Below are 57,671 nucleotides of genomic sequence, written 5' to 3'. Positions count from 1 at the left end.
CGTCGCCGGTCTGGCTCCCAGATCGGCCGACGCCTGCTCCAGCGAGGGGTCAACATCCGCCACCGAATTGCCCACCGCCAGTACGATGAAGGGCAACAGGATGTAGACTAGACCGATCACGATGCCGAGCTCGATTCCGATAAATCGGATGGGGCGCTCGATGAGGCCTAGGGTCTGCAGGCTATCGTTCACGAGGCCATTGCGTCCGAGCAGAACCATCCAGCCGAAGGAACGAACAATATTACTGGTAAAGAGCGGGACGATCAGCAGGATGACGCAGACCCGCCGCCACGGCCTCCAATCGACGATGCGCACCAGGTACCACGCCAATGGGTAGCCAATGAGGACGCAGGCGATGGTTGTGATCGCACCGATCCTGAAGGTCACCCACAGCACGTCCCAGTGATACTGGTCGAGTAGGATGCGGGCATAGTTGACAAATGTCAGGTTGCCACTCGCGTCTGTCAGACTGGCGAGGGCGACCACCGTCATCGGAGCGAGGAAGAACGCCAAGAAAAAGAGAGACGGGAGGCCGACAAGCAGGCTCACCCTACGGGCTGTCGTGCTCATGGCTTTAATCCCCAATCAGGTGCAGGTCGTCCGGCCGAAAGCCCACGTGAAGACGGGCTCCCTTGACGACCTGCGCGGGTAATTGACCGCTGACACGGCTGGTGATGACTGTGTCGCCAACTCGTGCATTCACCATCACGTGGCTCCCGACGTGGATGACATCCTCGACGACAGCTGGGACGGTAGAAAGGCCCTCCATTGCGCCATCTGGTAGCAGGCTTACCTGTTCGGGGCGCAGCACCGCGACGAGGTTGTCGCCTTTTGGCCGTAACTTCGGTCGTACCGAAAGTGCGCCGACACTCGTCATCAAGCTGCCATCGGGCAGGATTGAGCAGGGAAGCAGATTGGCTTCCCCAATGAAATCTGCGACGAAGCGGGTCGCCGGTGCACGATAGATGTCCTCTCCGCGGCCCACCTGTTCAATGCGACCACCGCTCATGACGACGACCCGGTCCGCCATGGTCAGTGCTTCCTCCTGATCGTGAGTCACGAACACGAAGGCGATGCCGAGCTTCTCCTGGAGGTGTTTAAGCTCGATCTGGACGCGCTTGCGCAGCTTTAGATCGAGCGCGCTCAAAGGCTCATCCAGCAGAAGAAGCTTGGGACGGTTGACGATTGCTCGAGCCAGCGCGACGCGTTGCTGTTGGCCGCCTGAGAGCTGGCGTGGAAAGCGGCCGGCAAAACCAGAAAGCCCAACCAACTCGAGGGCGTCGGCTGCCTGGGAGAGAGCGTCCTTTTTAGTCGCCCCTCGACGGCGGGGTCCATAAGCCACATTATCTTCCACGGACATGTGGGGAAAGAGCGCGTAGTTCTGGAAAACCGTGTTCAACGGTCTGAGGTAGGGTGGGAGCCGGGTGACATCCTCTCCCGTGATCCGAATGGATCCGCTATCGGGCTTTAGAAATCCTGCAATACAGCGCAGCAGAGTAGTCTTACCGCACCCTGATGGGCCGAGCAGAGCGATGAATTCGCCTTGCTCGACCTCAAGATTGACGTCCGACAGGGCCGCTTGCCTCCCAAAGTGCTTTGACAGCTTCGTGATGTTCAACAATGGGGCGGTCATGGCGAACGATGTACCTTGGCTCTTGGATCGGCTGTTACTTGCGCGCGATCTCGCGATTCCAGGTGTCGACGATTTTGCTCCGTTGTTCGTTGATATTCACCCAGTCGAAGAGTTTCAGGTCCTTGACCGAACCCTTCTCACCCCACGGCAACTTCCGCGCTACGTCTGCTTTGACTTGAACACCTTTCACCGAGGGACCGAGATAGAGCTTTTCGGCCAAGCACGCCGAAGACTCAGGAGTGAGAGCCTGATTGATGAACTTCTGGGCCGCTTCCTTCTTGCTGGTCCCCTTCACCAGATGAAGCCGGGCATCAGTCGCCCAGGCGCCTTCCTTCGGCACGACGAAGCCAATCGGCAGGCCTTTATCCGCCATATCCCACGCGCCGACGTTGAAGTGAGCGCCGATGACCGCCTCGCCACTCTGAAAGGCGTTGGTGGCTGCTCCGGAGGAGTCGAAGAACAGTGCCGCCTTGAGGTCCTTGATCTTCTTGAACGTCTCTGACAGATCACCCTCCGGCACGCTCCAAATCTGCGACAGGAACATGATGAATGGCACCCCGGCGGAATTCGACGGGGACGGGATCGTTACCGTATCCTCAAATTCCTTCTTCCAAAGATCATTCCACGAGGTTGGGGCTTCCTTCACCTCCTTCGTGTTGTAAGTTAGGCCAAGTGAGTAGTAGCCGGTGCTGACCGCATAGGTGGTTGAGCCGGACTTGTAGACCGATTCCGGAAGAGCATTCGAGAGATTGCTGATTGCGCCGGCATCCAGGTTATCCACCACGTCGGCCGCAAGGGCGAGTTCGCTGATGCCGCCATCCATCCAAGCGACATCAATGGTGGGGGATCCCTTCTGCTGCTGCAGCTTGGATAGGGTCACTGTCGAGGTGCCAATTTCCGCACTGACGCTGATGCCGGTTGCCTTGGTAAACGGCTCAGCGACGCAGGCGCGGAATGCGTCACCCCAGTTGCCTCCGTACCAACCCACCGTGATTGATTGTGATTGCGCATAAGCGGGCTGGGTCAATGCCGTGGAGCAGAGAACGAACGCGGCAAGATAGCTACTGTGTTTCATAGTCTAACTCCTCTGGATGATGCATTCATGGTTCTTATTGTTGGTCAGTAGCTTGACCCAGCCAAACAACCCTCGCTAGAACGATACAGCCCCGGATTTGAATATTTCCGACATCATGAATGATGATCACGAGATAATATCTTCATTTCCGCTCGATGTTGCCGACAAGACGTCGAGCGGACCACGGTTGCGGGTCGGCTTCGTTCTTCTCCACCAGTTCACGCTCGCTGCATTTTCGGGCTTCATTGACGCGTTGCGGCTCGCGGCCGATCCCGGCGGGCGCAGCCGTCAAGTTCATGCCGCCTGGCAGGTCATGAGCCTTGGAGGACTGCCGCGCCGGTCAAGCTGCGGAGTAGAAGTCCATCCCGGTAGCGACCTCGTCGACCCCACCTCTTTCGATTACATCGCCATCTGTGGCGGGAACGACTACCTCAATGTGAAGGTCCCGGAAGCGCTGTTGGATTATCTCCGGAATGCGGCGGCGAACGGGATCCGGCTTGTTGGGATCTGCACAGGAACTTTCCTAATTGCCCAGGCCGGGCTCGTCGGTGATCGCAAAGTATGCGTTCATTGGAATGTCCTAGACGCCTTCCGAGAACGCTTCCCGCGCACAAACGCTACAGTGGATAGGCTGTTCATTGACGAAGGCGATCTGATCACTTGCGCGGGATCTACAGCGGCAATCGATCTCGGCCTCTATCTCATCACCAGGCACTGTGGGCGTGACAAGGCCCAGCAGGCGATCCGGCATATGATGCTGCATGACATCCGCCCGGCAGCAATGCCACAGGCGCATTTCTACGCAAATCTGGACGGAATCCACGACGTTCGCGTCCGACAGGCAACCCAATTCATTGAGCAGCGTCTCGATACGCCACCCTCAATCGATGCCATTGCTCGCTATGTCGGACTTAGCAGCCGTCAGTTGGAAAGGGTGTTCCACACTGCTCTTGGAATAGGGCCCGCAGCCTTTCAACGAAACTTGCGCCTGGAATATGGGCGCTGGCTTCTCAGCAACAGCTCCCGCACCATCACGGAAATCGCAATCGACAGCGGCTTCGCCGATGGCGCGCACTTTTCCAGGGACTTCAGATCAGCCTTCGGCTGCTCGCCACGGGAGTTCAGAGACAGCTGTGCATCCCCAGGCTGATCGTCAGTGTCTAACAAGGTTCGGCTTGTTCTGATCCGAGGCCATTTTTGCCAATAACTTCTGAAAACTGACCCCGGCCAAGGCTGTCAGATCAGTCTCCTGCCAAGTTCCCGCTTTTAGTTCCCATGCCACCTGGGCGGCGTACGAGGTACGCTTCAGGTTCTCGATGAGAATGAGGTGGGCCTCGCATCGGGTTTGCTGTCTGGCAATAACGTTGTCTCTCATTTAGAAACATGCACATGAACCATCTATTCCGCCTGTTGCCTCGTAGCCCACTATGACAAGACATGTAGTTATCGATGTCGAAACAGCGCAGTCATACGACCACGTCGTCGAGCTCGCCGCGGTTGAGGTGGTCAGCAACACCATATCATCTCGCTCGCTGGTGCGCCGGATAAAGCCGCGCTCGGCCATGAGCCGGTTCTGCTACGCCGTTCACGGCATTTCGCTGACAGACCTGCAGAACGAGCCGTATTTCAAGGACGTGATCCCGGAACTTGTCGAGTTCGTGGGAGACGCCACCATCGTGGCTCACAACTACGTCTACGAGTACAACACGCTGAAACGAGAGTTCGAGCGCGCGGCCCATCCGGTTTATCCACGGGAGCGCTTTTCCTGCACCATGGCCCTGGCCAAGCGATCCGGCCTTCCCGGCAAGCTCCGGCACGCGTGCACTCAGGTGGGGATCAGCGTCGCCCACCTTCGCGACGAGCACGATGCCTTGAACGATGCGCTTCTGGCAGCTCACTTGTTTCTCAAGCTCAATCGAAACTGATGCCCCTCGACCCTTCTCAGCGGAGCGCCGCAACCTGTGATGCACCAATCCAGCTCACCCTTGCGGGTCCAGGGTCTGGCAAGACCAGTACGCTAACGGGGCGATTTATTCATCTCGTGCGGCAAGGAGTGGATCCACGGCGGATCCTGGCCGTGACATTCACGAAGAAAGCGGTGGAGGAGATGAGACAGCGGATTTCCGCCGCCTTGCCCGACCTACTGCCGAAACAGCTCGAGATCTTTACGTTCCACGGCTTCGCGTATCGGTGCTTGAGACGCAATCCGGCGGCCGCGGGGCTGCCCAGTAGAATCCAGCTCTGGGACGCGCCGGAGCAGCGCGCGGTTTTTTCGAAGAGGCGCATGTACTGGAACGAGGATGAGGACATCCTCGACATTATTGGATCGGCCAAGGAGCGCCTGCTCGATGCCAGGACCTTCGAGGCATCGCTGAATCCGGGGGATGAGGTCGGCAGGTCTGCAGTCGAGTTCTTCCGTGTCTATGAAGAGACTTTGAACCGAGCAGGAGCCATCGATTTCGCCGATATGGTCCCCCGTTTGGTCCAGGCCATGGACCGTGACCCTAATTACGGCCGGAGTATCGTACGCGCATACGATCACCTCCTCGTCGATGAATACCAGGATGTGAATCCTGGACAGGACCTACTGATCTCGCATTTCGTTCGAGCGGGTGTGAAGCTCTGGGCAGTCGGGGACGACGACCAGACCCTTTATGCGTTTCGCGCCTCCGATGTCGGATACATCTTGGACTTTCGAGAGCGCTATCCTGGGAGCCACGTTCACATCCTCGACCGGAACTATCGCTCCGCTCCGGGCATCGTCCGAACCGCGAAAAAGCTGATCCGAAAGAACGAAGGACGGGTCGACAAAGATTACAGCGCCGTCAACCAGGGCTCATGCGACATTGTTGTTCGAGGCTACAGCACGCCGGCGGTGGAGGCCCGGCAAGTCGCCGCTGCGATTTCACGGCTCATCAGTGACGGTTTGGAGCCTCGGCAGATTGCCGTTCTGTACCGATCAGGAACCATCGGCATCCACTTCCAGGCAGCGCTTCGCCCTCTGGACATTCCATTTGAGGTCCGGGGTGCCGGAGATTTCTGGCAGAGTTCCTCAGCCAAACTATTCGTCGGCTCGCTCTATTACCTGCGCGACCCCACAAGTGCGGCAGCCCTCGAGAAAATGGGCACGGGCAAACGGGGCGACATCACCCGCGAGCGTCTGAACCTGATCGATCGCCGCACCAGGCTCGACTTCCAAAGCTCATGCGCTCACGTCCAGCGGATCGTTGCTGAGGCACTTCCCATACGAGCATCCGGCCGGGAGCGGGCGGAATGGGAAAGCATCGTCGACGGAGTAGCCCTGCTGGCGACGACCTGTTCGTCGGTTGAGGAACTCGAGACGCGAATTGCCGAGCAGACCCAAGCGGCCAAGCGCCCGCACGCGAACAGTGTTGTTCTTTCGACGGTCCATTCCGCAAAAGGTCTTGAGTGGGATGCGGTTTTTCTTGCCGGGCTTGAGGATGGTGTCATGCCCCACGGCAATTCAGACGATGTCGAGGAGGAGCGACGGGTGGCCTATGTGGCGATCACGCGGGCCAAGCGCCGTCTTGCCCTCACCTATGCTGCGGAGCGCTTTGGGACAAAGTCGGAACCATCTCCATTTCTGTTCGAGATGAAACATGGAGATATCATTTGGACCGGCCCGAGCATGTCCAACGCTGACAACCGTCTTCCTTTAGTGAGCTCAGAGGAACGGGCTCAACCCGTAGTGAAGAGGTCATCACCAATGTCCAGCCGAACCGCTCACAGGAGTTCGCGCGAGAGGACAGCACCTAGCTCAACACCATGGACGTCCCGTGAGGATATGCGCCTTCAGGCGGCGTATGCGTCCTCAAGCAGTCTTGAGGAGATGTTCCTGATCTTGAAGCGCTCGCCTGATGAGATCGTCAGCCGTCTCGTCGCCTTGAAGTTCCTGCCCACCCGTAACCCGTATGACGCTCTCTCGGCCGAGTATCTTCGTCGGTCATTACGCTAGCGGCATTGTCGGGCAAATCGACCCGACCTTCGATCAAACCCACTGGAACTCGCGTCAGCGCTGGGTCAACAGGACCACGTTGGATCCAGCCGGGTTGGCGTTCTTGGCCGGCCTGGCCCTGCTGAGGAGGGTAGGCGAGACGTTCCATCTCTGCCCATTATCGGTGATCACCGTCACTGTCTTCTTGTTGTAGCGCGTCAGCATGCCCTCGAGTTGCCCCTGGCCGGGTGGCTGGAAGGTGACCCGGTCGCCAATCTTGAATTCCAGCATCTCTATATGAGCGCGCATCTGGTTAAGAAAGCGCAGGCGCTCGACGATGCGGTGATTGAGATCGATGAGCTCGGCCTCGGTCAGCTGGTCAATGTCAATCGTCATAGCAGTGCCAAAGATGAGAGCCCGGCTGGGGCTATCAAGCGACTGTCTGACCCGCGCTTGCGCGTGTCAAGAGGAACAGGGCGGGCTCTGAAAGTCCCCTGCCCTTCGCGAAGGTCCGTTATCGTCGGACGAGCGGACCAATGCGTTACTTCCGAGAAGTGCCATCAGCGGCCATTGCCTACTAAGGGTGGCTGCTTGGTTCGATGTTTTGCAGGATTGAGCCGAACACAGAATGGCCGTCCCTGTCCTCCATCAGGATGGTAACGGCATCCCCTGCCTTGAGGAATGGGGTTCTCGGTTCCCCGAACAGGAGCGTTTCGACGGTCCGGAGTTCGGCAATGCAGGAATAGCCACGCCCGCCATCCATAATCGGCTTCCCCGGCCCTCCATCGGCATTCCTGTTGGAGATCGTCCCTGACCCGACGATCGTTCCGGCGCCGAGCCTGCGTGTCTTGGCAGCGTGCATGATGAGGGTTGGAAAGTCGAAGGTCATCTCCTGACCCGCATAGGGACACCCGAACAGCCGACCGTTGAGGTAGGTCGCCAATGGTAGGTGCACCTTGCCATCTCTCCAGGCATCGCCGAGTTCGTCGGGTGTAACCGCGACGGGAGAGAACGCAGACGACGGTTTCGACTGTAGGAACCCGAATCCTTTGCCGAGCTCGCCCGGGATGAGGTGGCGCAAGCTGACGTCGTTCACGAGCATGATCAGCCTGATCGCCCGCATCGCCTGTTCCCGCGTCGCCCCCATTGGCACGTCGCCGGTCACCACGGCAATCTCCGCCTCAAAGTCGATTCCCCAAGCCTCGTCCATGATGATCGGGTCACGAGGACCGAGAAACGTGTCGGAGCCACCCTGATACATGAGTGGATCCGTCCAGAACGAGGGCGGCATTTCGGCTCCCCGTGCCTTCCGGACCAGCTCGACGTGGTTCACGTAGGCCGAGCCGTCGAGCCATTGGTAAGCGCGTGGCAGTGGTGCCGCACAGTCCTGCTCCCGGAACGGGAATGAGGACACCTCATCGCGTTCCAGCCTTGCGGCAAGTTCGATCAATGCAGGCAGGGCGTGCTCCCAGCCATCAAGCGCCGATTGAAGCGTGGGAGCTACGTAGTTGGCGGGCGTCGCTCGGGACAGATCTCCCGATACGACGATGAGCGTTCCGTCCCGGCCGCTCTTCAGAGAGGCAAGCTTCATTGTTCAAAGTCCGTGGTGGTTTCGGGTCTAATGGGCTTCGGTAGCTTGGGTGACGGCCCCGGCGTAGACCGTTGCGGTGTTGGTCCCGCCGGTTCGCGTGGCGGCATCGCTGATCGCGGCTGCAAGGTGCTCGGCCGATGCGCGGGCCCTTCTGCGGATGGGCGCCAGTTCCGCTCCCACGAGCTTTCCGTCCCGCTTGCGTTCGGCGCCGTCGATGATGACCGTGTGAACGTCGCTGGGACGAGCCTGAAGGACGATCGTGGCAATCGGATCCGGGCTCGGTGGCATGTGATGGATGCCGTCCATCGTCAGCAGCACGATGTCGGCCCGTTTCCCAGGCGTGATCGATCCGATCTGGTCCCTCAGGCCCATGGCCGCAGCTCCGTCAATCGTGGCGAAGTCGAAGGCATCCCGCACGGTAAGATCAATCGTCACCGGCATCTTCCCGGTTTTCAGCACACGCTCGTTATCGATTGCCCGCGCTGTTTGGAGGGCAAGTCTCATCTGGGCGAACATGTCGCCCGAGCAATCCGAGACGATGTCGATCCCGAACGTCGGCCTCAGGCCGGCTGCAAGTGCGCGGTTGGTGATGGGGAAGCCCATTCCCATCTGCATCTCGGTTTCCGGCGTGATGGAGACATGGCCTCCGCTGTCGGCGATCTGGCGTAGCTCCTCGTCGCTCGATGCATTGCAGTGGACATGGAGCATGTCCGGGCCGAGCAGGCCGCCATTCCTCAGTCGCGAAACCCCGTCCGGCGTGGACAGCGTGCCCATGTGCATCGTGATCGGCAGATCCAGCTCCCTCGCAAGCTCCACCTCGGCCCTCGTCTTATCGATCGATACGAGGCCGAACTCCGTCAGGGCGACCCCCATGGAGATCAGATCCGACGGCGACGTTCCGGCGAACATCCCGGTACGGACCGCGCGGGCGTGCTCGAGCCGGGCATCGTGGTCGGTGAAGACCGGGCGTTCGTCCGGAATATCGTAGAATCCCTGATGGAAGCGAACCCGCATGCCGGCATCGCGCAGGGCAAGCACAGCAGCCTCCGTGTGTTCGGGCGAGCGGATGATGTGGCAGTAGTCGCAAAGGGAGGTGATGCCGGCATCGATGGCTTCGAGGGCACCCACGTACGTGCTGATGTAGACGTCCTCCGGTCGATAGCTGGTCGCATAGCCGAGGCGGATGTTCCGGATGTACTCAACGAGGCTCCAGTCGGCGGCGACCCCGCGGATTGATGTCTGCCAGAGGTGACGGTGGGTATCGACGAAGCCCGGCATGACGATCATGCCGCTGGCATCGATCACGCGGGCACCGTCCGCGGAAATCTCGCGCTCGACGGCCTTGATGACCGCTCCCTCCAGGAGGATATCGGCCATTGCCGCGTCGAAGCCGACGACATGCCCGCCCTTGATCAAGGTTTTTTCTGTCATTGGTCCAATTTTCCGTCTACTTGGCGTTGCGGGATCTTGTCTTGCGCTGCACGGCTGGCGCGGGCCGGTCCACGGGAGGAGCCGTCATTCCGGCGGTCAGGAAGGGAATGGCGTAGCGGAGCGCTCCTTTCGCGTCCGACAGGGAAAACTCCTCGCCGAAGATGTGTTGCAGGCGGCTATTGTCGGCCCGGATGTACATCATGGCGCCGTAGACGCAGGCGACCCGCCAGAACATCTCCTGCGGGGAGAGGTCGGGGCACGCCTTCGCGAGAACCTCGAGGAAGCGGCGGGCAACGGAGTCGTAGACTGTGAACAGCACGCGCTTGACCTCTGGGTTCGGATCCGTCGAGGCGCGACCGGCAAGAAGCTTGAAATTACGCTCGCCCTCGGTTCCGCCTAGTTCAAGCGTTGGTCCGATGAACGCGGCAAGGATATCGGTCATAACGGAGCCATCCGCTCCGGCACGATCGCAGACTTCGAGCAACTGCTCCCGCCGTCGGTTAATCGGATCGAGACGGCGCTTGAAGATCGCATCCAGCACGGCCTCCTTCGAGCCGAAATGATAATGGATTGCGGCGATGTTGACGCCGGCTTCGTCGGTGATGTTGCGCGTCGAAACCGCGCTATAGCCTCGCTCCGCGAACAGGCGCTCGGCCGTGTCCAAGATCCGTTCCCGGGTATCAGCGCTCGGCGCCTCAAGGGGTTTCCTTCCTGTTGCTGCAACTCGGGCCACGCTGTCCTCCTACTGACGACGAGCATACCTCAGGCGAATGCTTCAAGCAACTATTTCAAACAGGCGCTTGACTAATTTCTGCGGATGCGGCTTCCTGTGCCGGCGAAATTCAAAAATTCCAAGGAGGAAACAATGCGCAGAACGGTACGGCTAATCAGCCTCTTGGCTGGCGTCGCGATATCCAGCATGGCCCTGGCTCAGACGAAGGAGCCGATCAAGATCGGCGTCATCGGTCCCACCAAGACGCTAGTCGGCAAGCAAGGCGTCCAGGGGGCGGAGCTCGCCGCCGAACTGATCAACAAGGAAGGCGGCATTCTCGGTGGCCGTCCGGTCCAGCTCGTCGTCTACGACACGAACTTCGCTCCCGCCGAGGGTGTCGCAGCGGTCCAGCGGCTCCTGACGCAGGATGAGGTGAAGATCGTCACCGGAGAGGTCTCGAGCAGCGTAGCCCTGGCGGCGGTTCCCGTCGTCCAGGCTGAGGACGCGATCTACATCGCGACCGTGCCGAAGCACCCAGACGTCACCAAGTCCGGATACGATAAGATCTTCCGCTTGAACTCGACGACCGCGATGGATGCGGCCTCGTTCGACCAATTCCTGACGCAGACGGTGAAGCCAGAGAAGGTGGCCGTCATCGCGGAGAACAGCGACTTCGGCCGCCTGACCATCGACAACCTGAAGAAGCTGTTCGGATCCAAGGTAGTCTTCGCCGAAAGCTACGGCATGCAGCAGAACGATTTCAACTCGATGGTGACCAATGCTCGCGCCTCAGGGGCGGACCTCGTCTGCGTCGCCGGCTCCAATATGGAGCAGTACGGCAACATCCTCCGTTCCCTTGCCGACCTGAACTTCCAGGGCAAGCGTTGCGTCATGCCCGGCATCCTCAACTCGCAGGGAATCAAGGTTGCCGGCAAGTCCGCCGAGGGGGCGATGAGCGCGGACATCTACTTGCCGTCCATGGACAGTGAGGCCAATCGGAAGTTCGTATCGGCGTTTGAGGCCAAGTATGGGAACGGGCCCGAGAAGATTGAGCTGCTCGGGTTCGAGAGCATCTGGATCGCTGCGAAGGCAATGGACAAGGCGGGCTCCGCCACCGACGCTGACAAGATCGCGGCCGCCATCCGCGAGACCCCGTGGGAAACCCCGCGCGGCAAGGTGACCTTCGATACCAGCGGACAGGCTAAGAGCGGTGACCTCATCCGGCTTGAGGTTCGCGAGGGCGCCATGACTCCAATCCGAAACTGATCGACCGCACCGATCCGTCGAAACCTTGGGCACGGCCCTGGATGAATCATGACAGAGCTTTTACTTCAGCAGCTACTCAACGGACTCACCCAGGGCATGGCCTACGCGCTTGTGGCCCTGGGCCTCACCATGATCTTCGGCGTTCTCCACGTCATCAACTTCGCCCATGGTGAGTTCTACATGCTCGGCGGGCTGACGGCTGTGTTGGTGACTGCGTCGGCCGGCCTGCCGTACGTGGTCGCGATCGCCCTGGCGATCGTGCTTGTGGGCGCGGTTGCCTGGGTGGTCGACAGGATTGCTGTCGCACCTGTCTTGGACAAGCGCGACGGCCCTTCGACCGTCCTGCTCGCGACCTTCGCCGTCAGCCTTCTCATCCACCAGGGCGTCTTGCAATCGTGGGGTCCGACCCCGGCACGGGTGGAGGGCATCCCGGGAGCCATCTCGGTCGGCTCGATTGTCCTGGGCCATCAGCGTCTCCTCGTCCTCGTGACGGGGATGGCGCTACTGGTGAGCATCGAGTTGGTGCTTCGTCGCACGGTGATCGGAAAGAAGATCCGGGCGCTCGCCCAGAGCGCCTATGCGGCCCAGGTAGTCGGCATCGATACCGCCCGGGTTCGACGTACCACATTCATCGCCGCTGCCGCCCTTGCAGGCCTCACCGGCGCTCTCCTGAGCCCGGTTACGCTGTTCACGCCCGCCATGGGCCAGCACGTCATCATCAATGCGTTCGTCGTGGTCGTGATCGGCGGAATGGGAAGTGCGACCGGCGCGGTCGTCTGCGGCTTGGCCCTTGGCGTGCTAGAGGCCCTGGCGAGCATCTACCTTCCGCAGGAAATCGGCACGGCCATCATCTATGCCCTGCTCCTTGCCGCCCTCCTGGTGCGTCCGCAGGGGCTGTTCGGGAGTGCCCGCGCATGAACAAGATCTCTGTCCTTCTGGTTGCGGCGGTCTGCATAGCCCTGCCGTTTGCCTTCGCCGGGAATGCCTACTACAGCGGCTTGGCGGCCTATGCGGCCATCCTCGCCCTGTTCGGGTTGAGCGTGAACCTGACCGTCGGCTATCTCGGCTACGTCTCGTTCGGTCACGCAGCCTTCTTCGGACTGGGAGCCTATGCGGCCGGTCTCCTGGTCATGAAAGTCGGGCTCAATTTCTGGCTGGCATTGGTTCTCGCCCCCCTCCCTGCGGCCGCCTTGGGGGCCCTGGTCGGGTTCGCTTCGGCGAGGGTCGGTGGCGCCTATTTCGCGATTGCCACCCTGACGACGGCCGAGATCCTGAGGCTCGTGGCTGCGAATTGGATCGACCTGACCCGCGGTCCGCTCGGCCTCATCGTCCCCCGTCCCCGCATTCCCGCACTGGAGGGCCTCGGACTGAGCTTTCACCAGTACTATCTGGCCTTCTGCCTGATCGCCCTGGCGGTCGCCGTTGAGATCGTCCGAAGGCTCATCAACAGTCCGGTCGGCCGGTCTTGGACGACCATCCGCGAATCCAGTGCCCTCGCGGAAAGTCTCGGCATGCCGGCTCTGCGCCAGCGGGTCATCAACATCGCGCTTTCTGGGGCGCTCGCCGGCTTGGCCGGGGCGCTGTTCGTGCCCCGGACCCTCGTCCTCACTCCCGACCTCTTCAGTCCGACCCTTTCGGCGACAGGCCTCCTCATCGCGATCCTCGGCGGGAAGGCAACCCTGATTGGCCCCCTGCTCGGGGGCTTGACCTTCGCGATACTTCCCGAAGCCCTGCGGTTCATCGACGAGTACAGGATCGCGATTTTCGCCGTTGTCCTGCTGCTGGTCGTACGCTTGCAGCCCAACGGCCTCGTGGCCCTGCTACCGTGGTTCAGGGGAAGGGCAAAGGCGCTTGTTCTCCAGGTGGATGCAGACGCCTCAGCGCCGATCCGGTTCAGCCCCGCCGATACTCTGACGGCCTCAAACCTCACGAGACGCTTTGGCGGCCTCACCGCCGTAGACGATGTGTCGCTCACAGTGAAGCCTGGGGAACTCGTTGGAATCATCGGCCCCAATGGCGCGGGCAAGACGACCTGCCTTTCGCTGATGAGTGGCTTCCTTGAACCGAGCGTCGGGCAGGTTAGGTTCGGCGAGACGGAGATCACCGGACGCGAACCTTATACGGCGGCTCAGTCAGGCCTCGTCAGGACATTCCAGCAGACGGCGCTGACGCCCCACACGACGGTCTACGAGAACGTGCTGTCCGCGACGTACACAAGCATTCCCGAGACCTTCTGGAGCAGCCTATTCCAGACCTCGTCCTACCGGGAGCGTGAACGGCAGAGATCCTCGCTTGCCCGGGCGTGCATCGATCTCGTGGGTTTGGGTGCCCGCGCTAGCGACGAGGCCGGATCACTCCCATACGGGGAGCAAAAGATGCTCTCGATCGCTGCCGCCCTCGCAACGCGGCCACGTCTCCTGCTGCTCGATGAGCCAGCCGCAGGCCTAAACCACACCGAGGCCAACCAGCTCTCAAGCCTGCTCCGGCGGCTACGGGAGTTCGGGCTGACCATCGCGGTGATCGACCACAACCTCAGGATGATGATGGCACTCTGCGACCGGATCGTGGTCCTTGATCGGGGCAAGCTGCTCGCGGCCGGATCGCCATCCGAGGTGAGCCGCAATCCGGATGTCGTCAAGGCGTATCTCGGACCCGGCCGAAAGAAGGAAGATGCCCGTGCTCACGCTTGATCGAGTTTCCATACAGTACGGTGCGGTGAAGGCGGTTCACGGCGTCAGCCTTGAGCTTTCCCGGGGTGAGGTCCTGGCGCTCATCGGCGCCAACGGCGCGGGCAAGTCGTCCGTCCTCAAGAGCATCCTCGGAATGGCTCCCGGCTCGGGCAGCATCATCCTGGACGGTAAGAGAATCGACGGGTTGCAGACCCATGCCCGCGTTGCGCAGGGCATCGCCCTGTCCCCCGAAGGCCGCCACGTGTTCGGTGGAATGACGGTCGACGACAACCTCGATCTCGGGGCGGTCGGCTCCTCCCATGGGGAAATCGCTTCCCTGAAACGCGACATGTTCGACCTCTTCCCACGGCTAGCCGAGAGGCGGGACCAGCGTGCCGGCAGCATGTCGGGAGGCGAGCAGCAGATGCTCGCGATCGCACGTGCACTCATGTCGAAGCCGAAGGTCCTCATGTTGGATGAGCCGACCCTCGGCCTCGCGCCCATCATTGTCGATCAGCTCATCGACCTGCTCCATGTCCTGAAGGGTCGTGGTCTCGCGATCCTGCTTGCCGAGCAGAACGCCGAGATGGCGCTTGAGGCGTCGGATCGGGCTTGCGTGATCGAACTTGGCAATGTCACTCGCGTAAGTGACAGCGCGACGTTGCGGGAGGACCCCGCCGTTCGCGAAGCCTACCTCGGCCTGTGATTTCCTACAACCAGATAAGCTAGAGTCCCCATGACCCGCCGTATCATCGACCTGTCCATTTTTCTTGAGAACGACGTCATCAGCGATCCTCCCCTCAGCCGCCCGAAGATCACCTATCTGGGCCATGACGAGACGCTCGACCGGATGCAGGCCTTCTTTCCCGATCTCACCCGGGAGAAGCTTCCGGACGGCGCCGCCTGGGCGATCGAGAAGGTTGAGCTGACTACTCACAACGGGACGCACCTCGATGCGCCGTATCACTTCCACCCGACCATGAATCATGCCCTGCGTGAGGGCGGGGAGCCCTCGATGACCATTGATGAGGTTCCGCTCGAATGGTGCTTCCAGCCTGGCGTGAAACTCGATTTCCGGCATTTTCCCGACGGGTATGTCGTCAAGGCTGACGACGTTGCACATGAACTTGAACGGATCGGCCATGAACTCCAACCGCTCGACATCGTCCTCGTCAACACGCGGGCAGGATCACGGTACGGACACGACGACTTTGTATCCGCGGGATGCGGTATCGGGCGTGACGCGACGTTGTACCTTCTCGAGCGTGGGGTCCGCATCACCGGGACAGATGCCTGGAGCTGGGACACCCCCTTCAGCTATACCAAGGAGCGGGTCGATGCGACGGGCGACTACAGCCTGATCTGGGAAGGACACAAGGCCGGTCGGGAGCGTGGTTATTGCCACCTCGAAAAGCTCCATCAGCTCGAGCTTCTGCCAGGCACAGGGTTCCAGGTCTGCTGTTTCCCCGTGAAGCTTCGCCGGTCATCGGCGGGCTGGACGCGGGCCGTAGCAATCTTGGACTGATCGGCCCCTCACCGTCTGCGGATCGGGGGTTGCTGTCCGTGCGCATGAGAACCGTACCAGCTCCCGGGCGAACGAGGTGATGGGCCCTGCAAGGGTGCGGATTGGATGTGGAGCCCATTCGTATCGTGGTGGAGTGGGACGAGGTTTGTGCCACCAATTGCCACTCGGCCGATGCTCCATGTTTAACAGAGCCCGGTCCTGGGCAGTCGCATCTCCGTGCCAAAGTCGGCTTGGGGTCAAAATGTAATGTTGAGCGGATAAAACGAAGGTCTGCTTACGCCGAGAAAGCGGCAATCCGGATAAGGTCAGCCCCGTGCCAGGTCCTGACATTCCCTTCCAGCGGCTCCCTGCGAGAGTGATCCTCTGGATCAATTGGACGCTTACTCGCCTGCCAGATGGTGCGGGTCCACATATGGCAAAGGAGGTTGTGCTTCGCATGACCATTGAAGAAGCCGAGGTGGGCCGCAAAGCGCGCGTCACCTCGATATCTCTTCGGTCTAAGCCCTGGCTTCTGCAAGCTTAGTTCTGACGATAGAGGAAGCGCTCGGGTTGCACCAGCTCTTCCCGCAGGCCCATGCGCTGGAGGCGGTAAAGATGCTTGGTGAAAGCGAGAGCGTCTTCCTTTGAAAGCTCGCGCCCGCGATAATATGCTTCCATCTCGATTCTGACAGCTTCGGGTGGATGCCGGGCAATTTTCGCCGCAACCTGACGCGCCTCATCCATTAGACTTTCAGGTGCCACGATCTTGTTGACAAGCCGATGCGATAACGCTTCTTCGGCATCCATCGCATCGCCGGTCAGCAGCATCCACATCGCGACCGTATGTGGCAATTGCAGCCCGAGGCGCGAGGTACCGCCCGCCCCGCCCATGCCATATGCAATCTCCGGGAAGCCGAATTTCGCCCGCGTCGAGGCGATACGAATGTCAGTCAGCGCGAGCAGATAGATCATCCCCTGACCCAGGCACCAGCCATTAACGGCACCAATGATTGGCTTGAAGCGCTCCAGACCGAGAACGTCACGGGACCAGGCAAAATCGTGCGGTGTTTCGCCCTCGCCACTGTGGGGCCAAAGATGATTGCCGAGCTCCCCGCGTGCCGTGTCGCCTTTGTGATAGGGTGTCTTGATGTCATCGCCGGCGCAGAAACCGCGCTCTCCCGCCCCCGTAATAATTCCGCAGCGGATTGCCGGGTCAGCAAGGAAATCCTTGAGTGCGAGAAACAGCTCTTTGTGCATGGCGGGAGTGGTCGGATTCACCGAACCGTTTTCAATGGTGAAGACAGCGATGTCGCCGTCCTTTTCGTAATGAAGAGGCAATGTAGGTTTCCTTTCATAAAGCGGTGCGGGCTGTACCGTTCAGGCAGGTTGCAGATTGTGAGTGAGACGGTCATAGACACCGGCTCGCAAATCCTCGCGCTCTGCAATAATGACGTGCTTGGCGATTTTCTCAGACGGGGTCTTCGGCAGGTTCTTTCGGATTTCAAGGAAGCGCGGCACCTTAAATGGTGCTAGATGCTGAGTGCAGTGCTCGAAGAAGCCCTCCAGGTCGAATTGGTCCTTGGTGATGCCAGGCTTCAGCACCAGGCAGGCCAAAACTTCCTGGCCGCGGTCAGGGTCAGGCACGGGAATAGCTGCGGCCTCGAGAACCTCGTGCCAGCCCAGCATGACTGCCTCGACCTCGCGGGCCGCGATATTCTCTCCTGAGCGGCGGATCATGTCCTTGATCCGTCCGACGATGTAGTGGAAGCCGCGCTCATCGCGCCGGAACAGATCGCCGGTGCGGAACCAGCCACCCTCACGGAAACTCTCCGCATTGGCCTCGGGCTTGTTCCAGTAGCCCTGGAGAATGCCAGGGCCGCGGATCCACAATTCACCGATTTCGCCCGGCGGAACCTCCCTGCCCTCCTCGTCTCGGATCGTGGCTTCGCGGAACGGCGAGGGAATGCCGCAGGTGCCGGAGCCGACCATCGAGGTCGCGCCGTAAGGCGTGAACAGCGCCGAGCCGACCTCTGTCATGCCGAAGCTCTCGCGCGCCACCACGTCGAAGCGTTGTTCCAGCTCGGCATGCATGTCCTTCCGCAGGCCAAAGACCGCAACTATCTTGAGCGGAATGTCGCGATCATCGGGCCGGGGCGGCTGCTTCAGAACAATCTGCGGGAAGATGCAGTACTCGATGCCGTAGCGCCGGACCCAGTCGAGGAAATGCGTCCCCGAAGCCTTCGTCGCCACAAAGAGCGTGCCCTTCAGCCGCATCGCCATCAGCAACAGCCATTGCGGATCCATATAATAGAAGGGTTGAGCCGCAAGGACGTTCCTGACGATGCCGTTTGCACGCATCGCGGCGACTCGTGCCAGTGTCAGCCAGTAACGATGGCTGAGCATGCAGCCCTTAGGAAATCCGGTTGTGCCCGAGGTGTACTGGATGTTGACGAGGTCATCGAGCTCGGGCTCCCGTGCTGGGACGAAGTCCTCGGCCGGCGTCGCGGCCAGCGCCTCCCAGCTCCCGTCGGTGCCACCGACAACGATCGGCTTGGCGAAGGCGGCGAGATCCCGGACCTCCGGCGCCGCGCCGATCTCTGCCAGCCCGGAAGCTTCGATAACGATTGTCTCCGCGCCACTGTCGGTTAGCACATAGGCGACCTCGCGCGGGGTATAGCGCACGTTGATGGGAACCATAATCGCGCCCAGGCGCGCCAATGCCAGCCAGGTCAGCGGGAAGGCCGCGATGTTCGGCAGCATGACACCGACTCGATCGCCGAAGCCGATGCCACGCGCGGCCAGACCTGCCGCGATAGCGCGGGTCTTAGCAGCGAGTTCGCGGTAACTGAGGGTAACGCCAGCCTCGAAGAAGTTCGCTGCAGGAGCATCGCCGAGCTCGGCGGCACAGGCATCGACGAAAGCAGGGAGATTGCGTGGGAATGGCTCCGCCTCAATCATGGCTCGCAATTCCGCCGCGGCCCGCAGTTCTTCATCCATCGGTATTCTCCATTCTCAGCCGGCGCAGCCCGGCGCTTCGTGCGAATTCTGCGATTCCGAGCCCGATCATCGACATCGCCACCATCACGCAGGAGGCTGCAGCGACGGTGGGGTCAAGCCTCAGGTTCAGGTCATTCCAGATACGAAGGGGCAATGTCTCCATCGCTCCCGAGACAAAGAGCGTGATGACGAGATCGTCAAATGACGCGAAGAAGGCGAACATCGCCCCCGCGAGGATAGCGGGCCTAAGTGCAGGCAGCGTCACCAGCAAGAAGGTCCGCCATGGGTCAGCACCGAGGACGCGGGCGGCGCGCTCGATCGTCTCGTCGAGATTGCGCAGCGCCGCGCTCACCACCACGATCACGTACGGCACGGCGACCACGGTATGGGCGAAGACCAGCGTCGTCAGGCTTTCCAGCCATTGCAAACGCGCGAATAGCATGAACATGCCGAGCGCGATGACGATGCTCGGCACGATCAGTGGCGCGATCGACAGTCCGTAGAGCAGGCTGGCACCGGGCAGTCGGTGCCGCACGATCGCGAGTGCGCTCGCCGTTCCGATAACGAGGGACAGGATCGTCACAAGAACGCCGATCTTGACGCTGAGCCAGAGCGCGTTGCTCCACGACGCATCTAGGAAAAGCACGCGGTACCAGCGCAGCGACCAGACCGTTGGCGGGAAGCTCAGGATCTCCGACTCGTTGAATGAGAGCGGGATCAAGAACACCAGTGGGAAGAGCAGGAACAAGACGATGGCACAGAACCAGAGGCCAAGCCCGAAGCGGACGAGACGGGGGCTCATCGGGCGCCCCCATGAAGATTGCGGTCCGGCACGAGCCAGCGCAGCAGTACCACCGCAACGATCGTCGTCGCCAGCAGGACGAGAGCCATGGCCGAGGCGGATGTCCAGTCGTTCATCTGGTGGACCTGGAGGTCGATCAGATTAGCAATCGTACGATGGCGCGGCCCGCCCAGCAGCGCCGGCGTGATGTAGAAGCCGAGCGAGAGGATGAAGAGCAGCATCGCGGCGGCGACGATGCCGGGCTTCGTCATCGGCAGGTAGACATGCCAGAATGCACGCCAGGGCGAGGCGCCAAGGACCCGCGCAGCCCGCGTTAGCCCCGGATCGAGCTCAGTCATGACGCCGACCAGGGTCAAGATCGCCACGGGCAGTAGGATCTGGACCATGCCGAGATGCACGGCGAGCGGTGTGAACATGAAGCGCTGCGGCTCGTCGGCGAGGCCAAGCCAGATCAGCGAGGCGTTGAGCAGACCCTCGCGTCCGAGCACCAGCGCCCACGTGTAGGTACGCACGAGAACGCTAGTCCAGAACGGCAGCAGCACCAGCGCGAGATAGATGCCGCGCTGGGAGGCCGGTTGGCCTGCGATGAAGCACGCGGCGGGGTAGCCGAGGCCGAGGCAGATCAGCGTCACCGTCAGCGCGAGCTTCAGTGTGTTGACGAAGATCACCGCAAAGAGTGACGACGACATGAGCCAGGTGGCGCCCGCGAGCGCGCCACCCTGGCCCGAGAACGAAATCCGCATGATCTCGATGAACGGGACCACAAAGAAGATCGCGAAGAGCAGCAGGAGCGGCGCGACTAGAAGTGGCGCCACCATCGACTTTCTGGACAAGATCCTGTACCCCATCTCGTCGACTGCGTCAGGTCAACAGCCAGGCGGCCCAGCGCTCGGTCAGCTTTTGCCGATGCTCGCTCCAATAATCCGGGTCAAATCTGTACTGGACCGCAACATTGTCGGGGTGGATCGGCAGGGTCTTTGCGAGTTCGGGATTGACCTTCTCGATCAGGCCCGGCGCGAAACCGGGGTACGGCGAATCCTGCAGGAGCTGCGCGCCTTTGTCTGGATCGAGGCGCGACTTCATGTAGAGCATCGCCTCGCGCGGATGCTTGGCACCCTTCGGCACCGCCCAATAGGAGAGCTGCAGCGCGCCGCCGTTCCAGATGATGTCGACCGGCTTGCCTTCCTTCTTGAGCGGCGGAACGCGCCCGTTCCAGACCGTGCCCATCACCGCCTCGCCATCGACAAGGAGCTGGACCTGCTGCGCACCGGTCGTCCACCAGGCCGCGACATTGCCTTTGATCTGGTCGAGCTTCTTGAAGGCACGCTCAACATCGAGGGGATAGAGCTTGTCGGCCGGCACGCCGTCGGCCAGCAGCGCGAATTCGAGGTTCTGTACCGGCGAATCCTGAAGGGCGCGCGGCCCCGGGAAGCTCTTCACATCCCAGAAATCGGCCCAGGATTTCGGTGCCTTGCCGCCGAACTTGTCGGTGCGATAGGCGATCACGGTCGAGAAAGTCGAGGTGACCATCCCATATTTCTGGCGCGCGATCGGCGGCAGCTTGTTGTCGGGATCGACGATCGACCAGTCGATCTCAGTCAGCCAGCCGTTCTTGATGGCTTCGATCATGTCGGCCCCGCCCATCTCGGTCAGGTCCCATTCCATGTTGCCAGTCTCAACCATCGCCTTGAGCTTGGGGAGCGAGACGGGGGCCGTAGAGCGCACGCCAATGCCGGTCTCGGCGGTAAACGGCTTCTCGTAGATCCGCTCCAGCGACTTCGCGAGGCTGCCGCCGGAGCCGTTGACCGTGATTGTTACGGCCTGTGCATGGGCGCTTTTGCCCATCGCGGCCAGCGCCGCGCCACCAAGGGCCAAGCGGCCCATGTCACGTCTCGTCATGTTGGTCATCGTATTATCCCTCCCTTATTGTCATTGTGGAATTGATCGTCAGCCTTCGAGGAACGCCGCCCTTTCCAAGCTGAACTTGAGTGTCACGGGCGCACCGACGACTGGGCCGTCGCTGCCATGCCGCCGCTGCTCCTGCACGATGACGCGGCCTGCCTTTTCTGTCTCGACGACATAGCGATAGCTGCCGCCATGGAAGGCGATGTCGCCAATCTGCCCGGAAAGCGTCGGCGCGCCGCCGGTCTCCGCGGCAACCCGCGTGAAATGCTCCGGCCGCAACGCCATGCGCCCGCGCCAGCCCTCCGGCAGGCGGGCGGGCGCGGGCGCATCCACTCCGGCGAAAGAAAGCCGCCCCCGGGCCAGCGCTGCAGAGAGGAAATTCGTCTCACCGACGAATTGTGCGACGAAGGCGTTGTTCGGATTGTCATAGATCGTGGCCGGTGTACCGATTTGCTCGATCCGCCCCTCGTTCATCACCACAATCCGGTCGGACATTGTAAGTGCCTCGCCCTGGTCATGCGTGACATAGATCACGGTGCAACCGATGCGGCGCTGCACCTCCCGGATTTCGTCCTGCATCGCCTCGCGCAGCTTGAGGTCGAGCGCACCGAGCGGCTCGTCCATCAGCAGCACGCGCGGCTCGAACACGACGGCGCGAGCACATGCTACCCGCTGACGTTGCCCACCCGATAGCTCTTGAGGCTTGCGATCGCCGTAACCAGCGAGCCGGACCATCGCCAGCGCCTGCTCGGCCCGCGCATGCCGCTCGGCCTTCGGCACCCCACGCATGCGCAGCGGAAACGCGACATTGTCGCGGACATCCATGTGCGGAAACAGCGAGTAGCTCTGGAAGACCATGCCGACATTGCGCTTTTCGGTCGGCAGGCGGGTGATCGAGACGCCGTCGATCAGCACGTCGCCGGCGCTGGGCTCGATGAAACCGGCAAGGATGTTAAGCGCGGTCGTCTTGCCGGATCCGGAGGGGCCGAGGAAGGTGACGAATTCGCCAGCAGCGATGTCGAGCGAAAACTCATGCAGCGCTGGGACACCGCCATATCGCTTTCCGATTGCCTGAAAGGAGATCGGAGCTCCGATCGTTTCGGAGAAGGTCCTTGCAGGTGCAAAAGCAGGGTGCATAGCTTTCCTGAAACTGATATCAACGTCAGTATGAGATTCGGAGTTGTGGCATGTCAAGTAGCCATCAGGAGATGAGGATCGAGGATGGGGCGCAGTTGAACAATGGAGAGAACATCTCCCCAAATTCGGCACCTAGAGGATTCTACCTGCCGGACGCGATGCGGCGAGACCTTCAGGTTGCTACTGGGCTAGCTCGCTCAGAAACAACCAAGCGTCACCTGATGGTTGCTGGAGCGGAGGTCATTCAAGAGAATGGGTTTGGCGGGCTTAAGGTCGCAGAAGTCTGCCGACGCGCGGGCTTTGCGCATGGAACTTTCTACCTCCACTGGAAAGATCGCCGGGGCATTGCGTACGAGGTCCTGACTACATTTATGGCTGCGATTCGTGCACATCGGCCGCGGCGCGTGGAGGGTCAAAGTTTCTACGAGAGATTGCTTGTCGGCCATCTCTACTACATCGATCTCTACCGTCAGAACGTCGGCTTGATGAGGTGCCAAAGTCAACTTGCCGATGAACTCGATGAATTTGCCGCACTCTCGATTGAGGCCAACGTCGCCATGGCACGCCGGGTGGTACGAGCGGCGGAAAATGAGAATCCGAGGCTTGCAGCCGAACCTGTGCCGCGCCGGCTGGCCACAGCTCTAAGCTGCATCTCGATGGTCGATAAGCTCCTGCACGACGTGTTTGCCCGCGGGCTTGAGTTGGGTCTTGACGATGAAGAACTGGCTGCTTCGCTGTCGCTTAGTTGGCACAGAGCGCTACTTGGCTGTGATCCATGATTGCGTTGGGGAATTGAAGCCGATGGTGTCTAACTGCTTGATTAACCCGAAGAGCTTTATGAGCATCTCAGGTTTAGTCAGCGTTTTTCGACGTTTCCGGTTAGCGGATACTACGAGGAGCGCCCGCACAACCTCAGTCAGCTAATGTCAACTTGGCGCCAAAGACTCAAAGCTGCCTCGGCGTAGCGGTCATGTGAGTAAATGCCAGTTCACGAAGGCAACACCAATCGCATCGCACCAGGTGAGAAAGGCGCGACCGCGAGCAGTTCGGTATTCACTGGCCGCGAGACAATGTTGGCGGATTTGGGAGTGGTTGCGAATCCGATCATCAGCCATATCCGGGAAATCTCCGGCGTGATGTACTCGGAAACCAGCATCCCGCTGAACGAGCTTTAAGCGCTGAGTCCAACTGCGGGAGTCAGGGATAGGGTTATCACACCTCTCATATTCCATGGGCAATGCCTGGATATCCGCCCCGAGTTGAATGCGTGTTATGATCTTGAATGTCTTCTCAGCGTCCTTCAGCGGGTCCGCGCAAAGGTCCGCTCATCCCAGCAGTGCGGAAGTACGGCTGAGGTCAGCCCCGTGCCGATTTCGTTGAAGAACTCCCAGGCACTGCTTGGCCGGCCTATTACTGGCGTCGGTATGCCAAGCGAGGCTCAACATCCTGTATGTTGCCGACGCGAAAAACGGTATTTGCCGACTTTTTCAACACTATCTGCCAGTTCCAGACCTTTGAGCCCTATGACGTGCTAACACCTCCGCTCAGTGAAACCTGACCGGCAGCTGGATTGACAGGCGTCCGTAACCTCGGTCTAGGCCGTCGTAGCTGCGCTCGTAGCCGCCACGCCAGCGGCCGTTGCGGCTTTCGTCCTTCTAGGGATCTGCGCTAGGGATCTGCGGAGGCGCTGCCCACTCATCCGGCCAGGATCAAGCTCAGCGCGGCAGTCCATCCAAGGACCTTCATGATACAACTCCGTACACGCTCACTGAGGGACTCTGGCATATAGAGAAGATTGAACGATATGCCCGCCGTGAACCGAACCCGAACGGCAACGGCGGTTGGCTCCCTTCGTGACATCGAAAGAGAAAGGGCGGCCCGAAGGCCGCCCCAAGCTGATTGCCAGAGCCAATGATCGTTAGCGGACGACCTGCACGATCTTGCGGCTGCCTGGCTCGACCAGAACCGGGGTGTCGTTCACTACGGTGTACTTGTACCCCTTCACCTTGTACTCGGCCGGCACCTCGTGATAGGTCACGCCGGACTCCGGCAGGGTCGCGCCCACGCGCACTTCCTCGCGATAGGTATAGGACGGCACCTTCTGCGTGGTCACGTACTGACGGAACTGCGGCTGCTGCTGGTCAGCGAGGCCGCCCACGATGGCGCCCGTGACGCCACCCACGGCGGCACCCACCGGACCACCGACGACCGCACCGCCAACGGCACCCGTGGCCGCACCAGCCGCAGCACCGCCAGACTGGGCGAAGGCGGCTGCGGGGGCGAGAGAGGCGAGGACGGCACCGGCGAGAAGGATCTTCTTCGACATGAGTTGACTCCTGAACTACATTTGCGAGCTTCTTGCCCGTTGCGAACTAAACGCGCCTCCATCAATGTAGTTTCAAATACAAGTAATAATAATCTCAATATAAACCAGTATTCATCAAGATGAACGTGAGCTTAATAAATGAGGGCAGGTCCCGTGGCCAAGCGCCTGCCGGATCGCGCGCCCCAGCGCTTCCATGTTGAACGGCTTTTGCAAGGTCGGCCGAGTGGAATAGGCGTCCTTGATCCCACTGCTGCCGTAGCCGGTTGCGAAGATGAACGGGATGCCCCGCTCCGCGAGCACGTCAGCCGCCGGATAGGTCAGGACACCGCCCAGGTTGAGGTCCAGAATTGCAATATCGATAACCTCGCTTGCGGCTGCGGCAAGAGCCTCCTCAAGACGCGTCGCCACCTTGATCAGTTCATGGCCAAGGTCCTCCAGCATGTCCTCAACCAGCATGGCGATCATGGCCTCATCTTCAACGAGGAGAATGCGGTGGCCGGGCATATCATGAGTCATAGCAATCCTATTCGAGGCAAAGCTCCGCAATCGGTTGGGCGGGTGCCGGATAGCAGAAGATCTCGTCCGATAAGACGTTACGGCGGAATGTTTGGATCGGGTCAGACTTTGAAATTCCGGCCCCCCAATGATCGTCAACTCTGTCTGCCGAAGTCTACCAAGCTCATTAGCGCAACAAGCCAAGAGGCAAAGACCCGTAGAATCCCGTAGTTGTGCGTAAGCCGTTTATGAGATGCAACTCAAGGAACGGACGCTGGCTGGTGTCGCAGAGCACCTACTGGAAGTTGACGACAGGCACAGTTGCTGGCTGCCTTTCTCCCGTTATGGCCCGACTTCCTTAAGGTTGAGTACCGTTCATGAAAACGGCATCCGAGTATCGGAAGCATGCCCAAGAGTGCCGCACTCTCGCCCAGCAGATGTCGGCCGGACAGCCGCGCGAGCAGCTTTTAGCTATGGCCAAGGCCTGGGACAGTCTGGCCAATGACCGGGCGAAGTCGGTCTCGAGTTCTCCTGAACCCGAGGGCACAGCACAACCGACCAACGCGCAACAGCCTTCAAAGCGCTAAAGGCCACTGGTTTTCCCTTGCAAAATCCCGCCATGGTCTCTCATCCCACCGCTCTCATCATTGAGGCTGATCCTGTTGTTCAAGAAACGCTGATCCTGGTCTTGAAGGAGGCAGGCTATTCCGTGGCCGGGTTTGAGAGCGGGGAAGCGGCTCTGGCGGCCCTGCGAGCAGGCATTCCGGCAAACATACTCGTGACAGAGGTGCGACTGCCTGGCCTTGATGGCTGGCAGCTTGCTCGCGCCGTCCGCCGGCTGCGGCCTGATCTCCCCATTCTCTACATTCCTGCAGTTTCTGGAGGTCGCCCACAGGGCGTGACGCGAAGCTTCGTTCTGCCGAAACCGTTTCGCTCCCGTGCATTTGAGTTGGCCGTCCGGCTTTTAGCGAGCCCGCCTGTAACCTATCATTGACTATAAGTTCACGGTTCCCTCGCTCGCCAGAGACGACTGCAAACCATCGGCCGAATGTCTCCTCAGGGTCCAGCCTGTGTGAAAACGCTGACGAGCCACTCCTTGAAGCAACTTCGCGTCTCGTAAGCTTCCATAGACCGGGAAATCCCGGGACAGAGGACCGAACTTGTACGAATAGTTCGTCTCAATAAGCCTGGTTCGAGTTTTCACACAGGCTCGGTCATTCTCTACCGATCCCCTGCCCTTCACGAACGCCCGCTGTTCACTGCATGAGCGGACATTCAACCTAATTCCGGAATGTGCCGATTGTGTTGAAAAACTCCGAAAGTACCGTTTTTCGGATGCTCGACGTACAGGATGCTGAGCTTGGTCGGGCACACAGGCCCTACTAATAGATCGACACAGCAGTTCCCGGGAGTTTTTCAACAAAATCTGCCAAGAACGGACACGCACTGGTCGCTTCACCATAGAAGGCAGTGGGTGCCTCAGATCTCCCCTGCACGAATACAGGCCACATCAGTCTTGCACTTTCGATTATGTTCCAGCATTGGGACGATCTCTGCGCATCGGCTAATCGCAAAGGGGCAGCGCGTCCTGAAGACGCATCCTGAAGGAGGATTGAGGGGGCTCGGAAGATCGCCCGAGACCGAAGCCTTCGGACGGCTCCTACCGCTCTCAAGCGACGGCGTGGCTTCGATCAGAGCGCGCGTATAGGGATGCGCCGGATTGCGAAAGACATCGTCCGCGCGACCCTGCTCGACAATGCGGCCAAGATACATCACGACGATGCGGTCGGAGAGATGGCGCACCACATGGAGATCGTGGCTGATGAACAGGATCGCCAGACCGAGACGCTCGCGCAGATCCGCGAACAGATTGACGACCTGAGCCTGGATCGAGACGTCGAGCGCTGCAATCGGCTCGTCGGCGACAATGAAGTCTGGATTGGTCGACAGGGCCCGGGCGATGGCGATGCGTTGGCGCTGGCCTCCAGAGAATTCGTGGGGCAGGCGGTCCGCCTGCTCTGGGCGAAGCCCAACCTGATCGAGAAGGGCTGCTACCCGTTGCGACCGCTCAGTCTTGGAGACGGCATCGGAGATCCCATCTGCAATCTGATCCCCGATGCGGCGGCGTGGGTCCAGGCTTCCGAACGGATCCTGAAAGACCATCTGCATGCGCCGGCGTACGGACCGTAGACGGCCAGCCGGAAGGTCTGCGATATTCTCACCGTCGAAAACGATTCTGCCTTGGGTCGGATCGAGGAGACGCAGCAGGAGACGGCCGAGCGTGCTCTTGCCGCAGCCCGATTCACCGACGACACCGACCACTTCCCCTCGCGCAATTTCCAGCTCAACGCCACGGACGGCGAAAACGGATTTCCGGCGCCCCAAGATGCCCTGACTTACCGAGAACGCGCGCGACAGCCCCTCTGCCTTGATCAGCGTTTGCATTAGGCAACTTCCTTCCACTTGAGGCAGCGTGAGACGCGCTGGTCACCCACGGCCTGCAGAGACAGTATGCCGATCTTGCATTCTGGCGACGCGCGCTCGCACCGGGATGCGAAGCGGCATCCTGCTGGAAACTTATCGGGCGTAGGAACGGAACCCGGGATGGCGCTCAGTCGCTTAGCCCCGCCTTCCGGCACGCTCGCCAGGAGAGCGCGCGTGTAGGGATGCTTGGGTGCAGCAAAAACCTCGCCCACTGGGCCTTCTTCGACAATCTCGCCCGCGTACATGATGCAGACGCGGTCCGCGATCTCAGCAACCACGGCCAGATTGTGGGTGACGAAGATCATTCCCATCTGGCTGGACTCGCGCCTCAAACCGTCGAGCAGTTCCAGGATCTGCGCCTGGATGGTGACGTCCAGCGCGGTCGTCGGCTCGTCGGCGATGAGCAGTTTCGGCTTGTTGGAAATCGCGCTTGCTATCATGGCCCGCTGCTTCTGCCCGCCGGACAGCTCATGCGGATACGAGCGCGCGCGCCGCTCCGGATCGGGCAGGCCGACCTTCGCCAGCAATTCTACCGCCCGCTCGCCGGCCGCCGCGCTGCTCATGTCGCGGTGGACGAGCATGGCCTCCGCCACCTGATCCCCAACCCGGTGGACGGGGTTGAGGCTTCCGCTCGGATCCTGGAAGATCATGCTAATCTCATCGCCGCGCAGCTTGCGGCGCTCCGTATCCGGCAGGGACAGAAGATCGACCTTCGTTCCATCGCGACGCGTGAACTCCACGGAGCCACTCGTCACCTTCACGGCGGGAGGAAGCAACCCCAGGAGCGCGAGGCCGGTGAGCGTCTTGCCAGACCCGCTTTCTCCTACGAGAGCCACGGTCTCGCCGGGCCTGACAGAGAATGACACGTCCCGGACGACGGGCTGTTCCTTAAGCCCTGCAATCTGCAGGGTCAGGCCCTTGATCTGGATCACGCTCGCTTCGTCGTCTCCGACGAGACCGGGCAGAAGCCGAGCCGCCACGCGACGCCGTGTGCTCGCGCCCGACGGACTGCTCTTCGAGCGTGGGTCAAGCACGTCGCGGAGCTTGTCGCACAGGATGTTCAACATGATCACCGCTCCTGACAGAGCCAAGCACGGCCAGACGAGCAGCAGGGGCGCCTGCTCCATCGTGCTGCGAGCGCTACGGATCATCAGGCCCCACGACGGCTCGGGCGGAACGACGCCGAGGCCCAGGAACGACAATCCGCTCTCCAGCACCATGGCGGACGCCACGGTCAGCGAAAATTGCACGATCAGGGGAGACATGACGTTCGGCAGCACGGTGCGCAGCAGGATGCGAGCTGGATGCGTTCCAAGGGTTTCCTGCGCGGCGACATAGTCGAGAGCGCGCACCGAAAGCGTCTCGGCGTACACGACGCGCGCATAGCCGGGCGTGTAGAGGATGCCGAGCGAGATGATCAGCGTGCCGGCTCCGGGCCCGAGCAGCGTCACGACGAGGAGCGCCAGCAGTAGTGGAGGCAGGCAAAGGATGACCTCGGACGCGCGCACGGTCAGCAACTCGGCGACACCCCGGAAGTAGCCGCCGATGAGCCCCAGGAACGTCCCGGCGATACCGGCCACCAAGGCAGCCGCGAAGGCGACGCTTAGAGAGGTGCGGGCTCCCCAGAGGATGCGGCTCAGGACGTCACGTCCGTATTCGTCGCGCCCCAGCGGATTCTCTAGGGACGGCGGCGCCAACCGACTTCCCATGAGCATCTGAACCGGGTTCTCAAGCGGCAGAAAGGGCACGAGAAGCGTGATGAGGAAAATTCCTCCGACAAGGGCCAGGGGCAGGCGAATGTCTTTTGGAATGGAGATTCTCATCGTGCATACCTGACGCGCGGGTCGAGCGCTGCGTAGAGCAGGTCAACCGCGAGGTTGAGAAGAACGAACAGGATCGAGATGACGAGGACGATGCCGACCACTTCGGGATAGTCTCGGGCTTCGACGGATCGCACGAGGTATCCCGACAAGCCCGGCCAGTTGAAGACATACTCGACCAGGACGGTGCCACCGAGCAGTGTTCCGATCTGCAGGGCAAAGACGGTGACGATCGGGATCAGGGCGTTACGAAGCACGTGGTGAACCACGATCCGCTTCTCCTTGACTCCCTTCGCATGAGCCGCCCGCACGAAATCACGCCCCAAAATTTCCAGCATTGCATTGCGGGTCGTGCGGAAGACAACTGCAGCCAGTCCGACGGCGATGGTGCCCGCCGGCATCGCGAGAAGAACCAGGTGCCCCATCAGGTCTTTGGATGGAGGCGTGTATCCCCCCGCAGGCACGATCCGTAGCTGCTGAGAGAAGATCAGCACCGACAGCGTTCCCACAACGAAGACCGGAATGGACAGAAAGACGCTGGCCGTGACCGAAAGGACGCGGTCGAGCAGCGTGTTAACCCGCCTTGCGGCCAGGATACCCGTTGGCAGGCCGATCAGAAGGGACAGAAGGGCCGCGGCGCCGATCAGCTCAAGCGTGCGCGGGAGGCGAAGCCAGATCTCCTCCGCGACCGCGTGCCCGTCTTGCAGGGACGAGCCCAAGTCGCCCTGGAGGACGCCGCTCAGATAATTCCAATACTGGGTCAGCAACGGAAGGTTCAAGCCGAGCTGCTCACGCAGTTCCTCGACTTGGGCCGGATCGGGGGCCACCCCGCCCTGCGACAGGAGGAGTTCTGCCGGATCTCCCGGAACAGCGTGCAGGATCATGAAGATGAGCGTGGCCACGAGCCACACCAGCATCATTGCAAGGCCTATCCGCTTCAGCACATAGATTGCCATCGTATGTTACCTGTTCACAAAGTCAGCGGTCCTTGACCAGGCTGCTTCCCCTCCGGAGAGGGGAAGCTTGGTCAACTCTCATCAGTCGCTGGACCTGTCACGGCTTCAGAGGAACAGGTCAGGCGAGGGAGACGCCTTCAAGCGTAACACCCGAGAAGAACGTCAGCTGTCCGGGCAGATTCTTGAAACCGTTGACCCGTGATTGCATCGCGTATCCCTGCTTACGCCAGCAGAGTCCGACCATCGGCACTTCTTCCAGCGCCACCTTCTCCATCTCATGATAAATGGCCTTGCGCTTTTCGAGGTCGAACTCGGCGCGACCGGCCTTCAGAAGAGTCTGGATCTTGGGCACGGGCAGGTTCGTGGAGCGGCTAATCGAAGGCGGCAGGCTGCCGTCCAGGAACGACGTGAGGGCATCCGGATCGTTGCTGTCGGCTGCGGTGCCGTGCACGGCGATATCGAACTGACCCCGGTTCGCCAGCTGTACGCGGGTCGACCAGTCCGGGAGATTCAGCTCGGCCTGGATTCCGACCTCGGCCAAGTGCTGCTGAACGACCTCAGCCGTGCTCTTGAGCATGCCGTACTGAGCCGTCGAAAGGATGTTGCACGAGAACCCGCTGCCGACGCCGGCTTCCGCCAGAAGCTTTTTGGCAAGCGTGGGGTCGTACTTCCAGCCGTCGGCGAGATCGGCATTGAAGAACGGGCTGTCATTGGAGATCGGCAGATGCGCCAGCGGGGTTCCGCGGCCGAAGAACGCCGCCTTGACGATGTCCTCGCGACGGATCGAATGGGCGATGGCTTTCCGGACCCGCGGATCGCCGAAAGGCTTCTTAGCGCCGTTGAACAGAAGGCACATGAAGGGCCCGTCGACCGCATCGAGCTTGAGCGCATTGTTGGCGGCGACTGCATCCATGGACTGCCACGGCACGTACTCGATCAGATCCACATTGCCGGCCTGGAGAGCCGCGACGCGCAGGTTCTCGTCGGCGTAGACGACGATCTGGATTCCCTTCAGCTTGGGAAAGCCCGCTTTGTAATAATGGGGCGAAGCCTCGAGGGTGATCGATGCACCGCGCTCCTGGCCAGTAATGACGAAAGGACCGGCTCCGATCGGATTGGAGAGATCCGATCCTTTTGGGATGATCGGAAGATTGTAGCTTGCGAACCAGAGCGGCAGCGTGGAGATCGGCTCCTTCGTGATGATACGGACGGTCTCGTCGTTTGGCGTATCAACCTGCGCGATTCCCTGAAACTCGCTGCGGAAAAAGGCGGTCGATTTCTCTGCGGCGATTTGCTCGATGCACCACTTTACGTCGGCGCTCGTCACCTTATTGCCGTTGCTGAACTTGGCGTTGGGACGAAGCTTGAACACCCAGGTGGTCGGATTTTCATTCGCCCAGCTCTCGGCCAGCTCCGGCGTATATTCGCCCTTCGGCCCATATGAGAGAAGGCCTCGGTGGATCAGGAGCTTTACCGTTCCCGCCGCCGTTCCGGACTGGGACCAGGGCTGCAGGTTCGGAGGATAGCTTGAAAGGCCGAAAGTCAGAATCCCGTTCTCCGCAGCGCGCGCGCCGGGAATCCTCAAGAAGGGCAACGAAGCTGTAGCGCCTATAGAAGCTGCAGCGCCTATAAAGGTACGACGTGATAGGTTGATGCTCATGGTCCGTTCCCTCACACTGATGCGGCGCTTCGGTCCGCTTGTCGCAGTCTGCAATTGTTCGGAGAACATGGCGCTGCCGGGCCGCGCCATGCGTGTCTTTAGGCGGCTTTGGAAACCAGTCCCTGCGTCGTCGCCCAGGCATCCTTGATCCCCAGCGCGAGCGCGCCGTGCTCCATGGTCAGGGCCATCTGGTGAACGCCATTCGCCATGGCGAAGCGCTTCTCGTCGACGCTCCAAGCCGGCAGGATCCACTTCTTGCCGGTGGCCCGGGCGGCATCCGCCACACGCTTGAGGTCGGCGAAATCGGCCTCACTGCGCTTGTAGGAGCCCCGGTCGCGGCGAAGCGAGAGGTCCGACGGCCCAATGAAAACACCATCGACCGTATCCAGCGCGAGGATCTTCTCCACGTCGGCAAGGGAGGCGGCGTTCTCGATCATCGGATAGCAGCGGGTGTTCTTGTCCTGCGCAGCGATCCATGCATCGTCGGGAGCACTGTAGTTGACGGTGCGGCCACCTGCGAAGGAACGGTCGCCTAGAGGCGGGAACTTCGCGAAGGCGCAGACCCGCTTGGCGTGCTCAATGTCTCCCACGTGCGGGATGACCACGGCGTCGGCACCGAAATCAAGAGCCTGCTGGATTGGAGCTCGTTCCGCCGCGAGAACCTTCGCGAGAACCTCAAGGCCCAGGCCCTTAAGCACCGGGATGAAGCGCTCCAGGGTGTCGAGATCGAACGACCCGTGCTCGATATCGAGCACGACCATGCCATAGCCGACCGAGGCTGCGATTTCCGCGGCAGCGATGTTCGGACTCGACAGCCAGAGCCCAAAGCGATTGTCATTGCGCTGCATCATGCGGCTTCTCCCAGAGCGTAGACGTCGGGACGACGGTTTAGGAGGGACGGTAGCTCGTCGCGGATCTTATTGAGCTGGCTGAAGTCCAGATCGGCCACGATGACACCAGTGGTGTCGGGAGCTGTTGCGAGCACCGTGCCCCACGGATCGATGATCATGCTACGGCCGGCGCAGGCCTTGCCTGGCATGTAGGTGCCTACCTGACCGGCAGCCACGACGAAGCACTGATTCTCTACGGCGCGCGCCCGGAGCAGCAGCTCCCAGTGATCACGGCCGGTGTAGAGCATGAACGCCGCGGGCACGAACAGGATCTTAGCGCCATTCAGAGCCTGTAACCGGTAGATTTCCGGGAATCGGACATCGTAGCAGATCGACAGTCCTGCGATGGTGCCCTCGATGTCAGCGGTGACCACCTCCGTGCCAGCGACAACCGTATCGGATTCCTTGTAGACGACCCGACCTGGAAGGTCGACGTCATAAAGGTGAAGCTTCTGGTATGTCGTCGCGATGTTGCCGTCGCGGTCGAACAGGACGCTAGTGTTCGCACATTGATTGGCTCCCTCAATGCCGGCATGCATGGAGCCGAGCAGCACCCACATCTTGTGTTCGCGTGCTTTGGCCGCAATGCGGTCGCTTAACGGACCGGGGATCTGCTCCATGGCGGCTAGAGCGCCGGCATTGTCTCCCATGAAGTCGGTGTACTCGGGAAGCACGGCAACGTCGGCGCCGAAGCCGGCCGCCTTATCGAGAAGCTCGAGGGCAATCCGGATGTTTTCTTCCTTGTTGTCTTTGGAGTTTAGCTGACAGGCGGCGACACGCATTTTCTTGCCTCAGATGGTTCCTAATGCGTCGTGTATACGTGAGGAATTCACTGGTGTCTACTCCTTGGATATTGTATGAAAGTCTCATTCGGAGGTTGCAGTGGATCAGGACAAGTTCAGCATTCGTGCTCACGAGACAAGCGGGCCGGCCCGGGAGCGGGTATACTCCTACGTGTGCGAACAGATTTTGCGCGGCTACTTTACGGGTGGCTCATTCATTGAGGAGGAGCAGATCTCATCTGCGATGGATGTCTCACGCACACCGGTGAGGGAGGCATTTCATCGCCTAGAGGCGGAGAAATTCATCGATCTTCTCCCCCGCCGCGGCGCTCTCGTCCGGCAGGTCACAGCCCAGGAATTGGCCGACCTCTACGAAACCCGCAGGGTTGTCGAGGGCTATGCGATTGCTCGCATTTGCCAAGAGCGGCTGCCCCTTCCTAATCAGATGGCAGCTTTGCTGGAAAGGATGCGGGCGATACAGGATGCTCCGGATCACTTCGAGCATGTAATGCTCGACCAATCCTTTCACCGGACCATGGTTGCGGCATCAGGCAATGCGATCCTCGCGGAAGTCTACGACACGCTTCGCTCGAGGCAGCTGCGGGTTGCAATGACCGCCCTCTCCATTAATCCGCAACGGATTCACCGCATCTTGACTGAGCATTCTCAGTTGCTTGATGCTCTTATTGCGCATGACGAGCATGTTGCTCGCGAAGTAATCGGTCTGCATCTGCGACCGGTCTTTGACGTGGTATCACGCCTGCCGGGATTTGGTGTCGTATCGGCTAATGGAATGTAGGCCATAGCCAACTTTGGAATGGCAGCCTGCAGATTAGGGTCAGGTATCGACGAATAGAGAACGTCTGAACGTCCGCTCTTCACCGCTTCCGGAACGCTCGAACACCTGGGAGGAACGTTGCCTCACACCTCGCCAAGTGTCTTCGTCGCCGCAGAGATGCAGTCATAATCGGAGAGCGAGTTGCAGACTTTCGGGCTCCTGGTCCGTGTTCAGAGCTGATAGTGACACCCCTAGCAGCCGTACGCTCTTTTCAAGCGGAAACACAGCCTGCAGCAGGTCGTAGGTGGTGTGCTCAACCTCGCCCTGGCTTTCAACATAAGTAGTCAGTGTGCGACTGCGGGTGATTTGCTGAAAATCAGAGAATTTCACTTTGAGGGTCACCGTCCGGCCCAGTGCGCCTGTCTGCTCACAGTGTCTCCAGACCTTCTCGATTATAGGCTCAAGTGCTGCTCTCATTTCCTCTAAACTTACAAGGTCTTGTGAGAACGTATTCTCGGCGCCGACTGATTTTCGGATACGATCCGGCCTAACGGGTCGATTGTCGACGGCTCTGACGATCCAGTAATAATGAGTTCCTGCCTTACCAAAGCGCTCTTGTAGGAACTCGAGGGTCTGCGCTTTGAGGTCAGCACCAGTGAAGATGCCGAGCTCGTTCATTTTTCTGGCCGTAGCCGGACCAATCCCATGGAACTTGCCGATGGGAAGGCTCTCCAAGAAGGCAGGTGCCATTTCTGGGGTGATCACAAACTGACCATTCGGTTTGTTCTGATCCGACGCCATTTTGGCCAAGAACTTCTGGAAGCTGATTCCTGCCGATGCAGTGAGCTGGGTCTCCTTCCAGATCCTGGTCCTGACTTCCCGCGCCACCTGAGTGGCGTACTGGATGCCCTTCAGGTTCTCGGTCACATCGAGATAGGCCTCGTCCAACGACAGAGGCTCAACCAGAGGGGTGTACTCGTGAAAAATCTCGCGGATCTGTCGCGACACCTCGCAATAGACGTCAAACCGCGGTTTGACGAAAATCAGCTCGGGACATTTCCGGCGTGCTGTGACGGAGGGCATGGCCGAATGCACCCCGAAGCGCCGGGCCTCATAACTGGCTGCTGCAACCACTCCCCTCTCGCGGGATCCTCCCACGGCAACCGGTCGACCGCGCAGTTCGGGATTATCCCGCTGCTCTACACTGGCATAGAAGGCGTCAAGGTCTACATGAACAATCCGGCGGTGCTCCTCGCTGTGCCGGACTGCTGTTTCTGCCGAGACCGACCGATCCCCTTCCGCAATGTTGAAGGATTCGCCCAACATCGGCCGCTATGGTCCCTCACTGCCACGCTTCGCTGGTATGCTATTGCAGCCGAGATTAGCACAAACAGAGAACATTTGATCCCACCGGGTAGCGCAATCCACAGCAACCCTACTAACACGTCGTTCCCTACACCTCTGTCGGACAACAGGTGACGATTTCCTTTTTATTGCTGTCCCAGTTCGTCGAGAGCACGAAGGCTGCCGCCGAGTCGGCGGGAGGTGGTGTTCGTAAGACAGTCGCCTGTACGGCATCGTTCCTGCAATAGATCAGGAGGTTGGAATGAGCACTACTCATTATCCAACCTGTAGATATCCAGGTCTCCAAGCTCAATTGAGTTTGGGAGGTTAACCAGCTCGGCCCGATCAACATCGATTTCCTCAAGCGTTTCAGTGACCGGGCCGATCAACGTCAGAAGCACGGATGCCTGAAACCTTACCGGAACCTCAACTGATCCACCACCGAGCGAAACGTAATCTCCATCAAAAGGGTCGCGGATAGAGAGCGCGTAAGATACCTCAGCCTTAATTTCGAGCTCCACTCCTACTTTTGCGACGACCTCCTCTCTCCCGAGGTTGACCAAGTCGAAGTCATCAGGGTTCAACGTAACGTCAGCAAGCACCAGATCGACTTGGGAGATTTCCCAGTCAAAAGGGACCGACGCATCCGGATAAGGGACCCATGCATCGATATCCCCTTCGATTGCGTGACTTATCTGCTCTTTTAAATCCGGCCGCTCACCGCGTGCCAAACACGAGAGCAATTGTTCAACAAACTTCCGCGCTTGCTCGGTATGCTCTTGAAACGCGGCCAACGCTTTAGAAAGGTCGTCCGTTACATCGATATGCTCTGAGCTGTCAGCGAACCGCTTCCAGCCACTGTCCTTCGAAATCGCAAGGACTTTCATCCCTCGAGCCTTAGCGAAATCAGCGAGCGAGATCAGCGCAATTGCATCCGGAAACTCAGCTTTCTTGGCCTCAGATTTTTCGAAGGGCGGTGTCGGCTCGAAGTACATTCTGACCAAGTCAGCGACCGCAACATTTTTGGGGTCGATAACCTCATATCCAGTAACGTCTTGGTACTGTTTCAGGCGGGCACCGTTGCATTAACCTTGGCCGTGTAGCGAGGGATGGCTAATTGAGGAGCCATTCTGTTGTCGATCTTCAAGCGCCGTCGCTTTCCGGCCGCGATCATCCTGCTGTGCGTGCGCTGGTACTGCAAGTACGGGATCAGCTATCGCGATCTGGCCGAAATGATGTGCGAGCGCGGTGTCAGCATCAGTCCAAGCACGATCTTTCGTTGGGTCCAACGCTATGCCCCAGAGTTTGAGAAGCGGGTGCGACCATACCAGGGGCATCGTTCAGGCTCATGGCGAGTGGATGAGACCTATGTACGAGTGGGCGGACGCTGGCGGTACTTGTTTCGAGCAGTCGATAAACACGGTCGGCTGATTGCCTCCATGCTGTCTGGCCGGCGTGATACCAACGCCGCTTATCGCTTCCTGCGCAATGCCTTGAGGGCGATGAGCGACTATCCCCCCTCATCCATCACGACCGACAAACTGGCGTCTTATCCGAAAGCGATCGGGCGCTTGCAGAACGAGGGGCTGCTGTCGAAAGATGTCAAGCATCGGACGTCTAAGTATTTGAACAACATCATCGAGGCGGATCACGGTGCGCTCAAGCGGATGATCCGGCCGACCCGCGGGTTCCAACGAATGAAGACTGCTTCCGTGACCCTGAGGGGTTTCGAGGTGATGCGAATGGTCCGCCGAGGTCACTGCATGGCAAGGCATGCGGGAGTGCCAGGCGAGATCCGTCTGGTGAACCAGTTGTTCGGTTTCACCCCATAAGGAAAGCGCGCCGATAGGCTCATTTTGCCCTATCGCAGTTAATGCAACAGAGCCATGGACGATGCGGCGTTCGGCACGCACAGCGCCCTCGCCCGGGTTTTGGGCTTCCGGCGGTGCATCTGGAGTAGGTTCAAAATTGGTGCCCAACATCGCTTTCACGGCTGAACGCAAGCAAGCAGCATCGCCCCATTGATAGCAGTTTATGTTCTTCTTTTGTACCGCCGGCCCACCTTTTCCCAGGGTTTCTGTGCCGCAGCCGTTCTTGAGATCCTTTCAATCAAGCCCCCGAAAAGAGGAAATCAGCGATGTCTACCGACAAGCACCGTGGCCTCGCCGTCGCACATCGGGGCGATCCCCGATCTCCTACTTGCTGCAAGCCTCCAGAGCGATCACCTGCCGCATCAAGGCGCCGAACACGCCCTATAAACGCAAGGAGCTTCTCAAAGCCCGATCCTACCGCTGATACGACGGATCCGATGGGTCGCGGAAAGCGTGGTGGATCGACGTTCCCGCGGAGAAGCTCCGGGAGGAAATCGCCTTCCTGCAGTCGGAAATCTATCTGGGCCTGGTCGATCCGCCAGTGCGCCGGATCACAGCCCTGGACCGTTTCTCCGCACGGGCCGATTGAGGCTTACCGACCAATAGTCCGCGGGCGGATCACCGAATAGCAGTCGACTGCCTCAACATGAGGTTCGAAACAACCTCCCCCGAAAGGGTCTCAACATACTGAACTGCATGGCCCCGAATGGTGCCGCCTCCCTCCAGATCGGCCAGTCCATAGAGATGCAGGGCGAGATGGTCGTTAACCTGCAGGGTGTCGATCTGGCGGATTACGACCTCTGGCGAGCTCATCTCGCCACGTCTTTGAGCAACCGAAGCATCCACTTGAACCCGAGACAGTCGACCTGGCTTGATCCGAAGTCTGTTCAGTGTGCCGACGCCACTTTCTTCCTGCGCCGGGGGCGCAACTTGGTCCAAACGGGGTGGGAGTGGACGGTTCGGGGCGACAACCGGAGAAGGTGCGCGTCGTACATTGCCCGCATAATCGATAATTGGGGCCAATGTGACTGGGATACTGGTGAAGGCCTGACGCACCGAGTGGGTGTTGTCTGTTACATCGACGACGAACATGCCGTCTGCTTGCCGTCTGATCTCCAAGTCCACATCCGTTATGCCATCTGGCAGGAAGGATTGCCACCGCCCGGACCAAGGTGCCTCCCCGCCCCCGCGAATAGGCTTCAGTTCAAGGTAGCGTGGCCTTGGATCGTCAACGGTAAGGCCAACACCATGGCTGGCTACCTGATCACGCTTGTCATCAACACCAACCAGCATCTGAAAGCGGTTCGCAAAGACGGGGTGGTGAGCAGGGGATGCCAGCCAGGACGTCAAAATCGCCATAGGCCCCACGGGCAGCACCTCAGCCAACTCCTTCCAGAAGTTGCTGTCTCCTCGTCCTACTAGCCCAGTGTTTACGAAGTAGAATGGCGACGGATCATCGGAGCCGAGAACGTCGCCGCACGCCCTGAGAGATACATTGCACCAGGGCGCGCCCGTAAAAGGACTGCCGAAATCAATCCTGATGCAACCGCTGGTCCCACGGCGATTAGAGATGAAACCACGCTCATCCTTCACTTCAAGGAACACATTTTCGATCCTGTCCTGAATGGTATACTCAACGAACCCCTGAGTGCCGCGAAACGGATTCGCCCAAGGCGCAGCCGACTTCCAAGCAAAGACATTCGGCTGATGGGCGGTCTTCGGTTTGACATCAATCGTCTCAGGCGGCTCCACCTCCCAATGCCCAGTCTCAAGCTCAAAGCTTCGACGTCGGAGTTGGAACGGTGTGTGGTTGAGGAAGTAAACGGCACAGGATCGATCGGCCATATTCGTATCCTCCAGACTGAGCAAAAGAATCTACTCAATTGTTCAGTAATCGCAAAGCAGACACTGCTCGAATATTTACAGATGGGTGCTCAACCACACCAGAATGACTACCTCTAGTGCACGCAAGGCCAAGCTTGCCTCACCTGTCAGATGAGCTTCCCCGCTTCGAGAATGATGAGTGGTTCTCGGCAAGAGCCGATTGAGGCCAGGATCTGAGAACTGGCGGAAACTACTTAAACAACCGGATTGAGCAGAATCATCGGGCCATCAAACGGCGGATTCGGCCAATGCTCGGCTTCAAGTCGGTGGGTAGCGCCCGCGCGATCTTAGGTGGCGTCGAAATGGTGCACATGATGAGGAAAGGACGGGCGAAGTACGCCGGCAATCGGCGACCGCCACTTGCTGAGCAGTTTAATTTGCTCGCCGCATAAGCGGCTCACAATGCACCTGCTATTTTCTCGCCCCTGCCCTGGATTTGCGACGGATCCGCCCCGAGAAGTACTACTCCGGACAATTCAGCGGTGTTTCGCTTCGCCATTGGACGCGAGATGCGCCGAACAAATGCCGGCGGGATCAACCTTCTCTCGAAAGTTGCTGTGTTTGGTTTATAATAACGGTGTGCGCTTCATTGAGATGGCCGGGACGGTCGCCGGAGTGGCCCTCCTGCAACTCGCCTTCGTGGGTTCGAGAACACCGACAGGTGCCGTCTCGGCGATATGGCGCCCTTGTCAGTATGACATGACACCACCTCGGCTCAGTCGGGCAGGTTCGACGAACTGGGTCTCGATCAACTCGCCCAACTTGGCATAAATCTCGGAGCTGCGGATCAGCTCCGCAAGCTGCATCGTCTCCGGCATGGGATCGATGCTCAGCTCTTGAGAGAGAAGCCTTTTGCACCGCCCATAGTGGTGTATCGCTTCGGCGCGCTGTCCATTCATCACGAGCAACAGCATCATGCTCCGGTGCACACTCTCCCTGAGGGAATCCTGGCCGAGGATCGTACGGCCGTAGTCGAGGGCATCCTCGTAGCGTTTGTCGCGCGCTGCACCATTCATCAATTCCAGGAGCGCGCGCATATAGAGGCACTGCAGCCGCTCGCGCTCCAGCACGATCCAATCATCGTCGTCACCATCGAGAAACGGTCCGCCGTAACCATCGACAGCAGATTGCAGCGCCAGGTGCGTTCCGATAGCATCGCCGGCGGTCGCCAGCTCCTTTGATTCTTTCAACCGCTCCAAGAAGGTGTGAAGATCCACGGAGATCGCCTCGCAAGGCTCCAAGATCACCTCGTCGGACGTTGTTACAAGCTGCCGGGTGGCACTCTCCTTGGCGCCCGATCCGAGCAGCTTGCGCAACCGCCAGATGGCTGTGTTGAGCGCCGCACGAGCATTGTCCGGCTCGAGATCCTCCCAGAAGAGGTCGGCAAGCTTCTCTCGCCTGTGCGTTCGGCCGGGGAAGGCCAGAAGATAGCAGGCCAAGCGCCGCCCGCTCTGCCCGAGCTCGTTCTTGATGCGAATGCCGTCGAGAACAAAGGATACGCCACCCAGCATGGTTACGTTGAGCATGGCCTCAGCCCGCCTTTGTCACCCCCGATAATCCGCTATTTCGAGGTGAGGCGCAAGCCTGTCCGATCCCATGGATACGGAAGTCCGGCCTTGATTCTTGGTGCTCGGCCCTTTGTCCCTGCTGCGACCTCAGTCCTCTTAGCACGCAATTCTTGCCGCGGACCTGTCACGCGCCGATCACCATTCCATCACGACTGCCGATTGCCGCCTGCATGAGGGCCGAGACTCAGAAGCCCGCCACAAGGGATGGGCATAGCCCGGTCGGAGGTCTGGCCCCCTGGGAGAGGCATGACAGCCGGACCCGCATTCGGTCATTCGTCATCGTCCCTTGGCAGCGGCTTGGCGCTGAGGCGATCTCGAATGATGTCGAAAGCCGCCTCGATGCCATCAAAGGGACTTTGCTTCAGGACAACTTGGGCATGCGGGTCAATGTGCCATACCCAACCACGCCAATGGGGAGGGGACGTCTGCTCTAGCCAAGCAACGATCCTGAACAGATGGCGGTCGTCAATCCGCGCTTGCTTGTTTTTGCTGTGTTCCCCATTCATCGGGCCATGGTGCCCGATGGCTCTTGAGGAACTGTCTCCTTTCCCTCGCTAAGCGATGGCGACAGGCTGGGCGTTTCAACTCGCGCGAGTCACGAGGATCTATCGCTCCGGCTAATGGCGGGTATCACAGCCGTCACCACCGCAGAACAGCTCGCCATCTTCGCCGATGGGCGCGCTTCGGATCTGATGCTCTACTGCCATGCCTTCCACTCTGGTCTGAATGACCTAGACCCATGCTGGTCATCGCAGCTGGAATGGTGATCCTTCATCAAATGCCAGCGTATGGTCACCCCGGTGCGCTAATCATCTCGCGTGCTGTGCCACTTGTCCCATCAGGTGTGGGCCCGATCTTTGACGGCGCCGATACTTCCCAGTGAATGCGACGGCCTGCAGGTCCGTTACGTTGCGCGATCACGAGAGGTGCAACCAATCGCAGTCTTCGGATCGGACGCGACGGTGCTGCACATGGCATTATTAGGACGCAGATGGGCGATGTCCGGAATAGAGCTGCCGCATTGTTGCGCGATGGCTGCTGTCGACCGTCCGCGCGCATCGCGGCAGTCGCAGCGCGATCTGCGAGCGCAGTCGGAACGGCGACGCATCTTCGGCGCCATTGCACATGCCGTGGATCGCACATGCGCAATGGGTCCACCGGCTGCATGCCCGCGGGTATGAATCCTGATGCGACGACCGTGACGATCCGGTGAGCCTGCGGTGATGATGCAGTGGCTCGGATCGTGCAGCATGGGTCCATTGCAGGTCTGGTGTGACCGAAGGACGATGTGGATGACCACGAAACCGCAACCCAATCAGATGCCGCGCATCTCTTATCCGGGAGAGCCATCATCTGAGGGTGGCACGGGAGTGGCAGGCTCGCTCTCGGGGCAGAGCGTCATGCTATGCGTGGGACGACGGGTCGTTTGGCCGGCATTCAGCCACTCATCGTCCAACATTGCCCGAGCCCGGCCAACAGTCGATCCGCTGGCCTCACTCTCGGTTGAAACCGTCGTTGCCAGGAGCAGAGCATGACCGCATACGAATCTCTGGATCCAGGGGCCTATCCATATCTGCGCCAGGTGGTCCAGCCCTCGCTTTCAGGTTTGCCGGCACACGAGCTGCGCGCGCGCATCGACGCGACGCTCGGGGAAGGCACCGCGGAGTCCATCGAACAGGATCTCGAAGGAGCATTCGATGGCATTGGCCGGATGTTCTCCTCGGCCGCACGCGACATCAGTAAGTTCGCCCAAAAAGCGGCGCCGGCTGTCGCCCACATTGGTGGAGGGGTTCTGCAAGGCGCCATGGCGGGTTCAGCCGCCGGGCTGCCAGGGATCATCGCCGGCGCCGCCGTCGGAGGCGCCGGCGCGGGGCTGAGCCGCTACGGGAAAGGCGCCGCGCGCCAGGTCGGCGGCGCCCTCAGCGGCGTCACATCCCTTGCCGGCCAGTTCACACCGATGGGGCAGGCTGGCGCCGCCCTTGGTTCGACCTTGAGCGGGCTTGGCGGGGCGGCCGCCGGCAAGGGAGGCAGGTCGGTCCGAACAGCTACTCCAGGTGCCGGACGGGCCGGAGGCATTCCCGCGCTAGGACAGATTGCAGGTTTACTGACCTCCCCCCAGGCCGCAGCCGCTGTGGGCGGGCTGTTCGGCGGCAACCGCGCGGCCAATCAGTTCGCCAGTACGCTTCAGCGGCCGGAGGTCCAGCAGGCGCTTGCCGCGATGCGCCTCGGTCCTCTGGGGCGGTCCGCGATCTCGGTCGGATCGGCGCAAACGCCGGTTCCGACCGGAGGCTTTGCCCAGCTGCTGTCGCACCTTGTCCAGCAGATGGCGACAGAAGCCGCTGATATCGAAACAGAAGGCGAGGCTGAATCTGCCGCGATAGAGTTCATGAGCGATGGCGCTGGCGGCTTCGTCGGCGATCCCGCCTTACCCAGCAGCCGCGCGGCCCGGCTGTGGGACATGCTCAACGAGGCGCAGTCTGAACGACTGGTCGAGGCTATGGACAGCGTCGATCATGACGAGGTCGACGACAGTGAGGCGGACTTCGCCGACGCTGACGAAGGATACGGGGCTGACGACGAATACTACGACGCGCTCGACCTCGCCGACGTCGAGGACATCGACTATGCGCTGTCGCAAGAGGATCTGCACTATGCCCGATGACGCCGACACCATTGACATGGCTGGCAACGAAGCAGCCGGCACCAATGAGCACGAGCCATTTAAGGGTGAAGATGTCGCCCCTGGAGCGAGCGCGATAGCATTTCTCGAGGCGCTGCGCTCCGGATCAATGGATCCGCACAAGGTGATCATGAGCGCGCTGGCGGGCCAGACCGAGGAGAATCCGCATCTCGGCCTGCTGCTCAAGCTGGTTGAGGAGCAGGGCGAGGATAACCACGACGGTCAGCTGCGCGAGGAGATCCGCGAGGAAGTGCGCGCCGAGCAGGCCGAGGCGGTCAGCGAACTGAGCGAGACCGCGCGGCGTCTGTTCGCCGATGTGGAGGCCTGCCGCGACAGGCTGGCGTCCCTCGCCGCCGCACTTGGGGCCTGCCCCGCCTGCTTCGGCGAGGACCTGCTGTGCGAGACCTGCGGCGGCGCTGGTGCGCCAGGATCGCGGTTGCCGCAGGCCGACGAATTCCACCGCTATGTCAGGCCCGCGATCGAGCGCGTGAGGGCGGCTCTGCGCCGCGCGCCGCCCCGGCGGCCCTGGCCCGGAGCCGCACCGGCGCGAGCCGCTGATCCCCAGAGCGGAAAGAAAGCAGGAGCAGGAGCAGGACAATGAACTACGAATACACCGACCAAAGCTATCTCGACTCATACGAGGATGAATCGTGGCCTTCCGAGGAGCCGGAGGATCTCGAGGATGAGAGCCTCTACTCCGAGGCCCGCCGCCGTCGCCGTCGCACGCCGCCGCCGGTGAAGCCCGCCACCGGCGCCAGCGCGTTTCGTCCGCGCCCATCCGGCCCGAGCGGGCCGGTCACCCAGGCGCAGCTCGAAGCGGCCTTGGCCCGTGTGCGCCAACAGGTCACCGCCAACGCGACCGCGATCAAGACCATCGACGGTCGGGTGCGGACCGTCATCGCCGACAACAACCGGCTGCAGGCAACCGCCAAGAGGGACACCGACAAACTGCGGGCGGATCTCAAAACGACCCAGACCCTGTCTGCACTGATCCCGCTCATCGCTCCAGCCGGCACGACGTTCGGCCAAGTGGCGCCGCTGTTGCATCTGGTTGGACCGGACCTGATGGGCGGAAGCGGGGCGACGACGCCCGCAAGCGGCGGCTTGCTCGGCAGCAGCAACAACCTGATCGCCATCGGTGCCCTGCTGTTCGCCAGCGGCGTTTTCGACAACAAGAAGTGAGCTGAAGGACAGTGCCATGGATCCGTTGATGCCGTTGACGGCCGCTGTCGTCACCAAAGACTTAGAGCCGCAGAAGAGGCTCGCCCTGACCGGGGCCGCGCTCGTGCTGAACGGGCCGCTGGCGCTCGCTCCGGCGCTTGTTGCCGTGGAACGCGCCCGGCGGGCGCCACCCCGCCCGCCGGGAGCCGGGCCAATTGGCCCCGAACTCACCGATGTGCCTGATGTCGTCGGCCAACCGGTAGATGAGGCTCGAAAGTCCCTGACCGGTAACGGCTTGGTCCCATCCGTATCCCTAAACCGCAGCAGCGAGAGACAGAAGGATCAGGTGCTGAGCCAGGATCCACCCCGACGTGCCGGCGAGTTGGTTGAGACGGGATCGGTTGTCGCGCTGCGTGTTGGCGCGGGACCGGACGCGCCCATCGAACAAGATGAGCATGGTCAGCTGAGCAGAGCTGTCCAGGATCTCGTCAAAACCAACCAGGAGCTCAGCAAGGCTGTCCAGGAGCTCACCCAAAGGCTCGACCGCCTTCCGCCGCCTCCCCCTCCGTCAGCAGCCGGCGAGCCGGCCCCAACGGGACGAACAGGGTCGAAGTCAGGCTAGGAGTAGCGCGACTCATCTTCCACGACACAGGTGTCCGTCATCGGACGGACGCCTGCGCCCGTGACGGTGCGGGGAGGCATGTGTGGAAAGCGCTTTATGGGAGCTGTCCGAAGAAGGCGCGGCTGAAGACGAGATCTCGGTCATCGTCCGGTTCCGCGACCATGGCCCGCCGCCGCCAGCATTGCGGGTCATCGCCCGCTTCGGCCTGATCGCCACCTGCAGGGTGCGCCGCGGCGACATCGCCCGGATCCGGGCGCAGGTCGCCAGCATGAAGCGCCCGCAGGACTACACGCCAGCGCTCGAAACCGACGAAGGGATCAATGAAGCGAGTGATGACCTGGCGCCGCGTCCGGGCGACCAGCGGCGTACTCCCGGTCTGCCGACCGGCGCGGGCATCGTCATTGCCCACCTCGACTGGGGGCTCGACTTCGCCCACCCGGTTTTCCGAAAACCCGACGGCGGCACGCGCTTGCTCGCCTTGTGGGACCAGGGGCAAGCCTATGACCCCAAGCGTCCAAACCGCTACGGTCTCGGCCGAATCTATCTACGCAAGGAGATCGACCAGGCGCTGGCCACCGACGATCCCTACGCGGCGCTCGGTTACCGCTGGTGGACCTCGGATCGGGGCAAAGGCAGCCACGGCAGCCACACGATGGGGATCTCCTCCAGCAATGGCCGCGAGGGCTGTGTGCCGGGCCTTGCCCCCGAAGCCGACCTGATCTTCGTCGACCTCACGACGCGCACCGGGGAAGGTCCCCAGGCGCTCGGCAGTTCGACCGATCTGCTGGAGGGCTGCGACTTCGCCAACCGGGTTGCTGGGGATCGACCGTTGGTGATCAACACGAGCCTCGGCCGTCAGGCTGGCCAGCATGATGGCCTGACGCTGACCGAACAGGCGCTCGACCACCTGCTGCATTCCCGGCCCGGACGGGCGATCGCCATGAGCTGCGGGAACTACTTTTCCAAGTCGGCGCACGCCCAGTTGACCCTGCTCCCGGGCGAGACGCGGAGCCTCACGCTCCACCTGCGCGACGGCCATCGCAAGGCCGAACTGGACATCTGGTACCCCCGCGCGGATCGGCTAGCGGTCAGCGTGTCGGGACCGGACGGCATTGCGCTCGGCCCGGTCGAGCCCGACAGGAGCGGTGACCTCGTGCATGCGGGCCGAGCGGTCGGTCGGCTCTACAACCGCACCGACGATCCCAACAACGGTGACTGCCAGGTGTCGCTGTTCCTTTACCCGGAAGCCCCGAAGGGCCGCTGGGTGCTCGACCTCACCGGCCGGGCCGTGGGGGATGGACGGGTCCACGCCTGGGTCGAGCGTGACCCCGCCGGGCCAAGCCGCCTGTCGTTCGACGAGGCCGATGTCGACCCGCACGCAACCATCGGCACGATCTGTAACGGACACGCGACGATCGCCGTCGCCGCCTATGACGCGCATTCCGGCCAGCGCGAGCCGGCGCGGTTCTCCAGCGCCGGGCCAACTCGCGACGGACGCGAGAGCCGGCCGACGCTGGCGGCGCCCGGCTGCGAGGTGCTCAGCGCCCGATCGCGGCCGAAGGACCGGAGCGACGCCCCGCTGCAGAGCCGGATGTCCGGGACGAGCATGGCCGCGCCGCACGCCGCAGGCACGATCGCGCTGATGTTTGCCGCGGCGCCCCGGCCGCTGTGGATCGAGGAAACCCGCGCCATCCTGGTCGGCAGCGTCGATGCGGTGCCCGAGGAGCAGCGCCGGCGGCTTGGCGCGGGCTATCTCGACCCGGCCGCGGCCGTGGCCGCGGCCGGAAAAGTCCCCCGGCAGGCGGTGCGGCCGACCCGGCCCGCGGCGCCGCTGGTTCCACGACCGCAGCTTCGACTTCCCTTCCCACAGGAGAGCGAAATGGCACGTTTCCAAGAACCCGAGTGGCCTGAAGAGCCGCCCTTCGACTGTGAGGCCGACTACGACGAGGAGGTCGAGGCCGGCGGCGGGGAAGGGCTCGACGATGTCGATGCGGATGAGATCGTCGCTGTGTCCGCTGAGGACGCGGAGGAGGTATCCGAAGGCGACGAGATGAACGAGAGCTCCTTTGACGAGGACAACGGGGAAAGGAGCTTTGCGCGACACCGCCGCGGCCGGTCGCCCGGCCTGCCCTTCCAGTTCCAGATCCCGGTGGGAGGCGCCGGCGGATTGGGGCTCGGGATCCCGATCGGCGGACGGTCGAGCCCCTTCGCGCTGAGCGTTCCGCTAACCAGCCCTGCGGCGCCCCCTCAGCCCCAGCCGATCCCTACTCCGATCCCACCACCGGTGCCACCGCCTATTCCTGCGCCAACGGCACCACCGGCTGCCATCGGTGCAGATGAGCCGCCGCTCACCACGGCACTGGACCTTGGCCTTGACCCGATGACGGCGGCGACGGCCCATGCCGTCGAGGCCGGTGAGATCGATGACACAGCCGATGAGATCTGCGGTTGCGAGGACGACCATGAGTCTGATCCCGAGGACGAAGCGGCGATGGCGGAGGCGCTGCTGATCGATGAGCTGGAGCGCAGCTACCATTCGCCTGACTATTCTGAGATCGATGAGACCTATGCGGGCGAGCAGATGATGGCGGCGGTGGGCACCATGCTCGATACGGCGCCCGACTCGACCACTAGCCTGATGACGGCGCTCGGCGAGGCATTGGACCACGTTGAGGGCTTCGGTGAGCGCGGCGATGTCTCCCAGGTTTCCCTCTACCGGCTGTTCCGCACCATTGCCGACCGCTCCGGCCCGGTTCCGCACCTGTTCGGCCGGGAGGTCCGTGTCCTCTCCCGGCCAGGCGAGCCCCTCGGTGGCGTGCGTCCGCTGCGGGGCGACCTGCTGCTGCGCGTCCTGCCCGGCCACCGCTGGGTCCAACTGTCGTTCGTGGCCGAGCCGGGGCTGGTGAGCGCGCAGCGGCTCGCCGAGCGTGGGCTCCAGCCTGAGGGTGGCGTCGATAGGCTGCCCGGCCGCTACGTCCAGGTGGTCGAGGCGTGGCCCGTGCGCCGGGACGAGCAGGACCGCTACGGCCGGCGGCTGGCCAATGCCGCCGATCTGGTGCTGCTCGACACGATGCTGCTGCGGCTTCTGCCGCCTGGCGCGACTAGTCCGGTCGAGGGGGAGGCCACGGAGGCCGGGAGCGGCCGATCCACGCAGCCGGTTCTTGGTCCCGGTGCCGCAGGCGCCGCAGTGAGTGATTTGCAGCGCCGGCTCAACGCCCTGCACGCGCAGCGCACCGCAGCCGGACAGCCGGGCCTTGGCGACATGCCGCTGGCGGAGGACGGTCGCTATGGACCGCGGATGCGCGCGGCCGTGCAGGCGCTGCAGCGGCTCGCCCCTCCCGGGCTGGTGCCGAGGCCTGACGGCGTCATGGGCCCCGCGACCTGGAACGCGCTGGCGCTGCTCGAGGCCGGCGCGGCGATGCTGGCCGCGAGCCCCCCTGCCCCGGCACGGCCTCCTGCCCCTGGCGGCGCAGCCATCGACGCCGGACAGAAGATCATCCAACGGGTGCCGCTGCTGGCGAGCCATCGCGGCACCCCGCCCGACCTGGTCCTGCGCTGGAACGCCATGCAGGCCGCCCCTGAACGGTTGGATGTGGTCCTTCATCTGCACGGCTTTTCCGGACACGGCGAAGCGATGCGGATCGACCGTCACAAACTTCCCGACAGCGGCCTCGACTTCGCCAACCCTGCCAATCCCGCTGAGAGCGGACGGACGACGCCGATTCTCGCGGTGCTCCCGCGTGGCAACCACTATGGCGGCGCCTCGGGGGCCGGATACAATTTCCCGGCGCTGTTTGCCCCTGGGACCTTCAATCAACTGATCACTTTAGCGCTCGAGCAGTTCGCGGCCGCCGCCGGCATCACTCGCGTTTCCCTGGGCCGCCTGCTCCTTACCGCGCACTCGGGGGGCGGCGCGGCGCTGATGCGCCTGCTCGCGCATCATGACCCCGACGAGATCCACTGCTTCGATGCCCTCTACGGGCAGCCCGACGCATTGGTCCGCTGGGCGGAGGCACGGTTGCGCGGTGCGGATCCAGCCGCGGCCGCGTTGCGTGTGCTCTATCGTGACGGCGAGCCGACCGCCGGCCACAGCCGGCAGGTGGCGCAGGCGATCGGCCGCCTGACCAGGGGCAATCCGGTGCTGGAGCGCCGCTATCGCGTGGAGGCGACCCGCGAGCCGCACAACGGCATCCCGCGCCGGTATGGCTGGCGGCTGCTCGCCGACGCAGGGGGGGATCTCGATTTTGGAGGGAGGCCGGCAGCACGCCGTGCGCCGCAGCCCAAGCCTGCTGAGGAGGAGCGCTGGTCCGAGGAGTCCGGCGAACGTTGGTTCGACTCTCCCGCGGTCGAGGTCTCGCCGAGCGATGGCTTGGCGCAAGGAGAGATCGACCGTCTGGCGACGCGCGAGTTCGGCGGTTCCGCCGAGCTCGAAGGCTACTTCGGTTCCGCTGGCGGGTTCGCTGATTGGTTCAACCGTGAACTGTCGGGGCGTCCACCCTTCGTGCGCCCGGGGCGCGGCGGGCCGCTGCGCATGCCGACCGGCGAGGCCGCGCAGGCGCGCTTCCATGGCTTCTGGGACCGGCTCGAGCTCGCCTATGGCATGCCGCGCGTCAGCCTGCTGGAGTTCGCCTCTCTGCTCGCGATAGTCCTTAACGAGACCGACGGCGACTTCGCCGCCCGGACCGAATCGAGCGGCCGCGGCGGCGGCGGCCGCACCGATGCCCGCGGCAGGCACCCCGGCCTCGCCTACTTCTTCGATCGCATCGAACTCCGCCCCGGGCATTGGAAGGCAAGCTACAACCACCTCAGGGGCGGGCGGACGGCGGGCAGCCTGTTCGACGACGAACTGTTCATCCGCGCGCATGGCACGCTTGGCGGCGCCGACCGCTTGGCGCGCCAGGGCAACGCCTTCGATCGCGTCTGGCACGGCCATTTCTACCCTCAGGACCGCTTCAGCACTGACGAGCAGAATGCCGAGACCGCCTTCATCCGCGAAGCCGACTTCTACAAGTTCCGCGGCCGCGGGATCATCCAGACCACGGGCCGGGCGAGCTATATCCGGCTCGCGCGCTATGTCCGTGGGTACCGCGGGGTCGACCCGGTGCTGCGGACGCTTACCGCGCATTGGGCGGCGATGTCCGACGATCAGGCGTGCACGATCAGCACCAACCAGCAATGGGAACAGCTGTTCGGGATTCCCGACATGCTGGCGCTGGCGTTCTCGTTCCACTCCGGTGGGCGCAACAGCTATCGCATGATGAGTCGGCGCGCCGACGTGCTCAACGCCGTGCCGCCCGCCGGGACCGCTGGGCTGCCGGGCTCGATCTATCTCATGGGCCGCCGGATCAGCGGCAGCCATGGCTATGGCGCGGGCGTCTACCGCGACCGCGTCATCGGGCTGATGCGGAAGATGGCTCAGCTCGAAGCGCCGCGCCGTCCAGCCGCCCCACCCCCGCCGGCTCCGGTGCCGCTCCCATCCCCAGCCCCCGGTCCGGCCAAAGGCCCCGGGCAGGAGCTCGAGCATCGCCGCCGGCGCCCGGAGCCGACGCCCTCCGCACCCAGCGCGCCTGCCCGCAGTCCCGTGGCAACGCCCGACCCCGAGACTGCGCGCGCCCAATGGCAGGCAAACCCGCGCGCCCACGGCTATTTCGGCAACAGCGAGGCGACGTATCTCGAATTCGCGCCGCTCTATGCCCAAAGAGGGGTTGGCGACGCCGCCGCCTACCTTGGCAATAACATGACCAGTCTGCGCTTTTTCGGGCGCCGGCAGGACGGGCACCGGGATCTCATCGCGCCTCTGCAGGCGGCCGAGGCCGCAGTGAGCGGGCACACGGTCGATCCGCCGATCCACTTGTTCGGGTGTCTCAAGGTGCGCAGGATCGCCGAGACTAACCGGTTGAGCTTCCACGCCCTCGGCCGGGCGATCGATCTCAACTATGACAGCAATCCGCACATTAAGAGCGGCGACGACTTCCTGGTGATCCAAGCCGTGACCGGCCTCGACCTGCGCCGCGAGCGCTCGCCGGCACGGCTGCAGGAGGCCAGCCGGCAGTTCCAGCGGGACTTCACCGAGGAGTGGATCGCCCGCCAGAGCGACCGGCGCGTCGCGGCCGTGCTCGCCCAGCGGAGTGCTCGCATCCGGTTGCAGGGCTATGCCCGCCGCGGATTCTGCACCCTCTACCTGCCGCTCATCGAGGCGCTGATCGCGACGGGCCTGAACTGGGGCGGCGGTTGGTCGACCAGCAAGGACTTCATGCACTTCGAACTGCGGTGACGCGCCAAGCCGTCGCTGGGAGGACGGAACCATGGACTTTTGGAGCAGGAGCGACCAGGGCGAGCAGATGACCACCGCATGGGCCCCTCCCCTCGCCGGGGCAGAAGCCGCGGCGGGCGCCGACCTAGATGTGCGCTGGCTGCAAGCTGCGCTCAACCAAGTCGCCAACGCCGGGCTCACGGTTGATGGGGCCGCCGGTCCCGCCACCCGCAACGCGGTCCGCGTCTTCCAGGCGGCGCATGGCCTGAAGGCGGATGGGATCGCCGGACCGCAGACCATTGCGGCGCTGCGGGCGGCGCTGGCGGGCGCGGGCGGCGCGGCACCATCGCCCGTGTGCAACGGCCTTCCGGAGCGGCAGGTGCTCGACCGGTTCGCCTTTGGGCAGCATCGGATCGAGCCGCATCACCGGGCGCAGATTGACGCCATCGCCGCCTGCCTGCTCGCCAGCCTCGACAGCCCGACCCCAATCGACGGTCTCTCGCTCGTTGGGCACACCGATCCGGTCGGTGATCAGCCCGCAAACATGGCCCTTGGCCAGAGGCGGGCCGAGGTGGTGGCCGACGCCATCATCGCGAGCCTTCAGCGCCAGGCGCCCTCGCGACGTTTCAGCTTCGTGTTCACGCCGTCCAGCAGGGGGGAGCAGAACCAGTTGCCGGGCGACCCGGCGCTCAGCCGAAGGGTCGAGGTGATCGCTCCCTTCGCTTTTCCCAGGCTAACGCCCAAGCGCGACCGCCCACCGGCGCCGGCGCCACCGCCGTTCCGCTCCGATCTCGATCCGCCGCGCTGGGGGCCGATCCTCGCCCGGGCGATCGGCCCGCAGGCGGTGTTGCGCAGCGGCAATGCGGTGCGGCATCTGGTCGACGCGGAGAACCCTGGCAACCCGTCGCTGGCCGGCTACACCGCCATGGTCGATACCATCCGGTCGGCGCGCGGCGGCGACGCCTTCATCTATCTGCTCGGGTGGATCTGCGTCGACAGCTTCGACATGATCAGCTGTGATCCCTCGAGCCAACTCCGCCGCCTGCTGGCAGACGCTGCCACCCGCGGCGTGCAGGTGCGAGCCGTCTTCTGGGAGCAGTCGCGGCTTTACGGAACGCAGCGCCGACAGACGGAGGACTCCGCCAATCGCATCAACCGCCTGCCGGGCGGCGCCGCGATCATCGACAATGAAACCCTGAGCCTTGGATCGCATCACCAGAAGCTGCTGGTTGTCGGCGGCGCCGACGGGGCTCTTGTCGGCTTCACGGGCGGGCTCGACGTCAATCCCGACCGGATTCAGCCGTCAACCATCGTCTGCCCAGTGCCGACGCTTGCCCGGGGCCGGGAAGATATTGATTTGGAAAGTGATCCGGAAAGCATGAGCGGGGGAGGCGGAGCGCCGCTGCATGACGTCCACTGCCGTATTGAGGGGCCGGCTGCGTTCGACCTGCTGCACACGTTCATCAGGCGCTGGGACCACCATCCTGACAGCCGCGCGATCGAGCTTCGGGCGCCGCTGCGCGGGCGGACCCGGGTTCCGGCGGCCGCGCTCGTCCGCCCGCTGCCACCGGCGCGCAGCTCGACGGGAGAGACCTGCTCCATCGTCGTCGGGCGCACGTTCAATCCGCGCCGCGGTTCCGGCATGGCCCGTGAACGCGACATCAAGGCGATGTTGCTGGCCGCCATCCCGCGGGCGCGTCGCTTCATCTACATGGAGGAGCAGTACCTGCTGAATCTGGATGCGGCGCAGGCTCTTCGCGCGGCCCTGCCCAACATCCAGCACCTGACCATCGTGATCGCCGGATCGGACATCAACGGCGACACACCTTGCATCTGGACCTACCGGCGCGAATTCGTACGGACCCTGGCGAGGGGCCTCGCGCCCGACCTGGCCGCCAAGGTCCGCCTGTTCCAGCTGGTGACGCCGCCCATCCCCGGTATCGCGCCGCCCTGCTCGACGCGGCGCCGCGCCTACAGACCGACCTTCGGCCGGCACACCTATGTCCATGCCAAGTGCTGGGTGTTCGATGACGAGATGGCGGTGATCGGCTCGGCGAACTGCAACAAGCGCGGGTGGGAGCACGACACCGAAATTGGGGCCTTCATGTTCGACGACCGCGTTCCGACGAACGCGGCCACGCACACGTTTGCGCAACGGCTCCGGATGGACCTGTGGGCGGAGCATCTTGACCTGCCCGCAGCCCGGCTGGCCGATGGGATCACGAGCGCCTCGCATTGGCTGCGCCCGCCCACCACCGCCAGAATCCTGCCCTATTGTCCCGACGACGATGATGATATCGCAACTATCAAGTGTGGCGTGATCAAGGAGCGGATCGTCGATCCGCCAGCACCATGAGAAGCTTTGTGTCCAAATGCTGGCGGGTTCGCATGATCCGAGCGTGATACATCGGAGGCTCGCAATGGCATCGTATGTATGGCCGCTCGGCAACAGCACCACACCTGATGAGATGAATACCTCGTTCGGCCCCCGCATCGATGCGGATCGTTGGGACTTTCACGACGGCATCGATTTTCCGGCGCCGAAGGGAACCCCCGTCCATGCAATGCGGGGCGGCAGGGTGCACCGGGCCGGCAGCGGCGGCATGAATGGCTTCTCGTCGCGGCATGTGGTCATCAGGGCCAGTGATCCGACCCAGGGCTCGATGTATCACGTCTACCTGCATCTCGACAGCATTGATCCTGCTGTTGTCATGGGCGCCAATGTTGCCCAAGGCCAAGTGATCGGCACCGTCGGCGAGGACGATGCGACCTATCCCCACCTGCACATGGAGATGCGCAAGAACACCCTGAAGCAGATCGGCAGCGTTCATCCCCTCGCCTTTCTGCCATATTCCAACACGGCCAACCTGACAGCGCCAGTGGCCGACCGGTTCAATCGTCTCGACGCCTGCATGGCGGCCAGGCTCATGTTCGGCGCAGGCAGCAAGCTTGAGGGAGATCTCCAGAGGGTCGAAGTCGACCTGAGACGCGGCGCCAAGATCCTGACGACGCGCCGCGTCGACTTCAACGATAAAACTACCGTTGTGGATGGAAAGGGCGATCAGGACCGCTTTGTTGATGACATCTGTGTCGAGGGATACCAGAAATCGAACATGGTCGCGCACGGGCGGGCGGATCTCGCCTATGGTATTCTCATTCGGAGAATCCCACATCAGTGCGACGCCCTCGTCGCCCTCGTCGTTGATGTGGGAGGGAACACGGCTATGAGCGGACTGATCCCCGTTCCTAATCAGGTAGCGACTGACGAGTTCCTCGATTTCGAGGATGGTCAACTCACCGCGACCGGATGGACGATCGTGACGAGCGCCGGCGGCGGTGGGACCAGCGTAGTGGCCGACCCTTCGGCGGCTCATGCTGGGTCACAGGGGCTGTTGTGCATCGATACCTCGACCACCGAGGTAAGCACGCAACGTGCCGCTGTCGAGTACACGCTGCCGGCCGGGCGCTTCGAATGGCGGGTTCAGGGCTGGTTCAACCCCGCCGAGGTGATGCTTGCACCGGACGAGTCGGTATATCTGCTGTACTTCCTGAACGGCACACATCTCAGCGTGGCGGCGCGAATCCGAAACATCAATGGCCTTCTGCTTGCGGGTTTGGCGGCGAGGCAGGCTGACGGTAAAATCTTCAACAGAGACTCGCCTGTCACAGTTGCAGTCGGCAAATGGCGCAAATGGCGATTGGAGTTGCTTCGCGTTGCTACACGGGAGACGACCGCGATTCTCCACCTCGATGAAGGCGGGCGCATGAAGGAGCAGGTGCGCGTGAACTGGGATTCGACTGGAAATGAGCCAGCTAGCCTGCGCGCCGGCATCGGCTTTTCATCACGGGGAGCCACTGCGACGATCTTGGTCGATGAGCTTTGGTTGACCGAAGCCGAGCTGACAATGTGAGAACAAATGGACTGGAGATGGCTCGGGCGGAGGATTCTGCGGGTCTAAGCGGAATGATGTTGCCGCTCGAAGCCACACAGGAACCGCTCTTCCTGCGCTGGCCCCAAACTCATGTGGGTGCTCTCCCACCGACCTATGTCAGAACACTTCGATGCGGTTTCCCTGCCCGTCAACGACTGATGATGGCTTTTCACGAAAGACAAGTTCTTGAGGTTGGAGCGTGAAGTCCCCGTCCTCGACGAACTCGTGCAGGTGCCGCGCCTCGGCTGAGTGAACGCCGTTCTCCAGGAAATCATCCGTCAGAAAACAGCTATCAGCTGAACGCTGCAGATAATCGACGAAGGGGCGACGCGTGATGCGTGCCGCCCGCTCCATCCGATAGGCGACTTGACGGCGGTACAGCTTCGGCATCAGCACCGGCCCCCGATCGGCCGCCGGGTCGTGTTCGGCACTGGCCCCACGGTAGATTAGCATCTCGTCGAACGCGTTCACATCGGTCGAGTAGCTCGGCCAGATCCGCCGCTTGCGTCGTCCTGTCCGCATTGCCGTCAGGAGCCCCTCAATTTCGTCACTGCTCATGGACGAGTAAAAGGTCGGGAATGCCCATCCCTCCGTCACGAGCCACCGGTTGAGCTCCAAACCTTGGACTTCAACGGTGCCGACGAGGCGGCCATATGTATCAACGACCTCGTAGGGATAGTCGACTAAGGACAGCATAGTGCATGGAACGATCTCTTCCGCAAATGTAGCAAGCTTGGCCGAGAGAGCGAGCGTCGCCGTTTCGGCCCAATACTGGCGACGCTCTGCCTTGTTGGCGCGGTTGAAGGCCGCTCTTCTCACGTCATCCACGTCCGGCCGCCTCCGGAGCGCTGGCGCCTTGAAGTGCAACTCGGGAGCATCGATCCCCTGGAGCCGTACCGTGATACGATTTTTGGCATCGATCACTGCCCGGCGGCCGGTCCCAACGGAGAAGGCGCCAACGAGTGCCCTGGTGGGCCTAAAGGTCTTGCCATCGGCCGCAAAGGAGAAGGAATCCCTGGCAACCGTCACCTTGATTTTCGTTGTATCGGCATCACTGCTTCCGGTTGGCCAAAACTGGGTGAGATCGATGGTTCCCTCTACTTTGAGAATGCCCGTCATTGCTCATGCTCCCGCTGCCCCTCCAAGATCATACAGTGAGTAGGCGGTCAGGTCCTGGCAGATATTGTTGATCCTACAATGCTACAGGCAGATAATCTATCACCCGAGCCTGGGCCTAACAATCAGCCGCTCAATCCCTTGGACCTGCTGGAGAGTGATGCTCTTGAAGGGGAGTCTCCGGCTGTGCCCCTGGATGTGCCATTCATCCAGCCACCCGGGGCGCAATAGATCACCAGCCGTGAGAAAGAGAGAAAGAGAGCGACGGTAGAGTCCGCGCTGGTGGTGGAAATTTGGCACTGTTGCGTTGACCCCAGCAGGGTAATCCGGAGCGGCCAATTGAGGAGCCGTCCTGTTGTCGATTTGCAAGCG

Annotated in this window: 48 protein-coding genes and 1 pseudogene (1 of these 49 running past the window's edge); 22 read left to right on the top strand and 27 right to left on the bottom strand. The window is 61.8% G+C overall.

All coding sequences use genetic code 11. The features are described from left to right. The 3 genes in view from IC232_RS21230 to IC232_RS21220 are tightly spaced (at most 34 nt apart) and all read right to left on the bottom strand, a layout consistent with a single transcriptional unit that may run on beyond the window. Window positions 1-570: the 5' portion of an ABC transporter permease gene (locus tag IC232_RS21230; protein WP_190846948.1), read on the bottom strand. Its footprint begins 264 nt before the window's first position; 570 of the gene's 834 nt are visible here — the first part of the coding sequence; it begins with the start codon at window positions 568-570; its stop codon lies off the left edge, out of view. A gap of 4 nt (window positions 571-574) precedes the next feature. Beyond that, window positions 575-1,633 (bottom strand): ABC transporter ATP-binding protein, encoded by a 1,059-nt coding sequence (locus IC232_RS21225; RefSeq protein ID WP_190846947.1) that lies wholly within the window; start codon window positions 1,631-1,633, stop codon window positions 575-577. Between the two features lie 34 nt (window positions 1,634-1,667). Next, window positions 1,668-2,660 carry an ABC transporter substrate-binding protein gene (locus IC232_RS21220; protein ID WP_246812318.1) on the bottom strand — a complete coding sequence of 331 codons (993 nt, stop codon included), beginning with the start codon at window positions 2,658-2,660 and terminating at the stop codon, window positions 1,668-1,670. A gap of 145 nt (window positions 2,661-2,805) precedes the next feature. On the opposite strand from IC232_RS21220, the gene IC232_RS21215 reads away from it, so the two are divergent. Next, complete coding sequence (locus IC232_RS21215; protein WP_246812317.1) at window positions 2,806-3,858, top strand: GlxA family transcriptional regulator; 1,053 nt, start codon at window positions 2,806-2,808, stop codon at window positions 3,856-3,858. Window positions 3,859-3,861: 3 nt separating this feature from the next. Here IC232_RS21215 and IC232_RS33340 read toward each other — a convergent pair whose 3' ends face one another. Next, on the bottom strand, window positions 3,862-4,083 hold the full coding sequence (locus tag IC232_RS33340; RefSeq protein WP_190846945.1) for a hypothetical protein: 222 nt from the start codon (window positions 4,081-4,083) through the stop codon (window positions 3,862-3,864). A gap of 52 nt (window positions 4,084-4,135) precedes the next feature. On the opposite strand from IC232_RS33340, the gene IC232_RS21205 reads away from it, so the two are divergent. After that, window positions 4,136-4,633, top strand: a complete 498-nt coding sequence (locus IC232_RS21205; protein ID WP_190846944.1) for an exonuclease domain-containing protein — start codon at window positions 4,136-4,138, stop codon at window positions 4,631-4,633. Continuing rightward, window positions 4,633-6,684, top strand: coding sequence for an ATP-dependent helicase (locus tag IC232_RS21200; protein ID WP_190846943.1), 2,052 nt, complete (start codon window positions 4,633-4,635; stop codon window positions 6,682-6,684). Before IC232_RS21205 ends, IC232_RS21200 begins: the two co-directional genes overlap by 1 nt. A 54-nt stretch (window positions 6,685-6,738) precedes the next feature. Here the strand turns inward: IC232_RS21200 and IC232_RS21195 are convergent, their stop codons facing one another. The 4 genes from IC232_RS21195 to IC232_RS21180 all read right to left on the bottom strand — a co-directional run bounded on the left by IC232_RS21195 (window position 6,739) and on the right by IC232_RS21180 (window position 10,418). Next, complete coding sequence (locus IC232_RS21195; RefSeq protein ID WP_190846942.1) at window positions 6,739-7,059, bottom strand: hypothetical protein; 321 nt, start codon at window positions 7,057-7,059, stop codon at window positions 6,739-6,741. 181 nt (window positions 7,060-7,240) lie between these two features. After that, entirely contained in the window at window positions 7,241-8,254 is a 1,014-nt protein-coding gene (locus IC232_RS21190; RefSeq protein WP_190846941.1) for a fumarylacetoacetate hydrolase family protein, read from the bottom strand. A gap of 27 nt (window positions 8,255-8,281) precedes the next feature. Further along, entirely contained in the window at window positions 8,282-9,685 is a 1,404-nt protein-coding gene (locus IC232_RS21185) for an amidohydrolase family protein (RefSeq protein ID WP_190846940.1), read from the bottom strand. Window positions 9,686-9,701: 16 nt separating this feature from the next. Continuing rightward, a complete protein-coding gene (locus tag IC232_RS21180) occupies window positions 9,702-10,418 on the bottom strand; it encodes a TetR/AcrR family transcriptional regulator (RefSeq protein WP_190846939.1) in 717 nt (238 codons plus the stop codon). A 132-nt stretch (window positions 10,419-10,550) separates the two neighbouring features. On the opposite strand from IC232_RS21180, the gene IC232_RS21175 reads away from it, so the two are divergent. The 5 genes from IC232_RS21175 to IC232_RS21155 are packed head-to-tail and all read left to right on the top strand — an operon-like array spanning window position 10,551 to window position 15,857. Continuing rightward, a complete protein-coding gene (locus IC232_RS21175; protein ID WP_190846938.1) occupies window positions 10,551-11,663 on the top strand; it encodes an ABC transporter substrate-binding protein in 1,113 nt (370 codons plus the stop codon). A gap of 48 nt (window positions 11,664-11,711) precedes the next feature. Then, window positions 11,712-12,581, top strand: a complete 870-nt coding sequence (locus IC232_RS21170; RefSeq protein ID WP_190846937.1) for a branched-chain amino acid ABC transporter permease — start codon at window positions 11,712-11,714, stop codon at window positions 12,579-12,581. Then, window positions 12,578-14,353, top strand: a complete 1,776-nt coding sequence (locus IC232_RS21165) for an ABC transporter permease subunit (RefSeq protein ID WP_190846936.1) — start codon at window positions 12,578-12,580, stop codon at window positions 14,351-14,353. The genes IC232_RS21170 and IC232_RS21165 overlap by 4 nt, the downstream gene beginning before the upstream one ends. After that, window positions 14,334-15,038, top strand: coding sequence for an ABC transporter ATP-binding protein (locus tag IC232_RS21160; RefSeq protein WP_190846935.1), 705 nt, complete (start codon window positions 14,334-14,336; stop codon window positions 15,036-15,038). Before IC232_RS21165 ends, IC232_RS21160 begins: the two co-directional genes overlap by 20 nt. Window positions 15,039-15,068: 30 nt before the next feature. Beyond that, window positions 15,069-15,857, top strand: a complete 789-nt coding sequence (locus tag IC232_RS21155) for a cyclase family protein (protein ID WP_190846934.1) — start codon at window positions 15,069-15,071, stop codon at window positions 15,855-15,857. Window positions 15,858-16,376: 519 nt separating this feature from the next. Here IC232_RS21155 and IC232_RS21150 read toward each other — a convergent pair. Genes IC232_RS21150 through IC232_RS21125 form a run of 6 tightly spaced genes read right to left on the bottom strand, consistent with a single transcriptional unit; the run spans window position 16,377 to window position 22,677 of the window. Next, window positions 16,377-17,174, bottom strand: a complete 798-nt coding sequence (locus tag IC232_RS21150) for an enoyl-CoA hydratase/isomerase family protein (protein WP_190846933.1) — start codon at window positions 17,172-17,174, stop codon at window positions 16,377-16,379. A 39-nt stretch (window positions 17,175-17,213) separates the two neighbouring features. Then, window positions 17,214-18,833, bottom strand: coding sequence for a class I adenylate-forming enzyme family protein (locus tag IC232_RS21145; RefSeq protein ID WP_190846932.1), 1,620 nt, complete (start codon window positions 18,831-18,833; stop codon window positions 17,214-17,216). Then, on the bottom strand, window positions 18,826-19,581 hold the full coding sequence (locus IC232_RS21140) for an ABC transporter permease (protein WP_190846931.1): 756 nt from the start codon (window positions 19,579-19,581) through the stop codon (window positions 18,826-18,828). The genes IC232_RS21145 and IC232_RS21140 overlap by 8 nt, the downstream gene beginning before the upstream one ends. A 50-nt stretch (window positions 19,582-19,631) precedes the next feature. Beyond that, complete coding sequence (locus IC232_RS21135; protein WP_190846930.1) at window positions 19,632-20,468, bottom strand: ABC transporter permease; 837 nt, start codon at window positions 20,466-20,468, stop codon at window positions 19,632-19,634. 28 nt (window positions 20,469-20,496) lie between these two features. Next, window positions 20,497-21,543, bottom strand: a complete 1,047-nt coding sequence (locus IC232_RS21130) for an ABC transporter substrate-binding protein (protein ID WP_190846929.1) — start codon at window positions 21,541-21,543, stop codon at window positions 20,497-20,499. Window positions 21,544-21,582: 39 nt separating this feature from the next. After that, window positions 21,583-22,677 (bottom strand): ABC transporter ATP-binding protein, encoded by a 1,095-nt coding sequence (locus IC232_RS21125; RefSeq protein ID WP_190846928.1) that lies wholly within the window; start codon window positions 22,675-22,677, stop codon window positions 21,583-21,585. A 50-nt stretch (window positions 22,678-22,727) separates the two neighbouring features. Here IC232_RS21125 and IC232_RS21120 point away from each other — a divergent pair, with 50 nt between their 5' ends. Further along, a complete protein-coding gene (locus IC232_RS21120; RefSeq protein ID WP_190846927.1) occupies window positions 22,728-23,456 on the top strand; it encodes a TetR/AcrR family transcriptional regulator in 729 nt (242 codons plus the stop codon). Between the two features lie 201 nt (window positions 23,457-23,657). After that, window positions 23,658-23,852: a hypothetical protein gene (locus tag IC232_RS21115; protein WP_190846926.1), complete on the top strand. Its 195-nt coding sequence runs from the start codon at window positions 23,658-23,660 to the stop codon at window positions 23,850-23,852. A gap of 743 nt (window positions 23,853-24,595) precedes the next feature. On the opposite strand, the gene IC232_RS21110 is transcribed toward IC232_RS21115, so the two are convergent. Beyond that, window positions 24,596-25,003 (bottom strand): DUF1236 domain-containing protein, encoded by a 408-nt coding sequence (locus IC232_RS21110; protein ID WP_190846925.1) that lies wholly within the window; start codon window positions 25,001-25,003, stop codon window positions 24,596-24,598. Window positions 25,004-25,117: 114 nt separating this feature from the next. Beyond that, on the bottom strand, window positions 25,118-25,507 hold the full coding sequence (locus IC232_RS21105) for a response regulator (RefSeq protein WP_312895213.1): 390 nt from the start codon (window positions 25,505-25,507) through the stop codon (window positions 25,118-25,120). Window positions 25,508-25,875: 368 nt separating this feature from the next. Here IC232_RS21105 and IC232_RS21100 point away from each other — a divergent pair, with 368 nt between their 5' ends. Beyond that, entirely contained in the window at window positions 25,876-26,085 is a 210-nt protein-coding gene (locus IC232_RS21100) for a hypothetical protein (RefSeq protein ID WP_190846923.1), read from the top strand. Window positions 26,086-26,117: 32 nt separating this feature from the next. Then, window positions 26,118-26,492 (top strand): response regulator, encoded by a 375-nt coding sequence (locus tag IC232_RS33335; protein WP_190846922.1) that lies wholly within the window; start codon window positions 26,118-26,120, stop codon window positions 26,490-26,492. Between the two features lie 485 nt (window positions 26,493-26,977). Here the strand turns inward: IC232_RS33335 and IC232_RS21090 are convergent, their stop codons facing one another. From IC232_RS21090 to IC232_RS21065, 6 genes are all read right to left on the bottom strand, one after another. Beyond that, a complete protein-coding gene (locus IC232_RS21090) occupies window positions 26,978-27,943 on the bottom strand; it encodes an ABC transporter ATP-binding protein (protein ID WP_190846921.1) in 966 nt (321 codons plus the stop codon). Beyond that, on the bottom strand, window positions 27,943-29,805 hold the full coding sequence (locus IC232_RS21085; RefSeq protein ID WP_190846920.1) for a dipeptide/oligopeptide/nickel ABC transporter permease/ATP-binding protein: 1,863 nt from the start codon (window positions 29,803-29,805) through the stop codon (window positions 27,943-27,945). Before IC232_RS21085 ends, IC232_RS21090 begins: the two co-directional genes overlap by 1 nt. Continuing rightward, window positions 29,802-30,758, bottom strand: coding sequence for an ABC transporter permease (locus IC232_RS21080; protein ID WP_190846919.1), 957 nt, complete (start codon window positions 30,756-30,758; stop codon window positions 29,802-29,804). Before IC232_RS21080 ends, IC232_RS21085 begins: the two co-directional genes overlap by 4 nt. A 118-nt stretch (window positions 30,759-30,876) precedes the next feature. After that, a complete protein-coding gene (locus tag IC232_RS21075; RefSeq protein WP_210335450.1) occupies window positions 30,877-32,352 on the bottom strand; it encodes an ABC transporter substrate-binding protein in 1,476 nt (491 codons plus the stop codon). Window positions 32,353-32,516: 164 nt separating this feature from the next. Further along, window positions 32,517-33,269 carry an HpcH/HpaI aldolase family protein gene (locus IC232_RS21070; protein WP_190846917.1) on the bottom strand — a complete coding sequence of 251 codons (753 nt, stop codon included), beginning with the start codon at window positions 33,267-33,269 and terminating at the stop codon, window positions 32,517-32,519. Then, a complete protein-coding gene (locus IC232_RS21065) occupies window positions 33,266-34,090 on the bottom strand; it encodes a carbon-nitrogen hydrolase family protein (protein WP_190846916.1) in 825 nt (274 codons plus the stop codon). Before IC232_RS21065 ends, IC232_RS21070 begins: the two co-directional genes overlap by 4 nt. A gap of 100 nt (window positions 34,091-34,190) precedes the next feature. On the opposite strand from IC232_RS21065, the gene IC232_RS33105 reads away from it, so the two are divergent. Beyond that, window positions 34,191-34,889, top strand: a complete 699-nt coding sequence (locus IC232_RS33105; protein WP_210335449.1) for a GntR family transcriptional regulator — start codon at window positions 34,191-34,193, stop codon at window positions 34,887-34,889. A gap of 162 nt (window positions 34,890-35,051) precedes the next feature. Here the strand turns inward: IC232_RS33105 and dinB are convergent, their stop codons facing one another. Together dinB and IC232_RS21050 are read right to left on the bottom strand one after the other, a co-directional pair. Further along, window positions 35,052-36,194 carry a DNA polymerase IV gene (gene dinB / locus IC232_RS21055; RefSeq protein WP_190846915.1) on the bottom strand — a complete coding sequence of 381 codons (1,143 nt, stop codon included), beginning with the start codon at window positions 36,192-36,194 and terminating at the stop codon, window positions 35,052-35,054. Window positions 36,195-36,481: 287 nt separating this feature from the next. After that, a complete protein-coding gene (locus IC232_RS21050) occupies window positions 36,482-37,282 on the bottom strand; it encodes a PIN domain-containing protein (RefSeq protein ID WP_190846961.1) in 801 nt (266 codons plus the stop codon). A gap of 63 nt (window positions 37,283-37,345) precedes the next feature. Here IC232_RS21050 and IC232_RS21045 point away from each other — a divergent pair, with 63 nt between their 5' ends. Continuing rightward, a complete protein-coding gene (locus IC232_RS21045; protein ID WP_190846914.1) occupies window positions 37,346-38,044 on the top strand; it encodes an IS6 family transposase in 699 nt (232 codons plus the stop codon). 657 nt (window positions 38,045-38,701) lie between these two features. Here the strand turns inward: IC232_RS21045 and IC232_RS21040 are convergent. Continuing rightward, window positions 38,702-39,928 carry a hypothetical protein gene (locus tag IC232_RS21040; protein WP_190846913.1) on the bottom strand — a complete coding sequence of 409 codons (1,227 nt, stop codon included), beginning with the start codon at window positions 39,926-39,928 and terminating at the stop codon, window positions 38,702-38,704. A 230-nt stretch (window positions 39,929-40,158) separates the two neighbouring features. On the opposite strand from IC232_RS21040, the pseudogene IC232_RS21035 reads away from it, so the two are divergent. Further along, window positions 40,159-40,359: pseudogene (locus tag IC232_RS21035) on the top strand (DDE-type integrase/transposase/recombinase); the annotation flags it as partial. Window positions 40,360-40,656: 297 nt separating this feature from the next. Here the strand turns inward: IC232_RS21035 and IC232_RS21030 are convergent. Continuing rightward, window positions 40,657-41,493 carry a BTAD domain-containing putative transcriptional regulator gene (locus tag IC232_RS21030; protein ID WP_190846912.1) on the bottom strand — a complete coding sequence of 279 codons (837 nt, stop codon included), beginning with the start codon at window positions 41,491-41,493 and terminating at the stop codon, window positions 40,657-40,659. Window positions 41,494-43,066: 1,573 nt separating this feature from the next. Here IC232_RS21030 and IC232_RS21025 point away from each other — a divergent pair. From IC232_RS21025 to IC232_RS20995, 7 genes are all read left to right on the top strand, one after another. Then, entirely contained in the window at window positions 43,067-44,197 is a 1,131-nt protein-coding gene (locus tag IC232_RS21025; RefSeq protein WP_190846911.1) for a hypothetical protein, read from the top strand. Next, window positions 44,187-44,816: a hypothetical protein gene (locus tag IC232_RS21020; RefSeq protein ID WP_190846910.1), complete on the top strand. Its 630-nt coding sequence runs from the start codon at window positions 44,187-44,189 to the stop codon at window positions 44,814-44,816. Before IC232_RS21025 ends, IC232_RS21020 begins: the two co-directional genes overlap by 11 nt. After that, window positions 44,813-45,397 carry a hypothetical protein gene (locus IC232_RS21015; protein ID WP_190846909.1) on the top strand — a complete coding sequence of 195 codons (585 nt, stop codon included), beginning with the start codon at window positions 44,813-44,815 and terminating at the stop codon, window positions 45,395-45,397. Before IC232_RS21020 ends, IC232_RS21015 begins: the two co-directional genes overlap by 4 nt. A 16-nt stretch (window positions 45,398-45,413) precedes the next feature. Then, window positions 45,414-45,998, top strand: coding sequence for a PASTA domain-containing protein (locus tag IC232_RS21010; RefSeq protein WP_190846908.1), 585 nt, complete (start codon window positions 45,414-45,416; stop codon window positions 45,996-45,998). Window positions 45,999-46,080: 82 nt separating this feature from the next. Beyond that, entirely contained in the window at window positions 46,081-52,272 is a 6,192-nt protein-coding gene (locus IC232_RS21005; RefSeq protein ID WP_190846907.1) for a S8 family serine peptidase, read from the top strand. A gap of 31 nt (window positions 52,273-52,303) precedes the next feature. Then, entirely contained in the window at window positions 52,304-54,607 is a 2,304-nt protein-coding gene (locus tag IC232_RS21000; protein ID WP_190846906.1) for a peptidoglycan-binding protein, read from the top strand. A 64-nt stretch (window positions 54,608-54,671) separates the two neighbouring features. Then, complete coding sequence (locus IC232_RS20995; protein WP_190846905.1) at window positions 54,672-56,162, top strand: M23 family metallopeptidase; 1,491 nt, start codon at window positions 54,672-54,674, stop codon at window positions 56,160-56,162. A 138-nt stretch (window positions 56,163-56,300) separates the two neighbouring features. On the opposite strand, the gene IC232_RS20990 is transcribed toward IC232_RS20995, so the two are convergent. Then, entirely contained in the window at window positions 56,301-57,302 is a 1,002-nt protein-coding gene (locus IC232_RS20990; protein WP_190846904.1) for a thermonuclease family protein, read from the bottom strand. Between the last annotated feature and the right edge of the window lie 369 nt (window positions 57,303-57,671).

This window comes from Microvirga sp., assembly GCF_014699075.1.
In the GTDB taxonomy this organism is placed as follows: Bacteria; Pseudomonadota; Alphaproteobacteria; order Rhizobiales; family Beijerinckiaceae; genus Microvirga.
Note: the sequence above shows the minus strand (reverse complement) of the source record. Positions and strands in the feature narration are given on the sequence as shown.

What these genes read in the sequence shown, in the direction of transcription:
- IC232_RS21225 (WP_190846947.1), bottom strand. Translation starts at nt 1,633, where the DNA reads ATGACCGCCCCATTGTTGAACATCACGAAGCTGTCAAAGCACTTTGGG.
- IC232_RS33340 (WP_190846945.1), bottom strand. Translation starts at nt 4,083, where the DNA reads ATGAGAGACAACGTTATTGCCAGACAGCAAACCCGATGCGAGGCCCAC.
- IC232_RS21205 (WP_190846944.1), top strand. Translation starts at nt 4,136, where the DNA reads ATGACAAGACATGTAGTTATCGATGTCGAAACAGCGCAGTCATACGAC.
- IC232_RS21200 (WP_190846943.1), top strand. Translation starts at nt 4,633, where the DNA reads ATGCCCCTCGACCCTTCTCAGCGGAGCGCCGCAACCTGTGATGCACCA.
- IC232_RS21195 (WP_190846942.1), bottom strand. Translation starts at nt 7,059, where the DNA reads ATGACGATTGACATTGACCAGCTGACCGAGGCCGAGCTCATCGATCTC.
- IC232_RS21190 (WP_190846941.1), bottom strand. Translation starts at nt 8,254, where the DNA reads ATGAAGCTTGCCTCTCTGAAGAGCGGCCGGGACGGAACGCTCATCGTC.
- IC232_RS21185 (WP_190846940.1), bottom strand. Translation starts at nt 9,685, where the DNA reads ATGACAGAAAAAACCTTGATCAAGGGCGGGCATGTCGTCGGCTTCGAC.
- IC232_RS21175 (WP_190846938.1), top strand. Translation starts at nt 10,551, where the DNA reads ATGCGCAGAACGGTACGGCTAATCAGCCTCTTGGCTGGCGTCGCGATA.
- IC232_RS21170 (WP_190846937.1), top strand. Translation starts at nt 11,712, where the DNA reads ATGACAGAGCTTTTACTTCAGCAGCTACTCAACGGACTCACCCAGGGC.
- IC232_RS21165 (WP_190846936.1), top strand. Translation starts at nt 12,578, where the DNA reads ATGAACAAGATCTCTGTCCTTCTGGTTGCGGCGGTCTGCATAGCCCTG.
- IC232_RS21160 (WP_190846935.1), top strand. Translation starts at nt 14,334, where the DNA reads ATGCCCGTGCTCACGCTTGATCGAGTTTCCATACAGTACGGTGCGGTG.
- IC232_RS21155 (WP_190846934.1), top strand. Translation starts at nt 15,069, where the DNA reads ATGACCCGCCGTATCATCGACCTGTCCATTTTTCTTGAGAACGACGTC.
- IC232_RS21145 (WP_190846932.1), bottom strand. Translation starts at nt 18,833, where the DNA reads ATGGATGAAGAACTGCGGGCCGCGGCGGAATTGCGAGCCATGATTGAG.
- IC232_RS21130 (WP_190846929.1), bottom strand. Translation starts at nt 21,543, where the DNA reads ATGACCAACATGACGAGACGTGACATGGGCCGCTTGGCCCTTGGTGGC.
- IC232_RS21125 (WP_190846928.1), bottom strand. Translation starts at nt 22,677, where the DNA reads ATGCACCCTGCTTTTGCACCTGCAAGGACCTTCTCCGAAACGATCGGA.
- IC232_RS21120 (WP_190846927.1), top strand. Translation starts at nt 22,728, where the DNA reads ATGTCAAGTAGCCATCAGGAGATGAGGATCGAGGATGGGGCGCAGTTG.
- IC232_RS21115 (WP_190846926.1), top strand. Translation starts at nt 23,658, where the DNA reads ATGCCAGTTCACGAAGGCAACACCAATCGCATCGCACCAGGTGAGAAA.
- IC232_RS21110 (WP_190846925.1), bottom strand. Translation starts at nt 25,003, where the DNA reads ATGTCGAAGAAGATCCTTCTCGCCGGTGCCGTCCTCGCCTCTCTCGCC.
- IC232_RS21105 (WP_312895213.1), bottom strand. Translation starts at nt 25,507, where the DNA reads ATGCCCGGCCACCGCATTCTCCTCGTTGAAGATGAGGCCATGATCGCC.
- IC232_RS21100 (WP_190846923.1), top strand. Translation starts at nt 25,876, where the DNA reads ATGAAAACGGCATCCGAGTATCGGAAGCATGCCCAAGAGTGCCGCACT.
- IC232_RS33335 (WP_190846922.1), top strand. Translation starts at nt 26,118, where the DNA reads ATGGTCTCTCATCCCACCGCTCTCATCATTGAGGCTGATCCTGTTGTT.
- IC232_RS21090 (WP_190846921.1), bottom strand. Translation starts at nt 27,943, where the DNA reads ATGCAAACGCTGATCAAGGCAGAGGGGCTGTCGCGCGCGTTCTCGGTA.
- IC232_RS21085 (WP_190846920.1), bottom strand. Translation starts at nt 29,805, where the DNA reads ATGAGAATCTCCATTCCAAAAGACATTCGCCTGCCCCTGGCCCTTGTC.
- IC232_RS21080 (WP_190846919.1), bottom strand. Translation starts at nt 30,758, where the DNA reads ATGGCAATCTATGTGCTGAAGCGGATAGGCCTTGCAATGATGCTGGTG.
- IC232_RS21070 (WP_190846917.1), bottom strand. Translation starts at nt 33,269, where the DNA reads ATGATGCAGCGCAATGACAATCGCTTTGGGCTCTGGCTGTCGAGTCCG.
- IC232_RS21065 (WP_190846916.1), bottom strand. Translation starts at nt 34,090, where the DNA reads ATGCGTGTCGCCGCCTGTCAGCTAAACTCCAAAGACAACAAGGAAGAA.
- dinB (WP_190846915.1), bottom strand. Translation starts at nt 36,194, where the DNA reads ATGTTGGGCGAATCCTTCAACATTGCGGAAGGGGATCGGTCGGTCTCG.
- IC232_RS21040 (WP_190846913.1), bottom strand. Translation starts at nt 39,928, where the DNA reads ATGGCCGATCGATCCTGTGCCGTTTACTTCCTCAACCACACACCGTTC.
- IC232_RS21030 (WP_190846912.1), bottom strand. Translation starts at nt 41,493, where the DNA reads ATGCTCAACGTAACCATGCTGGGTGGCGTATCCTTTGTTCTCGACGGC.
- IC232_RS21025 (WP_190846911.1), top strand. Translation starts at nt 43,067, where the DNA reads ATGACCGCATACGAATCTCTGGATCCAGGGGCCTATCCATATCTGCGC.
- IC232_RS21020 (WP_190846910.1), top strand. Translation starts at nt 44,187, where the DNA reads ATGCCCGATGACGCCGACACCATTGACATGGCTGGCAACGAAGCAGCC.
- IC232_RS21015 (WP_190846909.1), top strand. Translation starts at nt 44,813, where the DNA reads ATGAACTACGAATACACCGACCAAAGCTATCTCGACTCATACGAGGAT.
- IC232_RS21010 (WP_190846908.1), top strand. Translation starts at nt 45,414, where the DNA reads ATGGATCCGTTGATGCCGTTGACGGCCGCTGTCGTCACCAAAGACTTA.
- IC232_RS21000 (WP_190846906.1), top strand. Translation starts at nt 52,304, where the DNA reads ATGGACTTTTGGAGCAGGAGCGACCAGGGCGAGCAGATGACCACCGCA.
- IC232_RS20995 (WP_190846905.1), top strand. Translation starts at nt 54,672, where the DNA reads ATGGCATCGTATGTATGGCCGCTCGGCAACAGCACCACACCTGATGAG.
- IC232_RS20990 (WP_190846904.1), bottom strand. Translation starts at nt 57,302, where the DNA reads ATGACGGGCATTCTCAAAGTAGAGGGAACCATCGATCTCACCCAGTTT.